This is a genomic window from bacterium, assembly GCA_030648955.1.
Classification (GTDB): domain Bacteria; phylum Patescibacteriota; class Minisyncoccia; order Phycocordibacterales; family JAUSHB01; genus JAUSHB01.
This window is the reverse complement of the sequence record JAUSHB010000012.1, coordinates 1-47314: the sequence shown is the minus strand read 5'-3', so window position 1 is coordinate 47314 and position 47314 is coordinate 1. Positions and strand designations below refer to the sequence as shown.

The following is a 47314-nucleotide window of genomic DNA, read 5'->3' as shown; positions in this document are numbered from 1 at the left end:
ATTGGCATTACGCCAAACGCCAAATGACCTGGTTTAAAAAAGATAAGGAAATTGAGTGGTTTAAACCGACTGAATCTCAAAAAATAGAAAACACTGCCAAAATTTTCCTAAAAGATTATCCGTTAATATTAAATAAATTATTTTAGCTAAATAGCACTAGACTGGGGAATTCTTTGAATATTCTTGATGTTCTTTTATGCCCCGGGGTATATAATTGCTCGCCCTAAGAACATGCCCCACGGCTGATATAAAATTATAGTCTTTCGCATATTTTATAAATTTCTTATTCTCTTCAACGGTGTTCTGGGCTTCAATATATTTATTAAAATTGTCTATATTTTCGTTAAAGTTTTGAGGGTTAATTGACTTTCCAATCACCTCAGCCATTTTTTTAAGAAGTTCTTCTTGAAGTGGCATCGTTTTTTCTATAGCCTCAGCATGTCCTAACAATATTTTTTTCTCTTTTTTGGAAAATAGATATATCAAAATAGCGATTGGCACTGCACCCCCGGCAACAATAAAAAATGATGATACAAAAGATACTAGAGTATTATCTAATACAAATTTTAAAAAAATACTACTTAATATTTCCATATTGCGGGCCCACGAGGATTCGAACCTCGGTCTTCTCTTTTGGAGAGAGAAATTCTACCACTGAACTATAGGCCCAATTTAATAAAATGACTATATCATAAACAAAAACCGGCGTCATGCCGGTTTTTGTAACTATTTTTTGGCCTCTTTGTGCACCGTCTGCTTCTTGCACCATTTGCAAAACTTTTTGATCTCGATTTTACGCTCTACCAGCTTTTTATTCTTGCGACTCCAGTAGTTGACACGCTTGCACTTAGAGCAGGCAAGTTTTATAAGAAAATCTTGTGACATAATAAATTTCAATATTGATTAACGTAATGTCCCCTAGGTTACTATAAAACCCATAAAAGTGCAAACGAATTGCCGGCACAGGGGTGTGCCGGCATAAGAATGATCAATGATAGCGATACATTGCCATGATGCTCTTTGCGTCATCCCTTTTCGCATATTGAAAAGGTATGTTTTTCCTAGAGAGCTCTTCTGCCGTCCATGGCTTATAGTCGTTAAAAACATAAACGCAGGAGGCCGTAATAATAAACATGCACCATTCCGCCACTTCGTCGGGAACAATATCTTCGTGGGGGCAAAGCAACCCCATTTCCTGCGGGACCACAAAAAACGCTAACGTGTGATGATTTTTCAAACCTTCAAATATATTATGAAAGTCATCCACGGAAAGCCCCCCTTCGCCCCAATATGCGCCTTCTGCACTATACCAACTTGAGAAATTTATAATCACATCCGCCCTTCTGTGCGCATTTTCATATTCTTGCCCAGAATAAATCCCCAAATCTGAAAGAAAAAGGCTTTGTTCATCGTTGCCACCACGTATTGTTTCAGGAAGTATTATCATGGCACACCTCCACGTTTACGTACATTAAGGGCATATAAGCTCGCTTATTTATCCTATGGTAAATAATACCATTTTTTAAATAAAATTGCAAGAAAAAACACCCCGCGACATGTCGCGAGGTGTTGAAGAATATATTCCTAGCGAGTAAGAAAAATACCTTCCGAAAACTTTTCGTAACGCTTGGCAAATTCCGAAGATGCCACACCGTCATACATTATGACCATACACTGACGATCTGGAGAAGAAATTTTCTGCTTCGCGATCTCAATGAGCACCTGTGCAACCATATCCATATTAGGAGCACCGGGGTCAATATTGAGGATCAAAAGCGCATCCCTTGACCCATTGATCCCTTTCTCAGGCATACGTAATTCAGCGCAACCAACGTCAACTGGACTCCCGCTCCCCTTGATGGTTGCCCGAAAATCCTTAGTAAGTCGCTCTCCTTCCTTTTGTGGCGCTGACTTTGGAATTTCCTGAACATGAACTTGGGGTTCCTCCGAAGCCGAACTTTTCACGTGTGTCTCCTTATAAAAATTAACTTAGTTTCATGAAAGGTGCTACCGGGTAAAATAATGACATAGAAGCACCAATTTTGCAATTAGTTCTTGAACTCAAGGTTTACCAAATACAAAAAAATAAAAGCGCCCGCTGTGTGAGCAAGGCGCCATACTAATTGTAATTGGAACGATTTCGATGTTTTAAGATTTCTTGACGAGCTTGCGACAGAACACGGCGGGTATTTTTTGCAATCTCGACATCGGTATCAGTGGATCGAATGATAATAGGAAATATCCATTCGGGTCTGGGATGTTTTTTCTGATGTTCTTCAAATTTTTTAACACCACCTTTTGAGCTTTTGATTTGAAGATAAATTTTCCCAACATCATTGGTAAGAGCCACAGCATCAATCCGACGAAAATAATCTTGCTCCCTGGTTGATTTCTGTATCCCAGAAAACCATGGGGGAAATTCACTGGGTACTCTATAGCCTTTAAATACTTCAAAGAACCTATCTTCATTACTTTTACCACGCTCCTTTCCTATTTTCCGAAAAAGTCCCTTGAGGCTCACGTTACCCATAAAAATTCTCCTCATCAGGTTGGAAGAAATTTGTGTCTGGTGCACATACTAACGATAATATGCCGATACGTCAATCCCTACACGAAGCTTCACAAACAGAGCAATATGATTTAGAATACATTCGTTCCCATGCGTCGGTGGCGGAGTGGTCAATCGCACTTGACTGTAAATCAAGCGGCTTTATGCCTACGCAGGTTCGAATCCTGCCCGGCGCACAAAATAAAGGAGTCCGATGTGAAAACATTGGGCGACTTTTATTTTGTAGCAGACGGGTAGGATTCGAAAGACGGAGCAGCGGGTCCCCACACTTTGTGTGGGGCTGCGAGTCGGGGTCGCGAGTACTTAGTGCTCGCAGATTGCAAAGCAATCGAGAACACTTAGTAACTCGTGACCAATCCTACCCGGCGCACAAAATAATTACGGGGGGGTTGACAAATAGATATATTATGTGTATAATAGCATAAGTTTATAGAAGTCAATTTTTCACACGATATCTGAAAAAAGGAGGTAACTCAATGCTGTCGAACACCATGCACCCCCGTATCGCTGAGTTGGCTAAGGAACTCATTCCATTGACGGAAAACCCGCCCGCCCAGCCCACGGAGGAAGACCGAAAGAAACTGATGTCCATCCGTAACAAGGTCAAGAATCTCTGCGATGATCCCGGTATAACATTGGGCGATTCCGACGAGCGAGACCGCCAATACCTCTATGTGATATCCACCAAAGAGGCCAACCGACAGGAGGACTTCTACGAAAACAACGGCAATAAGTGGGCGGCATAGTATATCTTCCACCACCCGTCAGGTTGCTTAATTCATAGTTAAATCACTTCGTTCACTGTATCGTGAGCCCCCTGCAGAATTTATTTCTGCTCGGGGCTCTATTTTTATATTTTCTCATTAAGTAAAATCCTTCCGAATTTGTCTCAAGCTACGCACAATCATTAAAACACCCCAACCAAAGTTGAGGTGTTTTAATTTTTAACGTTCCCCGTTCTACGATTTACGCCTGCCTGCCGCGTCGTTATACTCCCCGGCGCAGGCAGGCTCTACACTTCTACACCATAACCTTCTCCTTCTCCTCTTTCACCACCACTTTCCCCTTCTCAACCGAGATAGCAAGTTCCTCCCCCTTCATGTCAACCGACACCGTGCCGCCACGAAGTACACCGCGGGAGATCATCAGTGACGCAACGGGAGTAAGAATTTTATTTTGAATGATTCGCTTCAAGGGACGCGCGCCGTATTGCGGGTTGTACCCCTCTTTCGCCAAGTACGCGAGCACTTCCGGAGAAAGATTGAGCTTAATCTCTTTTTCAAGAAGACGTTTTTTCGTCATTCCGATTTGAATCTTCACGATCTCTTTGATCGCTTCGGGAGAAAGAATATCGAAGATGATAATCTCGTCCAAGCGGTTTAAGAATTCCGGCCTGAAATAATCTTTCAAGCTTTCCATCACCTTTGTTTTTGCATCTTCATAGTCCGCCTTACTGTCGTCACTGCTAAACCCAATCGTCTTCATCCGATCGATATGTTCAGCCCCAATATTTGACGTGAGAATGATAACTGAATTTCGGAAATTCACCTTGCGTCCCTTTGAATCGGTGAGATATCCATTATCAAACACCTGAAGTAATATGTTAAATACTTCTGGATGCGCCTTTTCTATTTCGTCAAACAAAATTACTGAATAGGGGCGATGGCGAATCGTTTCTGTAATGTTGTTTCCTTCTTCATGTCCAACATATCCTGGTGGCGAACCAATCAGTTTTGAAACAGAATGGCGTTCCATAAACTCGGACATGTCGATGCGGATAAGTGATTTTTCATCATTGAACATAAATTCTGCAAGCGCTTTTGAAAGTTCCGTCTTCCCCACTCCCGTAGGTCCGAGAAAAATGAATGAACCGATGGGGCGATTTGGGTCGGCGATACCCGCGCGCGAACGCTTCACCGCATCAGCGATTTTCTGCACTGCATCTCGCTGACCGATAACGCGTTTTGAAAGTTCAGCTTCTATCTTATTCAATTTCTCGGCTTCCTCTTCAAGCATTTTTGTTACCGGAATACCCGTCCAACGCGAAACAATATCCGCAATATCCTGCTCCATGATTTCTTCCTTGAGAATGCGGCGTGATTTCTGAAGTTTCTTCAACCGTGCGCTTTTTGCCTTGAGATCTTTTTCGAGTGAAGGGATTTTACCGTATCTGATTTCCGCGGCAAGCGAAAGGTCCGCCTTCATTTCCGCAGCTTCCGCCTCAAGACGGAGCGATTCGAGACTTTTTTTAATGGAGCGGATATCACCCACAATTTCTTTTTCATTTTTCCAACGAAGTTCAATTTCACGAATCTTTTCTTTCAGATCAGCGATTTCTTTATCGATTTTCTTGACACGTTCTCTAGCTTTTTTGCCTTCATTATTTTCCACCTCTTTCTTGAGTGCTTCTTTTTCGATTTCAAGCCGCATGATTTTGCGATAGGTATCTTCCAAGACTGGCGGCTTGTTCTCAAGCGAGATGCGAAGCGCTGACGCGGCTTCATCAATAAGATCCACCGCCTTGTCCGGCAAGAATCGATCGGAAATATAACGACTACTCAAGTTTACCGCCGCCAAGATAGCATCATCGGTAATTCGCACACCATGGAATAATTCGTATTTTTCTTTAAGTCCGCGCAAAATAGCTACCGCATCTTCAATTGACGGCTCATTCACGTGCACTGGCTGAAAACGTCGTGTAAGCGCTGGATCTTTCTCAATGTGTCGTTGATACTCTTTGAGCGTTGTCGCACCGATAGCGCGAAGTTCGCCACGTGAGAGAGCAGGTTTAAGCATATTTGACGCGTCCATAGAACCTTCTGCCGCACCAGCTCCCACGATAGTATGAATTTCATCAATAAAAAGAATGATCTTACCATCAGACTTTTCTATTTCTTTCATAATCTTCTTCAATCGGTCTTCAAATTCACCGCGATATTTTGTGCCCGCAATCAATGACCCGAGGTCGAGAGAAACGAGCTCCTTATCTTTGAGAGATTCCGGCACATCACCCTTTGACATGCGGATAGCAAGACCTTCTACAACTGCGGTTTTTCCAACGCCTGCCTCCCCGATCAAGATTGGATTATTTTTTGTCCTTCGAGAAAGGATCTGCATAATGCGAGCGATTTCATCGTCGCGTCCAATGACCGGATCGAGCTTGTCTTGCGATGCGAGTTTCGTGAGATTGCGCGTAAATTTTGAAACATAACGAAATTTTTTCGGCGTGCTTACGTCCGTAATATTACTTGATTTGAGTTCTTGTAAAACACGCATAACACTCTCACGGTCAATTCTAAAACGCGCAAGAACCTCACGTGCCTGCCCTGGAACATCAAGAATAGCAATAAAGAGATGTTCGGTGGAAACGAATTCATCCTTGAGATACGCGGCAATTTTCCCCGCTCCCTCAAGCACTTGTCCGAATTCTTGCGTAAGATAAATCTGATATGACGGCGAGAGCGTGCTCTGTGCGGGAGCTGATTCAATGGTTTCAACTAAAGAATCCGCAAGAAGCATCGTGTCCACTTCGAGCTTATCGAGGATTGAGATCACCATGCTTTCTTCCTGCGTAATGAGTGCAGTAAGAAGATGCACGGGGGTTACATGATTCTGGCCACGCTCAACAGCAAACTCGTGTGATTTACGAATCGCTTCTCGCGCCTTTGATGTGAAATTGCTGAATGGAGGCATATGATGATTTTAAAGTGTAAATGTCAAAATGTAAAATGACTATATTCACTACTGCCAATTATAAAAAATTTTATGAAAATATTGTACAAGACTCCCAAAATTCTGTCAACTTTAATTTGAGGAAGTCTTTACTGACGGATCAGCTTCTTTCTTGGGGGTAATGGCAATAATAGCTTCTTTTATGTCATTGATCGGTGCCGCTGTATCAACACCGGTTACCGGATCTATAATCATAATTCCTGCCACAGAGCCTTCCATGGTAATCAGAGGCGCACCAGCACTATTGCGTGAAAGATTCGCGCTTGTTTTGATTGCACGGAAATGAGTTTCTTCTTTTTTGGTTGTTTCATTGGTTTTTGTTTCTGTAATGAGATCGGACACAATTCCGGTAACTACCGTTGTTCCTTTTATACCACCCAAAAATATTGCTGTTTGCCCAAGTTTGATTTGATTTGAGTCTGAAAGAGATACGGATGTGAAAACAAATTTATCGGCAACTTTTTTTGTATCAGATGTAGTCGTGGAGACATTTTTATCTTCATTCTGCGGAGGAGAAATTTTTAAAAGAGTAAAATCACTGCCTCCCCCTTGTGGAAGAATTTGGACACTTAAATGTTTACCGCCATAAAGAGCTGCCAAACTTTCAGGCGACACTCCGTCAACAACCCCCCTCGCTGTTACTGCCAATCCATCAGCCGAGACAAAAAACCCAAGCCCTAGATGTTGCTCTACTCCTTCGGCGCTTATTCCTCGGAGTGTAATCATACTTTTTGAATTTTCTTCAACCGCTTTAACGATAAGATCCTCTTCTTTGATGATAATGCGCTCGGTTACTACGGTTGCTTTGCCTGTTTCGGTCGGAACAATCCTTTCAATGGTATGTTCAACGACACGATTGATGGTTTGAGTAATCCCCGGAGGGGCTTTTTCGAGAAGGGTCACAGTAACAATTCCCGTCGCGATCGAGGTCACGAAAGTAATAAGAAGTGTGAGAAGTATGATTTGATGTTTATTGAGTTGGTCCATCTGGTTAATTTCTAATTCTCAGTAAATTTTTAACGTTTGAATGCTTAAAAATTAGCTCATTAGTAATTGATTGAAAATTGTAAATTGATAATTCTTCCATCTAATTCCCCAACGGGATTCCATTACTTCGATACTACAAGAAAACCCTTTGGTATGCAATAGATTTTATGCTTTGAATCTCTTCTCCGCTTCTCTCCAATTAACCGCACTCATAAAGGTAGTAATGTAATCTGCTTTTTTAAGTCCGTAGTCGATCATATAGGCGTGCTCAAACACATCAAGTACGAGAATGGGTGTTGCCCCAGCCAAGTGACCTACATCGTGTTCGTTGATCCATACATTGAAGAGCGTATCTGTTGTTGTATCATGCGAAAGTATGACCCAGCCGATACCACGCATCGTGCCAGTACTCTTAAAATCAGCTTCCCAGTTTTCCATTGAACCGAACTCTTCGGTTATTTTTTTTGCGAGCGGGGAATTTTGATCAAGTTTCTTGGCATCCTTTGCCATGTTTCCAAAATATAATTCATGCAAACGCATACCATTGTACTCCCACCCAAACCTGCGCTTAAGTTCCGCATATTCAGGAGTCGCCGCCTTCCCTGCCGCTGTCATTTCTTTAAGAAGTACAGAAATTTTATTCGTGTTCGCTACATATCCTTCATATAGCGTAAAGTGGTTTTTGAGAAGTTGGTCGCTGAAACCCGTCATTCCCAGTAATAAATCGTATTTTTTGGGTTCGTAATTCATATTTTTTGCTTATAAACTTTTAATATTTTTTAATTTCTTTACCAATTGTGATAACACTGCGATGGCATAATCAGTATCTTTCTTGGTGGTACTTCTTCCGAGCGTAAATCGAATACCGCTTTCAGTTCCAATTGTGTTCCGTCCTAACGCCATAATAACATGAGAGCCTTCTTCGTCCATACTTTTGCATGCACTGCGAGCGGATGCGGCGATTCCATGCGCATCAAGCTCAATAATAAGGTGATCGCTTTCAATCCCCGGAATGGAAACGTTTACGTTGTTGGGTGAACGCTCGATTCGATCCCCGTTGAGTATCACGCCGGGAATTTTCTTAAACATTGACGAGATAAAATAATCGCGAAGTGTTGTAAGTCGCTTTGATTCTTTTTCTTTCATGGTTTCTGCAATCCCAAGTGCTTCCGCAAGTCCCACAATCCCCGCCACGTTCTCTGTGCCTGGTCGAAGCCCTCGCTCTTGTCCTCCGCCATAGATAAACGGCGATAGAGGAACACCGCGACGTACAAACAATGCGCCCATTCCTTTCGGTCCATATATTTTTGATCCATTGAGTGTAAGCAAATCAATACCGAGTCGTTCAACATGAAGAGGAAGATAGTTTGCCGCCTGACATGCATCAGTATGAATATAGGGAAATGAAGTACTGTTGTGTTTTCTCCATATACGAATAATTTTTGCAATTTCACGAATTGGTTCTATCGTACCGATTTCATTGTTTGCATACATAATTGAAACAAGTACTGTTTCTTTTCGGAGCGCTTTCTTTAGTTCGTCGAGCTTGATGATTCCATTGCCGTCCACTCCGATATACGAAACTGCAACTCCCCAACCTTCAAGTGCTTTACACCCCGCGAGTACTGATGGATGTTCAATCACACTTGTTATGATGTGTGGGTTCTTCTCCCCCAATTTTTCTCGCCTGCCTGCCGGTAGGTATGGTGCACTATTAACAATTCCCTGAATCGCAAGATTATTTCCTTCTGTCCCACTACTGGTAAAAATAATCTCGTCTGGGTGTGCAAAAAGAATCTCCGCGATTTTTTTCCGTGCAAGAAATACCGCGTTCTTTGCGACAACTCCCTCGCGATATAACGTGCTAGGATTTCCAAATTCTTTCGTCATGAATGGCTTCATTGCCGCAAACACACGCGGGTCAAGCGGTGTCGCGGCAGCGTGGTCTAAATAGATTCTTTTGTTCGCCTTCATACCCACGTATTCTAGTGATAAAATGATTTTTTTGCAAAAGAGTGTGGCGTGATGTATAATCTTCATCTGTATGACAGAGGCAACCACACTAATTATTATGTATATTCTTATGGGTTTTATTATCGCTCTCGCCCTATGGATTATGTGGTTACAGCGACGTCTCAATAGGTTTCTTTATGGGAAAGATGCGAAAAGTCTTGAGGATACCATTGTCCACGTGAAAGAAGGAATTGAACGCGTTGACGCTTCACAAAAAAATGTTTCAGAATATTTGAAGACTATCAATCAAAAACTTAAAAAAAGCATCCGCGGTATCGAAACGGTTCGTTTTAATCCTTTCAAAAATTCCGGAAGCAACCAAAGTTTTGCAACCGCCTTTCTCAATGAAGAAGGAGACGGGGTAGTTATTTCAAGCCTATACTCTCGTGAGCACGTAAGCATTTACGCAAAGCCTATAAAAAGCCTCGCTTCGTCGTATGAACTTTCGGGAGAAGAAAGAAGCGCTTTGCAGAATGCGAAGGATTCGCTCAATACAAATTAAAAAAGAAAACTAAAAAATTATAGATAAGAAATTTAAACATGCAAGCATTGCATCTTTAAATTTTGAACTATGATTTTACATTTTGATTTTTAAACTTTTACTTTGCAACATGGAGAAATTAAAAAACAAAGCAATTGCAGAACGTCCCCCCATCATTACCATCATGGGGCATATTGACCATGGAAAATCAACGCTTCTCGATTATATTCGAAAAAGTAATATTGTAGGAGGAGAATCTGGCGGCATCACCCAACATCTTTCGGCATACGAAGTTATTCATCCAACAAAAGAAGGCGGTACAAAAACGATCACATTTCTTGATACACCTGGCCATCAGGCATTTTCAAATATGAGATCCCGCGGAGCAAACATTGCAGATATTGCAGTCCTCGTTATTTCTGCAGAAGATGGAGTCAAACAACAGACCACAGAAGCACTCAAGTGTATCAAGGAAGCTGGTATTTCTTTTATTGTTGCCATAACCAAAATTGATAAACCTAATGCGAATGTAGAGCGGGTAAAGCAAGAAATGGCTGAGCATGAAATTTATATTGAAGGATATGGTGGTGATGTCCCCTGTATGCCAATATCTGCAAAATCAGGCAAGGGGGTGCCAGAATTACTCGATATGATGCTTCTTGTCGCAGAACTCGCGGAACTTAAAGGAGACAAAACAAAGCCTGCGGAAGGTGTTGTTATCGAGTCAAGTCTTAATCCTAAAAGAGGAATTTCTGCCACACTCATCATTGAAGACGGTACACTAGAAAAGGGGTCTTATGTCGTCGCCGAAGATTCTTTCACTCCTGTACGCATGATGGAAAATTTTCTTGGTAAAAATATCGACGAGGCATCATTCTCTTCACCCATACGAATCACTGGCTGGCAAAAAATTCCTACTATCGGAGCTCCATTTAAGACGTATGCATCAAAAAAAGAAGCGGAAGTTGCTATTGAATCATATCTTACTAATTCACGATCAACCGCTCAAAAAACACCCGCTTTATCTACGATTACACCCGAGAGCGAAAGTACGGAAGAAGAGATGAGCGTCGTAATAATCCCGCTCATTATTAAAACAGATGTTGTGGGAACTCTTGAAGCAATAGAAAAAGAGATTAGCGGTCTTGATACTGAAAAGGTGAAAATAAAGCTTGTTCAGAAAGGAGTTGGCACTATATCTGAAAACGACGTTAAAACAGTGGCAGGTTTTCATGAACCGATTATTATAGGATTTCATGTCAGTGTAGATGGAAATGTTTCGCAGCTGGCAGAACGACATGGAGCAAATGTAGTCATATTTAATATTATTTATAAAATAAGTGAGTGGTTACAGAAAGAAATTGAGCGCAGAACACCGCGCGTCGAGACTGAAGAAATGACCGGTCAGGCAGAGATTTTAAAAATGTTCAGTAAAAATAAAAATAAACAAGTTGTCGGCGGGCGCGTCACTATGGGAGTACTTAAAGCAAAATCTATTGTAAAAATTATCAGACGCGAGCATGAAATTGGTCGAGGCAAGATTATTGAACTTCAACGTCAAAAACTTTCTACTGATGAAGTTATTGAAGGAAATGAGTTCGGAACAATGATAGAATCGAAAATTGAAATTGCACGAGGAGATACAATCGAATCATTTATTCTCGTACGAAAATAACATATGGCGGTACGCCAACAAAAACTCGAGGAATTGATTCGCAAGCTTGCGGCTCAATTTGTCCAAATAGAATCGAGTAATGTATCCCTGATTACGGTTACGCGATGCATGATGGAACAAAAACTCAAACACGCTATTATATTTATCACCGTACTCCCTGAATCAGAAGAACGTCACGCACTCGAATTCTTAAAACGAAAACGTAGCGAATTTCGCGGTTATCTTAAATCACACGCGCGCACGCGCGTGATTCCCGTTGTTAATTTTGAAATAGACATCGGTGAAAAAACACGCCAAAAAATTGACGAGCTTGGTATAAAACACTAGAATAATGAAAGTTCAGTAATACGAACTAAGAGCGCCGTGCGGTGAAAAAATTTGTGCGGAACTCTTCCCTACCAACTGCCTGCCGGTAGGCAGACCTCTCTTCGGTCTGGGACTAAGCATGGCCTGGTAGCCAAGTGGTAAGGCGTCTCTCTGCAAAAGAGATATGCGCGGGTTCAATTCCCGCCCAGGCCTCAAGGAAACTCCCTGCAATGGGAGTTCCGGAGGCGTGGGAACAAGGCAACCGCTTGTCTTGTGTCGGGAATTGAAAGCCGGAGCATGTCGCCCTGCGACAGCGAGGCGAGGTCGCGAAAAATTTTTATCAGAAAATTTATTTGTGACCAATCCGCCCAGGCCTCAACAGAAGTTAAAAGTTTATAAAGTTTGTAAAGTAATGCATGTCTGGCTTTATAAACTTTGAACTTTATGAACTTTTGACTCTCATATGCCGGGGTGATGAAATCGGTAGACATACAAGACTTAAAATCTTGAGAGCGAAAGCTCGTGTGGGTTCGATTCCCACCCCCGGCACCATAACGATTTTTGACGCATTTTCTGCGTCTTAAAATCGTTATTTGTTTCCACGGGAATCGAAGCCAACTTTTGCGCCGAAGGATGAAGCAAAAGTGGCCGGCTTCGAAGGAAAAATTTTCATATATCGTCTCACGATTTGAAAATTTTGGATGAGAAGGATTCCCACCCCCGGCACCACGTAGGAAAAGTCAAAGAATTTTGGTTCGCCTCGCTTCGCTCGGCGACGATGAAATGTGTTCTGACTAATTCAAGAATACCGCACCAATATCAAACTGAACGGTTTTTAAAGACTTCACAAAATATCACATCAAAAACAGGAGGCCTCAAAAGTCCTTCTGTTTTTGAGATTAATCTAAAATAATTATATTAGTGGTACTGAATATAGAGAATTGGAGCTTCGTCAGGATTATAATCAAATCCAATAAACGAGCGCTCGTTTGGCGTGCCATCGTTTGAGATCAAGAATGCCATAGAGTTTCCAGAGACCCATCCAGGCTGGCCTATCATATTTTGCACAATACTTGTGAGATTTGGAGCGGCGTGCCAGTGTTCGGTTTTCCAAAGACCATTTTCGCTATCGTCAAGATAAACGGTAACAGGCAGACCCGTTCCCCCATCACTAATGAGGGGCAACGTATTCAAGGGAACTTCCGTTGAAAATGTCGTCGGATTCGCGTTCGCATCAGCGACTCCATTTATTTTTATATTTAGAGATTCCGTATACGAATTAAACCATGTTGGTTTGTAAATTATTGTTGCATGGTCAATGATAGCCATCGAAGGGATATTGATACTGTTGAAACGTAGTCCTGCGACAGCGTCAGCAGATCCGCCTGGACATTGTGTGTTATGCCCGACCATAGTAAACGCATCATTTGTAGTAGTATAACTCCCACAGGTGTATGCATCATCACTCGACATAGTAATGTGTGATGATATTTGAGTCATTTCAGGAAATTGCGGACCTTGACTACCTCCAGTACTTGAGAACGGTTGTTTGTAAATAAACACCTTGGTACGATTTGCGTCACCCACATAGAGGTTTCCCAATTGATCGAATGTGGTAGCACCCGCCAAAGTTGTGTGGTCATTGAGGTAACAATCCGATTCCCCAGAAGGAAGTATACACGTTGGTGTGGTCACACTTGTTAGTCCTGGATTCTCGTAAATGCCCACAAACGGCGAAAGACCACCATAGCTGTCATACCCCACGATCATGCGGTCAACACCATTGCCAGTATTGAACGCCGCTTCATACGTTGCTTGTGGACTTGGAAATGCTTTGTAAGCAAATGGCGCATAAAGCACATCGCTGTTGTCTACAGGAAATGTTGAAGTACTTGATGTTTGAAACATGAGCATTCGCATATTTCCAGCTCCTTCGGTAATATGATCCGACACGTATAAATCTTTATTTTGATCAAGAGATAAATTATATGGATAACAAAGCAAATCTAAAGCCGTCTGTGGAACACTAGCGCCATGATTACAGTTAGTATCCGTAATATTAGTCTGTCCGAGCACTACATCAACAAGAGGTGTTGTACCAAGAGGATCTCGAATTCGTAGCACGCGATGCTCAAATGGTTGTGATACCCACAAGAAGTCCTGATCATCTGCGGTAACTGTGGGAACAATGCCAATTTCTCTTCCGTTGACGGAAAGATTTTGAATTTGGTCTGTGCTGTTTAATACACCAAGCGGTCCCCGAATCACTTTAATCGGCTTGCTCCAGGTATAGAGCGGGGTTTGATACACAAAGATACGATTATTGCTCGCTACCCATAGCCTCTGTTTAGAGTCAACCTTCATTTGTGCATAGGAATTATTGCCGTTGAATAGATAGTTAGAGGAATTAAAATCTACTTGTCCGATGAAACTGTCAGCTGCCTTACCGTTGGTCAAATAATCCAGGTTATTCCAGATCATGATTCTGTGACCGTCAGCTACATAGAGCTGATTCGACGCGGTTGCAATACCGCCGGCATAAAACAAATGACTGTTCGAGGTCGGATTGTACATAAACGACGGTGGCAACAAGGTGGTGGGCTGGACTGAATAGGGCGCTGAATAAATCACCACGTTGTTCGCATCGCGCCCTCCTGGTACCAAAACATTTCCTCCGACATCGACGTCGATCGAACTATCAAAAGAATTTGCTACGAAGCCACCACCTGCGTCCAACCACACCGGAAGAGTTTTAATTAAATTTCCATTCCAATCAAATTGTTCTACCTCAAAATGCTGTGGAATATATGTCGGTGTAGATACATCCGGCACCCAATGGCTAATCCAAAGACCGTTAAGACCAGAGACTGCGCTGACACTGGTAATATATGGCCTTTTAAACTCCGTACTACCTCCTCCTGAAAAAAGAGTTCCCGTCATACCATTTGTAAACTGGGGCGTGAACACAATAACGCGACTATTGGGATATACTGAATTATCTTGATTCTGAGTCGATCCATCCGCGACATACAGCTTGCCAGTAGGCCCAAACGCCAGTGAGGTTGGCGCTTGCATACGAGTCAACCCGGTTCCGCCCGTGCGCGAGGTAAAATTGGATTGCCCCAGCACCAGATCAGCGGACTTGCTGATTTTATTCGTGGCCAGGTTCTTGGGAAAACGCAACACCCGATTATTTCCACCATCTGCAACCCAAAGATTTCCCCAGGTATCAAGAGCTACCCCGAAACCTTGGGAATACCATTCAGACATGGCACACAGCGATGAAGCACTCGGATTGGCGATAGGGGTGCTAGGGTCTATGTCACCGCCCTTGCGTTTATATGGAACCTTATTGCAATATACTCCAGAAAAATCATCTTGACCTATGACATCGTCCGCGATAGTAGGTGTTTTACCTGGACTATTATCAAACGGCTTTTCAAAAACAAGGACTCGATTGTTCTCAAAATCGGGAACGTAAAGATCCCCTGTAGTCTGGTCCACTGCCATGCTGGAGCGACGCGCCATTTCCTTCGGGCTGATATACCACGCCGCCGTCCCACAAATAGTGCTGGCACTAGCTGGCGCCAGATAAGGATATCGCGACATACTTGCATCCTGATTACACGAACCGTAACCCGTACCCGTAGGCTGACCGATGACTAATGCCGGCATACATGCCTCACCTGGTGTCGCATAACAGCTATCAAGATTAAACCCTAAGATTCGATTGTTACCCCCATCCCATACATAAGCCCGGCCATTGACTCCACTGCCGACGGAGCGATCCACCACAACGCCACCCGCGTTGAAAACATGCTTGGGCACCACTGTGTTTGTGGTAGATTCTGTATGGTCCCGCTGGCCAAGTACGATGTCAGCAGTAAAATCTCCAACGATACCTCTCGGTGGAGTATCGTAGATAGTGAAAGTGAGAGAAGTATTTGATCCAAGAGTTACGTTAGCGCTAGGATTACTTAATTCAAGCATCACCGTTTCATCACCCTCAGTAGCGTCATTATCAGACACGGTTGCTATACGTATTGTTTTCGAAACTTCACCAGGTTCGAATGATAGAACTCCACTCGTCGTAGTAGATAAGTGTATTGAATAATCCGTTCCGTACATCGCTGTACCACCGGAAACAACAGCCCAATCAACGGTCACTGTTTGCGTTGCTATCATATTTAGAGAAACGAGGATATCACTGATTGCAAGATTTTCGCTCCCGAATGAGGTTGTAGTAGCAAATGATACTTGAGGAAGCGTTGGCGCTGTACACGTCACTTTCACTCCTGCAAAATCCAAAGAAAAATCACGTGAGTTGTTGCTCGCGACATTGGTCAAGCGCAAGAGAAAGTTGGAGTTGCTTAGTTCATCAAAGGCCCAATTTCTGCCCCATGTATTTGTTGGACCACCTAATGTATAAACAGTGTTAGATTTCTTCAATGTGGGGGTCGTTAAGACCCCTTCGGCGCCGATTGTCCAATTAGAACCTCCATCCCACGATAATTCCGCGCACATTTTCGGTGCACCGGTCGTGCTGTCCACTTTTCCTACGAGCTGTACTTCAATCCCATCAATCGTTGCTCCCGAGGGCAGACTGAAGCCGTAGTTAAAAAATTTATGTCGATCCTTTCCGGGACTCGTGCACTGAGTGCCATTTTGGGTACCGCTATTAGTATCAACTGCATATACATCATTGGCGGTATAGGCATTAGCTGGATTACTTTGAAAGCCGTTCCCGTCTCCACCTGTATCGGCTATGTTTGATGCAGGACCGCTAAACCCAACGGTACAAACCGCAAACGAAATATTTGGAAAAATAAGTGCGGTAAAAATTATTGCTCCCGCGATAAATTTAGTCGTATAAAAATGCTTGTGCATAATACTTTTTCGCTAAACACGTAATAAGTTGGTACTAAAAGAAACTTCGAATCTCAAGAAAGGCTCATCTCTAATCCTCTCAGCTAATAAAATACATTTTAATATCGTAGCACGTAGTGTCACATGAAGTACATTGTGGACAACTAAAACTTGGTACTCAATTAAGACCTTTATAAAATAATCAGGGATGTACGCGAAATTTTTTATTTTCATTCATTGAAATATTCAAAGGAATGATTTATACTCAACTCATTCAAAAAACCGAAATCTGCAATATGGAGCCAGAAAACACCGTACGTTTTTATATCCGCCCGTAGCTCAGTTGGTAGAGCAACTCCCTCTTAAGGAGATGGTCGCAGGTTCAAATCCTGCCGGGCGGACCCGAGTGAAACGAGTGGTTCGCCCGGAGCAAGTAAACTTCTTTACTTGCGTCAGGATTTGAAAGCCGCAGTATGTCGCGCAGCGACAACGAGGCGGGGTCGCGAGTACTTAGACTTTTGTGAACGAAGTGAAATAAAAGGATTAGTAACTCGTGACCAAGACTGCCGGGCGGACAAGCGTAAAAAATTTTCCCTGCGGGAGATTTTTAGCTTGTCCGAGGCGCAGCGCTGTTTTTGTTTGAGCTTGCTCAAGGCAAAAACCGCGAGCCGGGGTCGCGAGATTTTTCCGTCAGGAAAAATACTTGTGACGACGAGTAGCATGGTGTAGTGATGTAATTTGGGCTAGTGGCGAAATTGGTAGACGCACTGCGCTTAGGACGCAACGGGGTAACCCATGGAGGTTCAAGTCCTCCCTAGCCCACCAGAACGAATTGATGTCAGGGAGTAAGACACCTGCGTGTTTTGCGTGAGAGGACTTGAAAAGGTTGAGTATATTTTTGAGGATTAAGTAATCCGAAAAAATACGAAACCTGTACCGAATCTGTAAGATTCAAGTCCTCCCTAGCCCACAAAAATTTTATTGTATTTCTCATTTTAGGATATAATCCATAAATCCTGCCGTGGTGGCGGAACTGGTATACGCGTACGCTTCAGAAGCGTATGCCGCAAGGCTTGAGAGTTCAAATCTCTCCCACGGCACAAACATTAGATAAGCCTCGTGAAGCGAGGCGAATCTGTTTGTTTGTGGACACGGGAGAGATTTGAAGGCCGGAGCGCGGCGGCGCGAGGCGGGGTCGCGAAAATTTTCAGCAGAAAATTATTTGTGACCAAGTCTCCTCCCACAGCACAAGTAAATGAAATAAACGCAGTGCTGTGGGAGCAACGCAACTGCTTGCGTTGCGTGGAGATTTGAAAGGCGGAGCCATGTCGTACGAAGCGAAGCAAGTACGGCAGGCGAGTCCGGGCAGGAGGCACTTATGAGCGTAGCGAATTTGTGACCAAGCCTACTCCCACGGTACAAAAAACTTGACTTATTTGTATTTCTCCTGTATAGTTTCACCCAGATAGGTTGGGTTTTTGACAGCTTAATATTTCATTTTTCTTTCTGATTAGGAGGTTGCAATGAACGGTATCATTTCTCTGCTCTTACTCTCTGCTAGCGTAGGGCTAATTCTTACCTTCTTAGGGGTCATTCTTTTAGTCATATTGTGGCTACTGGCTCATGCCAAAATATTCTTCATGTTCCCTCAAGAAGGACAAGGATATGTGGTTATGAAGGGTGGCGCCTACAAGGAAAATAAACGTGGACAAATCATCACCGAAGGAGGTGAGTTCCACAAGTTCATTATTGCACTGAAAGGACGGCACCTGGAGTGGGACACTAAACTAAACACATGGGGGATAGTTGATGGCGATTCAGAACACAAAGGATTCCTGGGGTTGATTGAGAAATCACTCGGTATGTACTACATCGGAATTTGGCCGATTTATAAGGTCTATCGGTACGAATTCCGGTGGGATGAATGGGATCCTGCCAAAAAAGACCCCGAACTCATCCCACGCGATGAGCCAACTGACTTCTTTTATGTGAGTACGGCCGAGTATGCCGTCTTAGCGAAAGAGGCAGAAACGGGAACCACTTTGAAAATTCAGGGGAATCCATTACTCGGCGGTAATGTACGGGTAAATGTACAGTTCTCTCTTTTTGTGAGAGTCGTCTATCCGCAAATAGCACTCTTTGAAAATGTTGACTGGTTTATTCAGCTACAGAAATATAGCTTAAGTCGTACGAAGGATTATGTCGGCGTGAGAGATTTTAATGATTTACGCGCCGAAACAAGTCCTGAGGGAATCGCTGATAAGGGAACTTTCTCGGATGCTATTGTTCAATTGAACACGGAAGTTAAAGGGAAAAAGGATAAGGATGGTAAACCGGAGGGAGTTTTAAGACTTCTTGGAGTTGAGATTGTAAGCGCGCAAATGCTTACCGTTGATCTTGTCGACGAAAAGGGAGATGTTCAAGCGGCAGTAACTGCAATCTATGTTGAATATCAAAAGGCAGAAGCGTATGCCGTGGCAATAAAAAAACGCGCCGAGGCTGACGCGGATGCAATCGACAAGCGTTACACCGCGATTGAGAAATTCCCCTATGGTCCGCAAATTCGTCGCCTTGAGGCGATGGAAAAAGCGGGAGAGAAAGGAAATGTTGTCATATTTGATTCTGCGGGGGATGGAAAATCGTCCGTAGATCAACAGACAAGATTACTTTCTGCAATTCTTACATCCGTGAAGGGGAAAGATGCGGAAAAAGATACACAAGGAGATCAGGATACAACTAAACCTGAGGGAGGTGCCCCATGAGATGGATTAAAATTTTGTTTACACTTCTTCTCGTGCTTATTGGTATCTATTTTTATCTTTTCGACCCTGTTGGTATAGAGACGGCAAAGTTTTATTTTGAATTAACGGCCATCTCTATATTGATTGTGATTCTTGGTGTTCTAGCATTTTTTGTTATTGCTCTCTTTTCATCACGTGTTTGGGGTAAGTTAAAAAATACGACCACAAAAACGAGTGAGGTAGAGAGCACTAAGGGCATGGACACCAAAAAGGTAACTCCGATACCACGTAGCTCCTTGGCGGATGGAAGCTTTTACTGGGTCAAATTTGTCATCCTATGTGCATGGTTAGTATTCCTCGTGGCAATATGGTCCTTTGACTCGACGCTATGGAAACAAGTGGCAACAGATCACTGGAAGTGGTTCATATTTTGGAATGCTGTAGCGATATCAGTTCTTGTTATTGCCTCAGCGAAAGTGTCATTTGTCACTTTTATGATGCTTGGTGCCCTTCTTTTGTTTGAAGCGGGACCCCAAAAACCAAAATATGTTGCGCAAGCAGTAGCACGTGGTGAATCGAGTGTCGTACTCGTTGCGCATGAGTTTACACCGTCACAAGAATTCCGTTTTCCACTAAACCTAATAAAAACTGACTTTGATTGTGCTGAAAATGTCATACTGCGAGTAAAATTCAAAGTCAGGGGGATTCCGTACACCAATACTGTTCCCTGTGGTCCGGAAATTCAAAGCTCAATCATTGACATAGAAAAATATCCAGAGCTGAAGGGGGTAACTGTAGTGAGTGATTACCGAGTACAAGTTGAGCCGCCAAAACAGAAAGGGAGAAAAGTGAGTGTTAAGGTTATTATGAAACACCATTCGTGATTTAGTTCATTTGCCCCGTCGTTTTATTACGACGGGGTTTTCTTTTTGCTTATTGTATGCGCATTAAAAAATCCCCCGATTGAGTTGGGAGATTTTTTAATTCCTTTATTTTTAGTCTTTATGCCTTTAGAGGCTATATTGAAGTAATGGTATCACCAACGAGGTTCATGATTCCGAATGCGGATACCATGATGAACATCCCGATGATCCCCCAGAGCATGTGCTGTGCACCCGTCCTCCTCGCTTCAGGACTATCATAGTCCCGAATGAATTCAAACGCGCCCCATAGAAAGTAAATAACAGCAAAACCGAACAAAAGAACGATAAGAGGATCCAAGATATTCTTACCGATTTTGTCAATTAGTGTGTCTAAATCTGACATAAAGGATGAACGTTGGATTCCATTTAGATATTGGTTGTTGCAGCAGGAATATTCAATACAGGTGGTGCTTGTATTGTGGTATCAGTAAACCCAAGAGATCCTACCAAAAGATTAACGAGACCCCATACTGACAACATGAGGAATAGTCCGATGATACCGTAAATCATCTTATCGCGCCCTGTTTTACGCCCTTCTTCATCTCCTGCGGCGGTAACAAACTGGAAGATTCCCCAAATAACATACAGAGTGGCGACTACAAGAAGAAAGGGGATGATTGCATTAATAAGGTCAGTGAACCACTTAAGCAATTGTCCAATAGTCCCAACAGTAGCAGCGGCACTACCAACAAAAGGAACTGCCGAGAAACCTAATAAAAACGCTAAAAAGTATTTTTTCATTTTTTAAATTCTTTTACTTAATAATATTAACTTTGCATAATTTTACCGACCTATATCTTGGAAAAACCAACTGATGCCGAAACCTTCCCCTATAGTATTAAAATAGGCTCATTACTACAAGGGGGGGGTGTGGATTATTATAACATAACCCCTAGTTTCTCAATAAGCAAAATTTTCTAAAAAAACTTACCTTGGCAGTAGAAGACACGCACCGCCACCCAATCTACATAGACCCAATAAGAGGAATTTTGGGAATAGTGTCTGAAGGTAGTTTCAGGGAATTTACTAAAAGATTAACAAAACCCCATATTGATATCATCACAAATAAACCGACGATACCGAAGACGATTCTATTCCTTCCTTCTGTAACAGCCTTTTCATCCCCTGCGGAACGAATAAACTGAAACACACCCCATACTACATACAGCGTCCCCAGAACAGTGAGAAAAGGAATGAATATGTTAATGTATGCGACCACGAGAAGCAACTCATCTCTAATGGTTACCCCTTGGACAATAAACGGGACTAACATGATGGAGGCTGTGGCGGTATAAAATATTTTTCTCATGGTATTTTTCTTATTTATTAACATAATGAACATTTCTCTTTCGATAAATCTGTATGTTGCATACAGACCATGTAATCTATTTTTACGGTAAGAATTCCTCTGCATCGGGAAGACCCGAGCTTGAATCAAGCTTAAATGTGGCAGTTAAAACATTAATAAGCCCCCACATTGAAACCATTACAAATATAGCAATAACCCCCATAATCATCATGCTTCTCCCCTCTTCTCTTGCCTTGGCGTCATCCGCATGCAAGATATATTTACTGATTCCCCACAACCAATACACGACCGCGAGACCAACAATAACCACAATCAGCGGATTTAAAATTTGATCCACAAAAAAAGCAACGAAGTCTGATAAGGTTGTCGCAAAAGCAAACGCTGGAAACATAAAAAGTGTCGCCAAAACAACAACGAACGTTGCAAATTTCCGACCTTGAGGAATCTTGAGGCGGTTGATAATAGACGTTGGAATCCTGCCCTGGGACTTATTGTTATGTATTGATTTTTGTAGCATGGCTATTCTCTATCCAAATAGTTCATTATTTCAAACTTTCAATCGTGCTACCTATCCCTTCCGCCAATAACCATGAACCGAGAAGTATCGCCGTCCCGATAACCGCATAGGTGAAAGCGCTTTTTGCTTTCGTCAGCTCTGATTCATTTCCTTGCGCTTTCACAAAAAGAAACCCGCTGTAGATAATAAACATCGCGGCAACGGGGATGCCGATTTTAAGGACTACTTGCAAAATTGCCTGCACAAAATCCATAAACGTTGCATATTTTATGGGGTTAGGAAACGAAGCACCCCCGCCCGTTGTCCCAGGACCGGTCGTACCTCCCGTGCCCGGACCATGGGTATTCGCAAGGATAATTTGCGGTAAAGTAAAGAAAGAAGCAACCATGTACCAAAATATTTTATTTATTGTAACCATATTTTTTTATTAATAACTTAAAAACAGTATACCACAGGGCTAAATTTGAGAAAATTGTCTTACATCACTTCAAGTATGACGGCACGCTCGAAGATTGAAGCGCCGATGTAATCGCGGTCACAATCAACCATGCAGAAAGTGCAACAATAAGACCAATCAAAACATTCCAGAAAATTTCTTTTGCTCTCGATACTTGCCCAGAATTGTCTCCTGCGGTAAGAATCATGACGCCTGCAACAGCAAATGATATTGCGGCGAGGGGAACTGCGAGACTGAAGAGAAGGAATGTGACGATATTCTTGATGAGTACGATAAGATAATCAAAACTACAGGAAGGTTGACCCGAGCCCCCACACGGCACAATTGCCGCAGATGCATACACGGGAGCAAGAAGCACGGATAAGGCCAATACTATTGCGCCTAATGCGTATATTTTCTTTTTAGATACTCGTGATTTTGCGAGTTGCATATTTTTTTATAATTTTCTTAAAAGTTTTTCCAATAACGCATTGCCATTTTCAACTGCATTGCTTAATTTTCGTCTTCCTGAAGTGATATCTTGGACAATTTCGTTAAATATTGCGTTTGTATCACTAGGTGATGGATCAAGCCACCCCTTGCTCAAAAGGGCTCCATCGTAGAATACTGAAAGGTATGACTCTTTTGGTCTTTGAGAAAGAAGCTCGCGACGGACTGGAGGAAGATTGAGCGCCGTTGAGGCGGATGCAACGACATCTTTGTTCGATAAAATCTGCAAAGCTGCAAGATCTGCAGATAATATTTTCGAACTCTTGAGAATGGAGAGTCCCTGCATCTTGCCGAAAGTAAGTTTGCGGTCTGCGGTTCGTGTTTGCGGTACAGTAGTTACGTCGAAATTTAGATGAGGATTTTTCTTCTGGAGACTTCCATATTCACTTGCAAAACCAAAATAGAGCGCGAGGTCCCCAGTAGTAAACATATCTCGCGAATACAGAAGTGAGCGATTCCATGAATATGATGTTTTGGTGGGATTTGAAAATTCTGTATAAAACCTAAATGCTTCTTCCCCGGGAGATACGCCGTTGCTCTCGTTTGATGACAATGTCGAACGATACACACCTCCCTCTTGACTGACAATGGAACTCCCCGCCTGCATCATCAGCATTGAGAGAATCTCTTTTGCATTTGCGACGTTATCATATTCTCCAAATGAAACAAGGCTCTTTTTAATATTCGAACTATTGTCAATTTTTGTAAGAATCTTCGCAAGACCAAAAAATTCATCCCAATAAGACGGCGGGGTGCTGATAAGCGCCGACGAAAACATGTCCCGATTCCAATACATCACCAAAGGATCAACAACAAACGGAACTGCGTAGATTCCTGTATCTCCCAAATATAATTCTCCCTCCTCAATAAAATTAGTTTTAAGGTCTCGTTCCGGATACACTTCGTAAGGAATTGGATATATTTTATTGCGATGTCGAACAATGTAATCCTGTGAAAGGAGTATCATGTCCGGACCGATACCATCAGCAAGAGCTTCTATGAGTTCCCTTTCAAATGTTCCCTTGCTTTTTTCGAAATAAGTAACCGTGACAATTTTTTTATTCTCATTATTAAAATCTTCAAAAATGTTCATCAACTGCGCCTGAGGCAATGTTCCCCAAATGGTCACATTTCCTAAAAAAAGATTGTCTTTGGTTGCCTTATTGCTAAATCCTGGCAATATTCCCGCAAACGCAAGAACACCGAGAAATATAAAAGCTCCGAATGTACCAAGAATTGCGAGCTGAAATCCTTTTGCTTCTTTCATGATAAATTTTTAAAGATTGTGCCAAAAATTCATAACCATGGTATCTCTAAGTGAATTCATTGTTTGACTGCCACAAACCCATAATGATGATCTCCTGATGAAATAAAACGATCTAATGTAAAACCATCATTTTCAAAAAGATCCCGAGCAGTCTGTTCACTCATTACTTGATCAACATGCGGACCCATTCCTCCGAAGGAATCTTTCCAATCAACGACAAGAACGCGACCTTTCGGCTTGAGTATCCGTCTTACTTCTGCCACAACCCCTCGTTTATCTTCAGCTTGAAATAACACATTTGATACAATAACTGCATCAAGAACGTGGTCTTTAATTTTTGTTCCCCCCAAACGTTCTATATCTCCCCAAATTACTTCGACATTAAAAAATCCTTGTTTTGCAGCCATATTTTTTATATTTGATAAAAGCTCTTTTTGGACTTCGACTGCATATACGCGACCAGAAGTTCCCACTTGAGCTGCGGCTGCAAGCGTGTAAGCGGCAGAACCGGCACCCAGATCTGCAATCTTCATGCCTTCTGTTAGACCAAATTGTTGTATATTTTTTTGAGGATCGGAGAAAGTCATAGGATATACATTGTGTGGTTAACAATATAATTATATATCAAAGATGCCATGTTGCACAATGAAAGTATTATTTTTACAAAAACTTCACTAGTTTCAACAGCTTTTTAGAATTTGGAAGCAGGACTTCCAAATCCCCTTACATAACAATAAGTGACGCTAAACTGTCTCCCGGGCGCGGTTTCAAAATTTTTACACCTTGTGTCTGTCTCCCGAGAGACGGAACACTACTTAAATCTGTTCGTATAACTTGACTTTTCTTGGAAATAGCGACGAGTTCTTCTTCTGCTTCGGTTACAACCTTAGCAACAATCAAATTGCCGATTTTTGGTGTGACTTTAGCAGTCTTGATACCCGAACCTCCTCGGTGTTGAATTTTGTATTCAGAAACAGGAGTTTTTTTACCATAACCGTTTTCTCCCATGACCAAGAACGTGGCTTTGGTGTACTCTTTTTTCACTATGTCAGCACCAATGATATAGTCCCCTTTACGCAATTTCATTCCACGGACACCCCCTGCCGCGCGTCCCATCTCACGCACATCAGATTCTTTAAAGCGGATTGCTTGCCCTCGTCCCGTTGCAAGCATTATGTTGTCACCTTTCTCAACAAACAAAGCAGAGAGAAGCTGATCACCCGTACCAAGCTTTATTGCCATAAGTCCGCTCCGACGCACATCTTTGAAACTTTCCGCAGAGACTTTTTTGACTACCCCTTGTCGAGTAACCATTGCGAGTGAAAGCGTCCCCCCTTTTGTTTCTTTTGTCGCTCGGGGCATTGCAAGAATCGAAGTGACCTTTTCATCACTTCCCAACGAAATAAAATTCATGATTGATTTCCCTTTTGTTGCACGTCGTCCTTCGGGAATGTCATACATTTTAATCTGATATGCCTTGCCTTTGTCAGAGAAGAACAGAAGGTCGTTGTGCGTAGTCGCTCCGATTAACATCGTTATGAAATCTTCTTCTTTGGTATCAAGATCAATAACACCCACGCCACCACGTTTTTGCCTTCTGTATTCATTTGGGTTTGTACGCTTCACATATCCCCCACTCGTAAATACCAAAATGGATTCCTCGTCAGGAATGATATCTTCAAGAGAAATCGATTTTGCACCATGTTTTACAACTCTAGTGCGACGCTCATCGCCATATTTCTCTTTAATATCTCGAAGTTCTTTTTTGATAACTTCAAAAATCTTTTTTGGGCTTGCTAAAAGTTCCTTGAGCTCTTTAATGAGTTTTAGTTTCTCTTCGAGTTCAAGCTCAATCGCCCTACGCTCAAGACCGGCAAGTTTCTGAAGTCTCATCTCAAGAATTGCAGTCGCCTGTACGTCGGAAAATTTGAATTCCCGCATGAGATTACTATGTGCAGCTGGCGTATCCTTTGATGCCTTGATGAGCTTGATGATTTTGTCGATGTGGTCGAGCGCTTTTTTGAGTCCCTCGAGGATATGGGCTCGTTCTTCGGCGCGCGTGAGATCAAACTGCGTTCGACGTCTTACAACAACCTGTCGATGTCCAATAAACTCATGGAGCATTGTTTTGAGTGAAAGCGTTTGAGGAACGCCGTCAACGAGCGCAAGCATGTTGTAGTGGAACGCCGACTCAAGTTCGGTATGCTTATATAAATAATTCAGCACTTCTTGCGGGTGTGAACCGCTCTTCAGATCGATGGCAATGCGAATGTCTCCTTTTGCGGATTCATCACGAAGCCCCTTGATCCCTTCAATTTTCTTTTCACGCACCAGATCCGCAATTGAGACAATGAGATCTGACTTGTTTACACGGAACGGGAGCGAGGTGATGATGATCTGGTTTGCATTTTTCTCTTCAATTATTTCCGCTTCGCCTCGGCATACCACACCGCCTCTTCCTGATGCATACGCATGGTGAATATCTTTTTCGCCGAACACAATTCCCCCCGTTGGAAAATCTGGTCCTTTCACAAATTTTAACAAATCATTCGTTGTAGCATCAGGATTCTCACTCAAGTGGAGTAGCGCATCAACAACTTCACCTAGGTTGTGAGGCGGAATATTCGTCGCCATACCAACGGCAATACCCAACGTGCCGTTTAAGAGCAAGTTCGGTACGACCGACGGTAATACACTTGGTTCTTTGCGTGAACCGTCATAGTTGGGACGAAAATCGACAGTATTTTTATCAAGATCTTTCAATACCTCGCCTGAAATTCGAGACATCTTTGCCTCGGTATAACGATATGCCGCAGGAGGATCACCATCGATAGAACCAAAATTTCCCTGACCCAAGACAAGCGGGTAACGCAACGAAAAAAGCTGGGCCATTTTTACCATCGCATCGTACACCGATGAATCTCCGTGCGGATGATATTTACCAAGTACATCTCCAACGATTGTCGCAGACTTCCTAAAACGAGCGGAGGCTACCAGCCCAGCTTCTTGCATCGCAAAAAGGATGCGCCGGTGTACGGGCTTGAGTCCATCGCGCACATCCGGAAGCGCGCGTTGAGTGATCACCGACATCGCATAGTCTAAATAAGACTCCTTCATTTCGGAGCTTATTTCAACAGGAATTATTCCTTTGTGGACTGGGGCTTCCTCGTGGGGAGCCTTTTTTTCTGCCATATTTTCTTATTCTAGCACATTGGAAACAGAATTAAAGGGACTCAATAGCCTCTTGTGTCGTTAGCTTCTTCTGCTTTTATGGTCGTTGAAGCTTGTAAAGTTTTTGGGGATTCTCCAAAACTATTAAAGCTTTCTGGTGTTAATTTCTCTCGAGCTGGAGATATAGCAGGAATATTTGATGTACTAATATTTTCAAACATCTTGGTAAATGTCTCTTTGATGCCATCAAAGGGAGAAAGAATTCCCTCGCGGGGCACATTCGTTTCGTTCGCTTTTTGTATATTTAAAAGAAGAATCCAGAAAAGTACGACGATGAAAAATATCACAACCGTAGAAACATAAAGAATCATTTTGCGCGTGTGCAAGGGTTTATTTTGGAGATTTCGCAATTGGATCCACATGAGTGAGTTTGAAAGTTATAAATGTAGAAAGTTAAGAATTAAGCTTTTAGCTTCGTTAGCTTCTTAAGCTTCGGAAGCTTTTGAAGCTCGGGAAGCTCATGATGAAGCTCTTTTCTGCCGGGATTAGTCTGCATTGTTCTTGAGCACCACAATATCGCCTTCCTTACCTTCAAGATCTTTTTTCTTAATAGTAAGTTTATCAAGAGTTTCGGCACCATCACCAGCTTCCTTGAGAAACGTTGCGAGCAAACCACTTTTCCCACTACCCTCAAAATGCATCGGGATCACCATTTTGGGGTTGAATAAAAGCGATACTTCGTGCGCAGTCGAGGGCCCCAACACATCCCCGTCGCCAACAGGAACAAAAAGAATGTCGACATCACCGACTCCTTCTTTGATTTCACTTCCGATAGATTTTGGGTCAGACAATGCCCCGAGAAAACAAAGTGAAATATTGTCAAATAATACAGAATAAATTGTATTAATTCGCTTTTCTTTTTTATACACCGTCTCCGCTGGAAATCCTTTGATAAAAATTCCCCCCACTTCATATTCGCCAGGTCCGGAAATAACAAACGGCACTTTATCTCCATAGGAAAGTTGGTCAGAACCGTTAAAATCATCGTGGTTGAGAGAAACAAGAGCGATGTTTGCACCAAATCGTGATGTTTTGAATGTAGAATCCTTACCAATCGGGTTGAATGCGATAGTTATATCTCCCGTCTGTATTTTAAAAAACTCCCCGCCATAGTACGTGATAATCATAAGAGCGTATTGTACCAGATTTTTTAAAAATATGAAAATATGCGATATGCCCATAGATATGGTGTTTTTGTCTGATTTTGGAAGCAAGGCTTCCAAAATTCAGGCAAGTTCAATGGCTTTATGGGTGAGGGCGGGGGTTGCAAAAAAACTAAAGGCGTGTTATTGTGAATTTTAGTAGCACTTCACACATCAACTGCCTTGGAGGGCACAATATGCTAATCTTAACCCGAAGGATCGGCGAGACCTTGAATATCGGCGACGAAGTTCAAGTCACAGTACTTGGAATCAAGGGAAATCAAGTCCGCATCGGCGTTATTGCGCCTAAAAAAATCCCCGTTCATCGAGAAGAAGTATACGAGCGGATAAAGAAAGAAAAAGAAGCCGGCGTAGTTCATCCGATGCCTGGCAACCATACGCCACGGTGATAAGAGAATTTTGAGACAAATTTCCTCTAATACTTGACAATTTTCCTGGGGGGGTGTATAATCTCCAGCAGTAAGAGCAGTGCCCTTCAACCAAAACCCCATGTCGGGGAAGGAGTCAACGTATGCGAATGCAAGAAACAACTTCCATAGTAACCAAGAGCAACCTCAACCTGGCCCGCGGCGAAACCTGCGGCATGTCTGTGCATATAACTTCGACGACGATCGGCGCCCGCGAAAGCGCCGGCAACATGGCCTGACCATGACCACCGACATCTGGCATACCGTAAAGGCCGGTATAAGCCAATAAGATGACGTTGTCAGCGCCATTTCTACAGGGGCGACCACATGAAACACATGTGTGGTCGCCTTTTTTATTCGCGACGTAGGGCGAGCGACCTAAATTTCTTACTCGCAAAGCGAGTGTAAAAATTGGAAGTACTCCCGTGGTGTGAAATGGAAATGTTCCTACATTTCCATTTCCAAGCCGAGGAGCTAATATAGGTCAATACCGCGCAGCTTTGCCACGCTTTTGTATAAGCGGGGAGTTCCGAGCATTACCCCGTCGGCTTGCCGCGGGGACATATATTTTTACCACGACAGATTGACAGATTTAATCAATGCGATAGAATTCTTGAAGATTTGATCTATTGAGTAATTTATTTTTTCAACAACGGCAAAAATGCCAAAGGAGGTCGACGCATTGCGAATGCTAGATGATAATTTGTGCCCTAATCCTCGCTAATACTTCGAGCGGCTACAGTTGTAGCCGCTCATTTTTTTTATTTTATTTATTTATTTCGCTTCATGTAGTGAATTGCACAAAATCTTATGTATTTTTTGTACAATGTTATCAGATTTTGAGCACTGAATTTACACCCTCATGTGGGGTTGACAAATATTTTGTATCTGGTAGAATTTATGGTAATTAGCTACAATCGTGTAGTTAATGCCAACCAACTATTCCCTGAAAAATGGGAAAGGAGAAGGTTATGTACTTTAAAAACTTGTTATTTTTTGCAGTTTTTCTGTTCACCTCCCTCGGCGCGCAAGCGGCTTCTGATGATAAAGATCTTGGTATATTCGTACGAGTCCTCGAGGCTTCAGGTTCTTTTGAAGAAACGACGGCTGCACTGGAAAAGGCACTCGGCGAATCCAAACTGACGTACCACACAAAGCGCGACCTCATCTATGATGACAAACAACAAAAGGCCCGTGTCTATGTCCTGACGTCACCGACCTATATGCAGGCTGCCAAAGACGAATCGCCGGATACAATTTCGGCGCAAATCTTACGCATCGGTGTGTATGAGTACGGTGAGGGCAAGAAGGTCCATATCAACATGGCAAATCCTGAAGCACATGCGGAAGTCTACTACTGCAACAAGAGCATGAAATCTCTTCATTGCTTGGAATTGGTTTCCGCAGCAAAAGCGGTGGCGAAAGAAATCACAGATGTCACCGCCAAGGTCCCGGGCACGCAGGTATCCGTGCAACTCGAACCTGTACGTTCCCGGAGTGCATTGCAAAAGTTCAACGGCGATGGTCCTGCCAAAATGATGGCCAAGTTCCGTAACTGGAAGGAAAGCCAGAATGAAGTCTTCACCGACAAAGCTGAAAACTTCGACGCCGTTGTTGCACGTGTGGAAAATGCGTTCAAGGCCAGTCAAGACAAAGGCACCGACGATTCATCCGGCTGGCGTCTGTTGAGTAAAATCCCTGTGGGAACGAACGCGGTCTACTTCGGCATCAGCAATGACTACACCGAGAACAAGTGCATCCGCATCAACTCCGACTTCCGGAGCGATGGCAAATCAAAGGATGCGCCGTATCCCGGCGTAGACCATGCCACAGCCATCCCGCTCGAAGTCATCGTCTATAAAGACGGCGACAACGTCAAGGTGGTACACTATGGTCAGATGTGGCGCATGCAATTGTACTTCTGGGATTCAGGCTATATTGCATTCGCCAAGAACACCTTGATCCCGAGCATCATTTTCTCGTCGATTGATGTGGCCGTCAAAGCACCGTCAGACAAAACAGCAAGTAAATAACAAAAACATACCGTATGCCGCAAGGCATACACCAGGGGGACGCTCAAGTCCCCCTGTTTTTTTGCTTCTTTCTCGTTTCTTTTCACCCCCTCCGCCAATATCAAAGTAACCTCACTCATAAAGATGGAGATTTGCAAAAAAACCTTTTTAATGTACACTGGTGTCAACTCTGGTTTTTGGACAGTTGAATAAATTATTAATGCAGAAAGGATAACCCTTTTGAAGGATGCACGGAGCGCGACCTTTCAAGAGACCCTGAAGCGTATTTCAATAATACCCGCTTCGTGCGGGATTTTTTATTTTTTGCTCACGCAAAGCGTGATTACAAAAATATAGAACCTGACACCATTTTTGAATCATGGAGGTTTCTATGTTTTCGAAAATGGTGTTAGGTCAAAATAAACTTTATGACAAAAACAATTACAGAAAACGAGGCAGCGCAAATATTACCCTTGCAACCAACTTCCATTATGGGGGAACTTCTCAAGAACACTCCCGAACTTCCCCAGAAGGACGACTTGGTTGAAGGTACAGTTGTAAATATAGAAAAATCTTCCGTCTACGTTGACTTAGGGACATTTGGTACCGCTATTATTTATGGGCGTGAGTTTATGAACGCACGCGATGTCATCAAGAAACTCAATGTAGGTGACGTCATCAGCGCAAAAGTCGTTGACCGCGAAAACGAAGACGGCTATGTCGAGCTCTCGCTCAAAGAAGCTCGCCAAGCGCGCACATGGGAGGAAGCGGAAGAAGCAATCAAAAATAAAACAGTTCTTGAAATCCCTATCAAAGATGCGAACAAGGGCGGACTCATTCTCGAGTGGCAAGGCATTCAAGGATTCTTGCCCGCATCCCAACTTAAGACCGAGCATTATCCTCGTGTTGAAGACGGCGACAAGAATAGAATTCTTGAGGAATTGAAAAAACTCATTGGAACCAAAATCACGGTCTCTATTATTTCCGCGCTTCCCAAAGAAGGGAAACTTATTTTCTCCGAAAAAGATCCGAACCAAAAAGAAAAGAAGGAAATTATTGAGCGATACAAGGTGGGTGAAGAAATTGACGGCACCATCACCGGGATTGTCGACTTCGGCGTGTTCGTCAAAGTCGAGGATGGTCTCGAAGGGCTCGTTCACATTTCCGAAATTGATTGGGCGCTCGTCGAAGATCCAAGAAAACTTTTCAAGGTTGGTGATAAGGTAAAAGTAAAGATCATTGAGATCAAAGACGGAAAAGTTTCACTCTCCATTAAGGCGCTCAAAGAAAATCCGTGGAAAAATGCGGAGAAGAAATACAAGAAGGGAGAGATTGTAAAGGGCGTCGTAATTAAATTCAATCAATATGGCGCACTCGTCGCCATTGAAGAAGGTGTTGCGGGACTTGTCCATGTTTCAGAATTCGGCTCTGCGGACAAACTCAAGGCGGCGCTAGAACTCGGCAAGACCTACACATTCCAAATTATGGTATTTGAACCGAAAGACCAAAAAATGACCCTTGCGTTCATTGATGAAAGCAAGAAGGCGGAAAGTAAATAAGAGTAGCTAAAAACTAGTCAGCGTAGTATAAAAAAATCCAAGGGATGCCCTTGGATTTTTTTATTGTAAGGTTGTTCTATAGATTACATAGGGGTACCCTATGTAACTTTACAACTACATAGGTTTAACCTATGTATGGCAGATTTTTTCATCAAGTGATTGTCCCGCGTATCGTAATGGCTTTTCTTTAAGTGATACTTTCATTTGTTTAGTCTGTATCAGAGTTGAACCTTGATACTTATTCAGCTTTTTTGATTAATTGTAAGTTGTTGGTTTTTTCCGCGTAAGTCCCCTCGGTTTTTTGTCTTCCTTTCAACTTTAAAACTTTCAACTTTTTAACTAGTTTATCTCCCCCATTGCCTTTTCTCGCCCTTCGGAAACAATCAGCGTGAGCGCATCTGTGCTTTTTTTGAGTATCTTTTTGAACGCCTCAACTTCTTTCGGCTTCCACTTCCCCAAAATAAAATCGATTACTGCTTTCTCACCTGAAGGTTTTTTGAGCTTTCCTGACGGAGTTGAAGGAGAAACGCCCACACGAAGACGGATAAATGCGCGCGTCTTGAGCGCCTTAATAATTGATTCGAGCCCGCGATGCCCGCCCGAACCGCGATCAAATGAAAGTTTGAGTGTCCCGAGCGGGAGATCGAGGTCGTCATAGATTACCACAAGCTCTCCCGCGGCTTTTTTGCTTTTTACCAGTGAGGTCAAGCTTTTGCCTGAATTGTTCATAAACGCCTCCGGTTCGACAAGGGTGATTTTTTCTCTTCCGATTTTCCCTTCTGCAACGCGTGCTTTTATCTTTTTGTTCTCCTCCCACTCCCCCGCTTCTATTTTTTTCGCAAAGTGTTCAAGCACAAGACGCCCCGTATTATGGCGCGTCCCTTCGTATTTCTCTCCCGGATTTCCAAGCCCTGCGATGATGTATGACATAATTTTTGCGGTGATGACAAATAATATAAAAAGATAATACCACGCCGTGGTAGATAACACGATTGACCCCATAGGAAGTTGTTGCTGACAACTTCCTATGGGGTTGAACTATCACACCGTTTGTGAGAATATAAAAATAGAACCCAGAAAATTTGAGGTGACTTATGAGAACCAAGCAGTATCTTCTTCTGATGTTGATTTTGTTTATCCCCATAGCCACGTTTGCACGTATTGCTTCAGAATCTCTATCTTTAGACGACAATACGCGCGCAGATGAAATCGTACAAGCAACACAAAAAAAATTTGATGCGAAAAATACAGGTATTCCATTATCCAATGGAAAGTATTTTGCCTCTTCATCGGAAGTATCCGTACTCTTTGTAAAGAATGATGAGAATATCAAGAGTATTATTTACCATCATGGTGAACCAAGGGGAATTTGCGCGGTCGGTGTCATAAACAACGGTACTCGCATGGTTGTCTGGGAAATGTATTCATTCTTTGCATGGCGTAACCATAATGCCATTTCCATAAAGTTCAATGGGGAGGAAAAATTATTTGACCTCGAAGCAATGGAGCTCAAGACAAAAAGTCAGTTCGAGCAATATTATGCAAGGCTGGGATACGAAACTCTCTGGCAAATCATGTGGAAAGATTTTATGAATTGCAAATATTTTTTCGGTATGCTCTACCTCTGAAAATTTTTCTCTTACGTTTCTTAAGCGCCTTTCTTATTGGGAAGGCGTTTTATTTTGCTCATAATTCCATGTTGTTGAAATTGGCATGCATTTGCTTTGTAATGATTTTTGTACTACTATGTGAGCACTGAATTCGGACATGTGAGCCTAAATACAACAAAAACTCCCTATGGATGAACAACAACATAATCTTCAGACAAAACCAGAACAGGAATTGCAGAAAAAGGGGGGCTCGCTCTTGGACACAATAAAGTTTATCGTCCTTGCACTTGCGATCGTAACGCCGATTCGTATGTTCATCGCACAGCCCTTTATTGTAAGTGGAAGTTCCATGGACCCAACATTCGCCACCGGTCAATATCTCATTGTCGACGAAATTTCCTATCATCTCGGTGACCCAAAACGCGGGGATGTAATAATTCTCCGTTACCCAAAAGACACCACTAAATTTTTCATAAAACGCGTAATCGGACTTCCCCATGAAAACGTGGTCATAAACAAAGGCACGGTGACCATCGTCAACGCACAATACCCCGAAGGACTTGCCATCAGTGAACCATATATAAAATTTTCAAAAAATGACACGATGACAAAAATGCTTGGCGAAGGAGAATATTTTGTCATGGGAGACAATCGCGCGGCAAGCTCTGATTCACGTTATTGGGGTGTCGTGCCACGTGATCTCGTCGTAGGACGCGCACTTATACGCCTCCTTCCCATCGCGAGTGCTTCGGTATTGCCGGGAGACTTCAATTAATAAAACTTGCCGAAAAACAATTAATTCTTACATAAAATTTCGTGGCAAAAGAAAAAACAAAATCAGGAAAGAAAGAACCGTTTAGTACACCAAGAGGAATGCGGGATCTTTTTGATCACGACTTCTACAAATTTCAGGGATTTTTTGAAAAAGCGGCAGAAGTTGCTGTCTATTATGGCTTCAAGCCTATCGAAACGCCTATATTAGAGCACGAAGGAGTGTTTACTTCCGGTATCGGAGAAGGAACCGATGTTATAGACAAAGAAATGTACACATTGCGCACCAAAGGTGGAGACCACCTTGCCATTCGCCCAGAAGGCACTGCATCAGTAGTACGAGCATACATAGAAAATGGAATGAACTCGTGGCCCCAGCCCGTAATGCTTTATTACTATGGCCCTTTTTTGCGACATGAAAAACCACAACGCGGGAGGTTCAGACAATTTTATCAATTTGGTATCGAAATGTTGGGATCTCCCAAAAGCATCGCCGACGCAATTGTGATGCGTACACTACTTCTCATTCTTGATGAAGCGGGTTTTAAAAATACCATATTGATGGTAAACAGTATTGGCGACAAAGAGTGCCGTCCCGGATACACAAAAGATCTCATTTCCTATTACCGCAAGCACATCAATGAAATATGCGCAGATTGTCGAGAGCGTATGAAAAAAAATCCTCTTCGCGTGCTTGACTGCAAGGACCCTAAATGCATTCCCATTAAACAGGGCGCGCCTCAATCAATGAGCTCACTGTGTGGTCCATGCAGAGACCACTTCAAGGAAGTACTCGAGTACCTTGAAGCAATGAGCATTTCCTATCGCATCAACCACCATTTGGTACGCGGGTTTGATTATTACACACGCACCGTGTTTGAAATCATTGACAGCGAGGATGAAAAACCGATAGAGGATTCTAGGGAAGATACTAACAAGGTAGTAGGAGTGGACAACGTTCCTGCTTCCAATGGAGTCGAAGCTCCAAGAGAAAACAATGAAAAAAAGAAAGACGTGCAGGGTCCGGAACCGTTGGCACTTGCATCAGGCGGAAGGTATGACTACCTTGCAAAAAATCTTGCGAGTAAAAAAGACGTTGCGGGAGTTGGAGGTTCAATTGGTGTGGATCGCGTCATTATGTCGCCCAAACACAAGCCGCTTGAGCCGAGAATCATAAAAAAACCAAAAGTTTATTTCATCCAATTCGGCTTTGAAGCAAAATTAAAAAGTCTCTCCATTATTGAAATCCTACGAAAGGCGCGTATCCCCATCATGCAATCTCTATCCAAGGATAGTTTGGGTGCTCAACTTTCTGTTGCAGAACGCCTCAAGATTCCCTACACGGTTATTTTCGGCCAAAAGGAAGCACTGGAAGGAACAGTCATTGTACGTGATATGAACACTCGCTCACAAGATACGATCAAAATCGAAGAACTTCCTGAATATATCAAGAAGATGAAGTAGTCTTTTTAGCTTCAATAGCTTTTAGCTTCTTAAGCTTTTGAAGCTCATGAAGCTGTCGAAGCTCTGAATTTCTTATACGATACATACCCCTTGAAATCAAAATCTTGTTATGGTAACCTAGTAGCTTATATGGCTATATCAATCAACGTAGAAGTAAAAAAGAATCCGAACGAGAGCACGGCGAGCTTGATTCGCAGATTCACCAAGCGGGTGCAAGGTTCGGGCGTCCTTCCGCGTGTGCGCGGGGTTACGTATCGTGAACGACCCCTTTCACGACTTAAAAGAAAAATGAAGACGCTAAAATCGATAAACCGAAAGAAGGAGATTGAAAAACTCAAAAAGCTGGGAAAAATAAAGGAGGAGGTCAGGTATCGAAAATAAGCCCCCACGGGTATGGAGGTAAGCCCCATTAGAAATTACAATAAATGCTTACGATAACCAATAAGACTAACGGCAAGCTTCCCCGCTTGCCTTTTCTTAAAATGAAAAATAAGGTACTCGGAGAGCGATACGAGCTCTCGTTGGTATGCATTGGGAACAAGGAATCACAACGTCTCAACAAAACATACCGTGGAAAAAATTCTCCAACCAATGTCCTTTCGTTTCCCTTGAGAAAGCTGGAGGGGGAGATTTTTATTGACCTAAAACAATCCCGCGCAGACGCCCCCATTTTTGGGTATGAGTATCCAAAATTCATCGGCCTACTGTTTATCCACGCCTTGTACCATTTGAAAGGTTTCGTTCATGGTAGTAAGATGGAGGGAAAGGAAGCAAAATTAATCAAATATTTCAAGATATGAATTCCAGTTGTGTAAAATTGAGCAACTGATTGTGATTGTTGTTTGTAGGTTATTTATTATGGCAAGAAATATTATCACCGGAATAGATGTTGGAACACACGCCGTTCGCGTGGTTGTTTCTGAGTTGATTAAAGGCAATGGAGCGCCACATATCATCGGCACGGGTATGTCTGAATCAAGAGGACTCCGTCATGGCTATATCATCAACGAGCGAGACGCGGTTGAATCTATAAGCGTAGCGGTTCGCTCCGCTGAAAAATCTTCCGGCATTAGCATTAAAAATGCATATCTCTCTATCGGTGGTATCAGTCTCGAATCGCTCGTTTCAAACGGTACCACAGTCATTTCACGCGCGGACAGCGAAGTGACAGAGCTTGATATGGAAAAAATTTACAAATCGAGTGAAGACAATCTCCCTAATATTCAAAACAAAAAAATAATCGACACCATTCCCATTAAATTCAAACTCGACGGCAAAGAAGTCCTTGGAAAACCGGAAGGAATGAAGGGGACAAAACTTGAGGTAAAGACATTGTTTATCACCTGCCTGCAACAACATTTAAACGATCTGGTGCATACTGTTGAAGAAGCCGGCGTTGATGTTATTGATATTGTCGCGGCACCTATCGCCGCAAGTCTTATTGCCCTTTCTAAAAAACAACGTGTTGTCGGATGTGTCTTGGTCAATATTGGCGCAGAGACCGTTTCACTCGCAGTGTTTGATGATGACACTCCGATATCACTTCAAGTGTTCCCCATTGGTTCAACGGATATTACTAACGACATCGCGCTCGGTCTCAAAATCCCGCTTGAAGAAGCTGAGCGCTTGAAACTCGGAAACTTGTCAGATAATCATTCAAGAAAAAAACTGGACGAAATCATTGAGGCGCGACTTTCTGATATTTTTGAGTTAGTCGAAGCACATCTTAAAAAAATCGGGAGGAATGAACTTTTGCCCGCTGGTGTCATTATTACTGGAGGCGGAGCAGGTATTGGAACAATCGAAGATCTTGCGCGCGCAACGCTCAAGCTTCCATCGAAAATAGCAACCCCTTTCCTACTTACTAACCAAAAAGGTCAAATCAGAGATTCTTCGTGGTTTGTGGCATACGGTCTTTGTGTATACGGATTTATGGATCGACGTCCCTCACGTAGCGCAAGTATTGGAAGCCCCGCATGGAGCATGGTAAAAGGGTGGCTTAAGGAATTGATGCCGTAGTAAAAACACTCACCTTTGGGTGAGTGTTTTGTAATTTTTAAATAGTATTTTAGTACTATAGAAATTACGCAGCCGGCAGAAGAGGATTCTCTATATAATCCTCAAAGTGGACACTATTGAATGCAACACTTGGGATTTCTTGGAGATACACATCGGTATGCGAACCACCAACTTCAGTGCGATCTACTGTATAAACCTGACCAACCTTTAAGTGTTTTTTCGCATTTCTTTCGTCGTAAGAGTACCCATTATCGGGATACAAAAAAACAACTTGGTCGCCGCTTTTGGCATAAATATTCATAGATACCTCTTTTGGAATGAACTTACAAATGTTGGTGGGGACTACATCGTACAATAACATTATATTTATTTTTGTCAAACCCTTCCATTTTCTTTTCCGTTTGTTATGATGGGTTCACCTTTTCATATCAATTTTTTTCTAATACACTTTAATTTTCACATCATTTATGCCCAAAATAGAACCTGAAATCGAAAGTTTCGCGCGGATTAAAGTCATTGGCGTCGGAGGCTCGGGACGAAATGCAGTAAACCACATGGTGAACTCAAAAGTGCGAGGGGTTGAATTCATTGTGATGAATACTGACGCGCAAGATCTTCATAATTCTCTTGCCAAAAGAAAAATTCACATCGGGAAAAATCTCACGCGCGGTCTCGGAACAGGTATGAATCCGGAGATTGGAAAAAGAGCTGCGGAAGAAACTAAAGAAGAAATCCAAGAAGCAATCAAGGGGGCTGACATGGTATTCATCGCATGCGGTTTAGGCGGAGGCACAGGAACTGGCGCATCCCCCATCGTAGCGCAAATCGCACGAGAGCAAGGAGCACTTGCAGTCGCAGTAGTAACCAAGCCTTTCTTTTTTGAAGGTTCACAACGTGGACGTATTGCAGACCAAGGACTCGAAGACCTCGCAAAAGAAGTTGATGCTCTGATAGTAATCCCCAATGATCGGATTCTTACAGTCGTCGACAAATCTGCAACATTTCGAGCTGCATTCTCTATGTGTGATGAAATATTGCGCCAAGCTGTTGAAGGTATTTCAGATCTTATTACAACTCCAGGAATTATTAACGTAGACTTTGCGGATATTCGCGCAGTTATGTCAAACGCGGGAAGCGCATTAATGGGTATTGGAACAGCAACGGGTGAACGCCGAGCGCACGATGCCGCCACATCTGCCATTAATTCTCCCCTTCTTGAGCTTTCTATAAACGGTGCGCGTGGAGTCCTCTTCGCGATTGCAGGAGGTGATGATTTAACAATGCATGAAATTCAGGAGGCCGCGAAGATTATTACCGAGTCGGTCGACAAAGATGCTAAAATTATTTTCGGTGCGATTCGGGATGAAAAACTCAAGAAAAATGAGATCAAGATTACTGTCATCGCTTCGGGTTTTCATGAAGATGGTATCAAAAAATCTCTATTCCAAATCGCACAGGACGCGGAACAAAAAAAAGAAAAACGGGAAATACACAACAGTATGATCTCGTCTCCAAAACCAATAGAAAAGATAGAGAGAGTTGAAAAACCTATTGTGTCCGATGAGGAAGAAAATTGGAATGCTGTGCCAGCATTTTTAAGGAGAAATAAGAAATAGCTTCCGAAACTTTTTAGCCTGCCCGCGTAAACTTTGCAGACAGGCTTCAGTAGCTTCAAAAGATTGGGGAAATTTAAAACTTAAGAAGCTTGCGGAGCTAGAAGCTTTTTTTGTTATACGCTATACTTTATACATTATACGTTATACATTTTTACACTATGGATTACGACCTTATTATTATCGGTGGTGGACCCGCAGGTACAGGGGCAGGAGTTTATGCAGCACGCAAGCGACTTAAGACGCTTTCCATTACAAAAGAGTTTGGCGGGCAATCCACTGTTTCTATGGATATTCAAAATTGGATTGGTACCGTTTCCATAAGTGGCACTGATCTCGCAATGAATCTAAAAAATCACCTCGAAGCATACAAAGATAGCATTTTGGATATAAAAGAAGGTGAGAAGGTCACAGGAATTGAGAAACGAGAAAATGGGTTTGCGGTGACAACAGATAAGATTACCTACACAGGGAAAACCGTACTTATAGCGACAGGAAGCATGCGACGCAAGATTACTGTACCTGGCGCAGAGAAATTCGAAAATAAAGGGATTACCTACTGCGCTTCATGTGACGGGCCGCTATTCTCGGGAAGAGACGTGGTGGTTATCGGCGGCGGAAACGCCGGGTTTGAGACTGCTGCACAACTCCTTGCTTATACTAAAAGCGTAACCCTCCTTGACGCGAGTGAAACATTTCGCGCAGATCCGATTACTATCGAAAAAGTTTTACAGAACTCAAAAATGAAAGCGTTAAACAGCGTAGAAATTCTTGAGGTCAAAGGAGAAGCGATGGTTACGATGATTGTATATAAAGATAAAAAAACAGGAGAACACGTGGAACTTCCTACGGGAGGAATCTTTGTTGAGATTGGTCAAATTCCTGCTACAGAATTTGTAAAAGGAATTGTTGAAATGGACAAATTCGGACACGCGATAATTGACCCATGGACACAGAAGACAAATGTCCCTGGTATTTGGGCAGCTGGAGATTGTACAAACGTTCTCTATCACCAAAACAATATCGCCTGCGGAGATGCTGTGCGGGCGGTTGAGGATATTTATTTGACGCTGACGGCGAAGTAGGGGGAAAGAAAATCTCTTGGATATCCCCCTCTTTGTAGTTTCTACATAGAGAAGGATGTTGTTTTAAAAAAAATAATTTATTATTTTCCCTTTTAGTGGTAGACTCTAACGTAATGACAAAAGAAAAAAAGGATCTGCATAATAATATTGCTTTTATTGACGGTCAAAATTTACATTTAGGCACTAGAGAAAAAGGCTGGTCTGTTAACCATAAGAAGTTTCGTACTTATTTGTCAGATAAATATAAGATTGCCGAAGCGTATTATTTTTTAGGTTTCGTTTCTGAAGGTGAACAAGATTTGTATGACAGTCTTCAAAAAGCCGGTTTTATACTTTCTTTTAGAGAACATTCTTCAGCGTTGAAAGGTAAGAAAAAGGGGAATGTCGATTGCGACATTATATTTGGAATCATGAAAAAGTTGATAGAAAATGAACCTTTTGGAAAAGTTTTTATTGTTTCAGGAGACGGAGATTATAAAAAGATAGTTGATTTTCTCATAAAGAAGGGGTGTTTTGGAAAAATGCTATTCCCCAACAAAGAATTTGCTTCTTCTCTTTACAACAGTCTGGGTGGTGAATTTTTTAGTTATCTTGAGGATGTAGACGTTAAAGCTAAAATAGCTCACGCCCCACAAATGAAAAAGGCCCCTTAGGCACTGACACCGTTCGGGTCCTTTTTCGTATTGATACCCCTATAATATACATTGGTAATTTGAAAATTGCAAGCGGTTGTGGATACTAAACAACACCGACAAAAGCCCTGCAAAACAAGGGATAAAATCAATACCACAGAACTACTTTTTTCGTAAACTCACTGTGGGCGATGGGCTTGGTCACGAGTTACTAAGCATTTTGCTCCCTTTCGTCGCAAAATGCAAAGTACTCTCGACCCCGACTCGGCGACAAGTACTCGCTCCACACCACAAGAGTACTTCTTGTTTTCTAACTCGCCTTGCTCATAAGAAAACAATGTCGCTCGTCTTGTATACCGCCTCCGTCTTTCGAGTCCTCCACCTTGCCACACAAACAAAAAGGCGCCAATGCTTTACATTGCCGCCTAATGTTTGTGGGCGGTGGAGGACTCGAACCTCCGACCCTTCGCACGTCAAGCGAATGCTCTACCAACTGAGCTAACCGCCCGTATATCTAAGCAAGCTTGCCTATATAGACAAAATAACCCGCCCATTTAGATTTTCTAGATACTACACCAAAACTGGAAAATTTAAAACACCTTCTCCCCTCGCGTTTTCCATCGAGTGTAGAGATGATATGCAGCTGCAAGATACAGCAAGCCAACGAGAATAAAAATAATTTTATTTGAGGAAATAGACATTCCAATGTTTTTGCCGAGAAGACCCGCAATACCGAGATTAAGACCTGAAACAACGCTCACAAAAAATGCTACGGTATCCTTTGTATCCTTCCCACCAAACACAACCTGATGACCAATATACCATCGATACAGAAGATACCCTGCCGCAATGCCAGAAATAATCCAACAGAGATTAAGAAGCGAGCTTACAGGTCCGTAAAAACCTGAAACAGGAAAAAATTTCAGCACCGGGGGAACGCCACCAAGAAATAACGCCACGGCGGCAATAATGAGTCGCACTTCCGACCAAACGAAGCTGTATCGCTCGAGCTTGTCCGAATGAGTATGGTCTTTGATATCCATGATAATTATTGTTAGTTTATATACATCAAAGTATACCACGCCACGAAATTCGACAGTAATCCAAAAATATCATTACCCTATTATAGGGCTTTATTTCGCATTCTCATCGGGTTGATGTATGCCGAATGTATTACCCTCCGTGTCAATAAAGTACCCTTGCCATGCCATACCAAGAAGCGCAAATTTCGGCATTGCAACTATTCCGCCAGCAGTTTCTATTTTCTTAGCAATTTCATCAAAATTATCCACGTGCATCGTGCACACAAATGAGTTTGTGCCACATTCCTTGGGAGGCATTTTTGCAGATCTTTTCAATAGCCCCCCATTAATACCCAGCTCGGTGCTTTCTTTTGGAGCAGTCATCACCATCCAGTATTCCATATCTGACCCGGGCCATTTCTCTATTTTCCAGTTGAATACTTCTCGATAAAATTTTGCCGCACGTTCCGGTTCATCTGCTTGAATTTCAAAATGTACAACTCTATTCATATATTTTTATAGTTAAAAATTAATTTCCCTACCATGGTAGCACAAACTTAAAACCCTTTCAAAAATTGTTTGCGCTTGCCCTTTTTCATACGCTCTATGGCATATCGTAATGTTGTCCGTGGGATGCTCGAATAGTTTTTTATTAAAAAAGACTCCGCGAGGGCATGGTCTCGCTTCCACACTTCTCGCAACATCCACCCCACTGCTTTATGGGTGAGATCATGAGAGTCAACAAGCAACGCCTTCGCGTTTTTCATCGTCCACGCAAACTCTCCTTTCCTAATGAGTGCGAAGGTTGCAACAATAGATAATCTGCGCTCCCATAAATTTTTCGATAGAGCATATCTACTCAACTTCTGACCTTCTTGGGGATGTTTCACTATATATGCGCCCACAATTTTGTATGCAGATGTATCAACTAAATCCCAATTATTGACAAATTCCAAATGTTTCAGATAAAATTTGTAAACCTCTCTTTTCTCATGATCGTCACCTGCCTCAAATTTATTTACCAATATCAGAAGTGCCGTGAATCGATCCTCATGAATTTTTGATTGCAGTAGTTTTTTAACTTCTGGAAAAGCGATATATTGAAACTGTTTTGCCACCTTGCGACAATCAGGATTAGAGACACCAATAAATACATCACCGTGTCCATAGTGTCCTTTGCCTGTTTTAAAAAACCATTCGTTGATTTTTTTACGTTTAGGTGATGCGTATGATCGTAATTTTCTTTTAAGGATGATCAATGTCATAGATTGTTGACGTTCAATCTCACTGATATCCCGATTTAATTACTTCATATTACGAATCGAATTCATTGAGGATTCATGCGATACCTTCAATACATTACTGACGGTGAGGAGTACTTGTGCCCGATGTTCAAAACCCACAAGAACTTCATCCTCTACTTCGGGAAGTGCGGTTTTCACATCAGCCTCAATCTTACTTGTGCTCGCCATCTTTTTAAAGAGGAAGCCGTACCATGGATACTTTGCACGTATCTGTCCTTCTGCATCTGCATGAATACGCGCTTGTAGAGAAGAGTTGAACATACCAAAAAATTTTGCGGGCATATTATATGCAACGGATGTTCCCTCTTCTTCTACGTCAATCGACGCCATATTATCATCTTTCAAAAGTACCCCTTTTGCAAAGTTTTCAAGTTCCTGTCCCGATCGCACCTCTGCGTATGTTTTCATCGAAGCAAGAAATTCCTGCTTTTGTTTTGGATCCCATCCGCGTACTTCTACCGCATGTACCGAAATAGCATTTTTACGCAAAAACTCTAAATCACTCTGGTTGTTTTGCATTACGGCTACCCCACCATCTCCGTCTTCATCGTCATGCATACCAGAAGCATTAATCTTAATCATTTGGGGAGAAGTCTTGTCTACTTTTGTCGTAGTACCCTGTTGCGATTTACTCTCTCCCGCACGCATATTTGCCTCCATGTGAGCGTCCGCATTTATCTTGACATCTGCTTCGCCGGCATTGACCTCACTATCAACTTCTGTATTCACCACCCCTCCCATCATTACCCCTTGTGCATAAACTTGAAAAGTAACTCCAAACATCAACACTCCTAAAATAACTAAATTTTTCATATAATTAAACTTTGTATATACTGATAATCAAAAAGTTATTTCTCTCGTTGCAGAATCGTACCGTCAGCGTTGGTACGGTAGATGCGCTCTCCCCCTTTCGCTTGCACGGTGACTTCGTAGCCGGGGACAATTGCTTGTGTACACATTTTGTCGCCACCAAGTCCGAGACAGCCATCGGGCCAATTTTTTTCATACGCAGTCATTACTATCACCACGCCCTCGCTAATGCCAAGTTCACGCGCAACAAGTGAGCGCACCGTGGAGACAGCGACAGGCACCGGCAAGTTGTGAATACTGCCCGGGGGCGCATTGTCCGCTGACGTTGGGATTTCTCCAGTGTTTGTGTAATTGTTACTCGAGAACCACCACATACCTAGTCCAAAAATAACGAGAGTGAGGATAATTATCGGTAGTATTTTTTTCATATGTTTTGTTAATTTATTTTTTATCCAATAATACACTTGCTTGAGGACGCAGGGTGCTATCAAGAAGAATGTCATTGGCAAAGTAAAAACCGGTTTCACCAGAGGACAAGATATCGTAGGTAAAGCCCTCGCGGTAATCCACTCGATCTATGGAGACTACCCAGGCACCGTCGTACATATCACCCAAAGCGAGATCTCCCACCATGCGCCCATCAATGGTCGGGTGACCGGGGGAAACGAAAAGCGTACGACCATCATCAAGAGCAAGCTTCACTACTTTGTGATTCGACGGAACTGGTGTTTTGCTTGTCTCGATAACTGTCCCAATAACGCGCTTGCCAGAATTGTTGACCGTCCAAACCCGTGCACCCTTTACTAAATCCTGTACTACTATCCCACCAAGTGGTGTATCTATCAAGGTATTTTTAGCAAGACAAATGGGACACATGCGAACATATCCGCTGAGTTGGCAAAAGTATGAGGGAGGTGTGTCGTCGGGATATCTCACCACTGGTGGACCGCAACTTTGTACGCAAGTAAAATCCGTAGGACAGCTCGTGTCACTTGGTCCAGTACATTGTCTTCCAATCGGACTCGTACAAACATTTTTACTACATACATTTCCGGAAGCACAATCCAAATCCGCAGTACAGCGATTACCAGCCTTAAACTTACATTCACCGGCTATAACACTATGGGTAGGAACGCATGTTGGGTCGGTGCTGGGACAGACGGTTCCTGTGCCTTGTGTTTCTTGGCATATATATTGTGATGAGGGGCAATCGGAATCTTTCGTGCATTCGGTGGCGGGCTTCGAAGTAACTCCTGGACATTTTGCGAATTCGCAGTTCGGACCAGTGCGCCCCACCGCCGAGCCATCAGAGCAAAGCTTTGCTTCTTGACTACAAGCCTTAGGGGGTGATGTGACTCCGGCAAACATCACCGGTATTTCAAGCGCGTCATCGTTTGCTGGAATACCGGACGGATTATCTTTTTTCAAAATGAGTGTGCCGTTGTTACTGTATGTGTTTGTATCTACCGTAAAGGTGAGTATTGCTTCAAACGGAACAAAATTGGTAGTCATCCACTCGCCTTTTGCCGTTGCGATTCCTTGGGCGATAATCAGCCCGTCCCAATTTGTAAGTACCACCGGAAAACTTGCTTCAAAAAACCAATTCCCCCGCGCCTGCCCTTTTATACTAAGCGGACTTGAAATAATTTGGTTGGGACGCGGAGAGTCAATGCGAATGAGATCCTTTTTTTCAAACTCATTGCCAATTTCTTCTCTAAATGTTTGGTTACCATGTCGGCACTGGCGGGGATAGGATTCCATTACCGGATTGCCGGCGGCCGCACATTCTGCAAAATTTGTCACAACTGATACCGGCACTTCTTTTTTTGTGATCTTCCACGCCACACCAAAACCAACGATGATTAGAATAATAATTATTATTGGGAGTGTTTTTTTCATAAGACTATTTTAGCAATTTATTAGTGAAAACATTCAACATTTTTGCAATGCGCACAATGGTCAAAAATGTTGGGATTTTTGTATTCAATATTCCTAATAGTCCCACAAATGGGGCACAAAATCAACGTGGGGATTCCAAGTTTCACGAAGCCTACCTGCCGGTAGGCAGGCTCAAACGGTGATGTATTAGCCTTTGCGCGAACCCACTTCGCACGCGCGGAGCGCGTGGTGGCTTGAAACTGAATCGTACGCTCCGATTGCGTGGTGAAGCGAAGGAATGCGCCTCGGACACGCTCGCGGACTCGCGTGTGCAAAAACCAAAAAATTTCCTTACATTTTTCTCGCGTCTCCTCCCCCCACCCCCCCCCACCGCGAAGCGGA

Annotated in this window: 48 protein-coding genes and 8 tRNA genes; 24 read left to right on the top strand and 32 right to left on the bottom strand. The window is 42.7% G+C overall.

Annotated elements, in window-relative coordinates; genetic code table 11:
* Nucleotides 1–156: 156 nt before the first annotated feature.
* The 6 genes from Q7S11_03015 to Q7S11_02990 all read right to left on the bottom strand — a co-directional run bounded on the left by Q7S11_03015 (nt 157) and on the right by Q7S11_02990 (nt 2530).
* Entirely contained in the window at nt 157–594 is a 438-nt protein-coding gene (locus Q7S11_03015) for a hypothetical protein (GenBank protein MDO8572715.1), read from the bottom strand.
* Between the two features lie 4 nt (nt 595–598).
* Nucleotides 599–669: transfer RNA gene (locus Q7S11_03010), tRNA-Trp, on the bottom strand.
* 57 nt (nt 670–726) lie between these two features.
* Nucleotides 727–885 (bottom strand): 50S ribosomal protein L33, encoded by a 159-nt coding sequence (gene rpmG, locus Q7S11_03005; GenBank protein ID MDO8572714.1) that lies wholly within the window; start codon nt 883–885, stop codon nt 727–729.
* A 103-nt stretch (nt 886–988) separates the two neighbouring features.
* Entirely contained in the window at nt 989–1447 is a 459-nt protein-coding gene (locus Q7S11_03000) for a hypothetical protein (GenBank protein MDO8572713.1), read from the bottom strand.
* A 137-nt stretch (nt 1448–1584) separates the two neighbouring features.
* A complete protein-coding gene (locus Q7S11_02995) occupies nt 1585–1965 on the bottom strand; it encodes a hypothetical protein (protein ID MDO8572712.1) in 381 nt (126 codons plus the stop codon).
* Nucleotides 1966–2119: 154 nt separating this feature from the next.
* The gene (locus tag Q7S11_02990; protein ID MDO8572711.1) at nt 2120–2530 is read right to left on the bottom strand and encodes a hypothetical protein; all 411 of its coding nucleotides are present in this window, start codon (nt 2528–2530) and stop codon (nt 2120–2122) included.
* A gap of 131 nt (nt 2531–2661) precedes the next feature.
* On the opposite strand from Q7S11_02990, the gene Q7S11_02985 reads away from it, so the two are divergent.
* Together Q7S11_02985 and Q7S11_02980 are read left to right on the top strand one after the other, a co-directional pair.
* Nucleotides 2662–2745, top strand: a tRNA-Tyr gene (locus Q7S11_02985).
* A gap of 408 nt (nt 2746–3153) precedes the next feature.
* Nucleotides 3154–3315: a hypothetical protein gene (locus Q7S11_02980; protein MDO8572710.1), complete on the top strand. Its 162-nt coding sequence runs from the start codon at nt 3154–3156 to the stop codon at nt 3313–3315.
* 274 nt (nt 3316–3589) lie between these two features.
* Here the strand turns inward: Q7S11_02980 and Q7S11_02975 are convergent, their stop codons facing one another.
* The 4 genes from Q7S11_02975 to Q7S11_02960 form a co-directional block, all read right to left on the bottom strand.
* Nucleotides 3590–6262: an AAA family ATPase gene (locus Q7S11_02975; GenBank protein MDO8572709.1), complete on the bottom strand. Its 2673-nt coding sequence runs from the start codon at nt 6260–6262 to the stop codon at nt 3590–3592.
* Between the two features lie 111 nt (nt 6263–6373).
* Complete coding sequence (locus Q7S11_02970) at nt 6374–7288, bottom strand: serine protease (protein MDO8572708.1); 915 nt, start codon at nt 7286–7288, stop codon at nt 6374–6376.
* Between the two features lie 165 nt (nt 7289–7453).
* Nucleotides 7454–8038, bottom strand: a complete 585-nt coding sequence (locus Q7S11_02965; GenBank protein ID MDO8572707.1) for a superoxide dismutase — start codon at nt 8036–8038, stop codon at nt 7454–7456.
* Nucleotides 8039–8047: 9 nt separating this feature from the next.
* On the bottom strand, nt 8048–9262 hold the full coding sequence (locus Q7S11_02960) for a cysteine desulfurase family protein (GenBank protein ID MDO8572706.1): 1215 nt from the start codon (nt 9260–9262) through the stop codon (nt 8048–8050).
* 70 nt (nt 9263–9332) lie between these two features.
* On the opposite strand from Q7S11_02960, the gene Q7S11_02955 reads away from it, so the two are divergent.
* From Q7S11_02955 to Q7S11_02935, 5 genes are all read left to right on the top strand, one after another.
* On the top strand, nt 9333–9803 hold the full coding sequence (locus tag Q7S11_02955) for a DUF4446 family protein (GenBank protein MDO8572705.1): 471 nt from the start codon (nt 9333–9335) through the stop codon (nt 9801–9803).
* A 109-nt stretch (nt 9804–9912) separates the two neighbouring features.
* Nucleotides 9913–11457 carry a translation initiation factor IF-2 gene (gene infB, locus Q7S11_02950; protein MDO8572704.1) on the top strand — a complete coding sequence of 515 codons (1545 nt, stop codon included), beginning with the start codon at nt 9913–9915 and terminating at the stop codon, nt 11455–11457.
* 3 nt (nt 11458–11460) lie between these two features.
* Complete coding sequence (locus Q7S11_02945) at nt 11461–11784, top strand: ribosome-binding factor A (GenBank protein ID MDO8572703.1); 324 nt, start codon at nt 11461–11463, stop codon at nt 11782–11784.
* Between the two features lie 120 nt (nt 11785–11904).
* Nucleotides 11905–11976 (top strand) — tRNA-Cys (locus Q7S11_02940).
* 252 nt (nt 11977–12228) lie between these two features.
* Nucleotides 12229–12315: transfer RNA gene (locus tag Q7S11_02935), tRNA-Leu, on the top strand.
* A gap of 366 nt (nt 12316–12681) precedes the next feature.
* On the opposite strand, the gene Q7S11_02930 is transcribed toward Q7S11_02935, so the two are convergent.
* A complete protein-coding gene (locus Q7S11_02930; protein ID MDO8572702.1) occupies nt 12682–16650 on the bottom strand; it encodes a Calx-beta domain-containing protein in 3969 nt (1322 codons plus the stop codon).
* A 307-nt stretch (nt 16651–16957) separates the two neighbouring features.
* Here Q7S11_02930 and Q7S11_02925 point away from each other — a divergent pair.
* From Q7S11_02925 to Q7S11_02905, 5 genes are all read left to right on the top strand, one after another.
* A tRNA-Lys gene (locus Q7S11_02925) sits at nt 16958–17030 on the top strand.
* 339 nt (nt 17031–17369) lie between these two features.
* Nucleotides 17370–17454: transfer RNA gene (locus Q7S11_02920), tRNA-Leu, on the top strand.
* Nucleotides 17455–17647: 193 nt separating this feature from the next.
* Nucleotides 17648–17729: transfer RNA gene (locus Q7S11_02915), tRNA-Leu, on the top strand.
* Between the two features lie 423 nt (nt 17730–18152).
* Nucleotides 18153–19391, top strand: a complete 1239-nt coding sequence (locus Q7S11_02910; protein ID MDO8572701.1) for a hypothetical protein — start codon at nt 18153–18155, stop codon at nt 19389–19391.
* Nucleotides 19388–20254, top strand: a complete 867-nt coding sequence (locus tag Q7S11_02905) for a hypothetical protein (protein ID MDO8572700.1) — start codon at nt 19388–19390, stop codon at nt 20252–20254. The genes Q7S11_02910 and Q7S11_02905 overlap by 4 nt, the downstream gene beginning before the upstream one ends.
* 133 nt (nt 20255–20387) lie before the next feature.
* Here Q7S11_02905 and Q7S11_02900 read toward each other — a convergent pair whose 3' ends face one another.
* The 11 genes from Q7S11_02900 to Q7S11_02850 all read right to left on the bottom strand — a co-directional run bounded on the left by Q7S11_02900 (nt 20388) and on the right by Q7S11_02850 (nt 28690).
* Nucleotides 20388–20636, bottom strand: a complete 249-nt coding sequence (locus Q7S11_02900; protein MDO8572699.1) for a hypothetical protein — start codon at nt 20634–20636, stop codon at nt 20388–20390.
* A gap of 23 nt (nt 20637–20659) precedes the next feature.
* Complete coding sequence (locus Q7S11_02895) at nt 20660–21034, bottom strand: hypothetical protein (protein ID MDO8572698.1); 375 nt, start codon at nt 21032–21034, stop codon at nt 20660–20662.
* A 223-nt stretch (nt 21035–21257) separates the two neighbouring features.
* Nucleotides 21258–21602 carry a hypothetical protein gene (locus Q7S11_02890; protein MDO8572697.1) on the bottom strand — a complete coding sequence of 115 codons (345 nt, stop codon included), beginning with the start codon at nt 21600–21602 and terminating at the stop codon, nt 21258–21260.
* Nucleotides 21603–21684: 82 nt separating this feature from the next.
* Nucleotides 21685–22119, bottom strand: coding sequence for a hypothetical protein (locus tag Q7S11_02885; GenBank protein ID MDO8572696.1), 435 nt, complete (start codon nt 22117–22119; stop codon nt 21685–21687).
* A gap of 25 nt (nt 22120–22144) precedes the next feature.
* On the bottom strand, nt 22145–22537 hold the full coding sequence (locus Q7S11_02880; GenBank protein ID MDO8572695.1) for a hypothetical protein: 393 nt from the start codon (nt 22535–22537) through the stop codon (nt 22145–22147).
* Between the two features lie 64 nt (nt 22538–22601).
* Nucleotides 22602–23006: a hypothetical protein gene (locus Q7S11_02875; GenBank protein MDO8572694.1), complete on the bottom strand. Its 405-nt coding sequence runs from the start codon at nt 23004–23006 to the stop codon at nt 22602–22604.
* A gap of 6 nt (nt 23007–23012) precedes the next feature.
* Nucleotides 23013–24332: an extracellular solute-binding protein gene (locus tag Q7S11_02870; GenBank protein MDO8572693.1), complete on the bottom strand. Its 1320-nt coding sequence runs from the start codon at nt 24330–24332 to the stop codon at nt 23013–23015.
* A gap of 56 nt (nt 24333–24388) precedes the next feature.
* Complete coding sequence (locus Q7S11_02865) at nt 24389–24919, bottom strand: methyltransferase domain-containing protein (GenBank protein ID MDO8572692.1); 531 nt, start codon at nt 24917–24919, stop codon at nt 24389–24391.
* A 136-nt stretch (nt 24920–25055) separates the two neighbouring features.
* Nucleotides 25056–27524: a DNA gyrase subunit A gene (gyrA, locus tag Q7S11_02860; protein MDO8572691.1), complete on the bottom strand. Its 2469-nt coding sequence runs from the start codon at nt 27522–27524 to the stop codon at nt 25056–25058.
* A 41-nt stretch (nt 27525–27565) separates the two neighbouring features.
* On the bottom strand, nt 27566–27889 hold the full coding sequence (locus tag Q7S11_02855; GenBank protein ID MDO8572690.1) for a hypothetical protein: 324 nt from the start codon (nt 27887–27889) through the stop codon (nt 27566–27568).
* A gap of 159 nt (nt 27890–28048) precedes the next feature.
* On the bottom strand, nt 28049–28690 hold the full coding sequence (locus tag Q7S11_02850) for an MBL fold metallo-hydrolase (GenBank protein ID MDO8572689.1): 642 nt from the start codon (nt 28688–28690) through the stop codon (nt 28049–28051).
* A gap of 212 nt (nt 28691–28902) precedes the next feature.
* Between Q7S11_02850 and csrA the strand changes: the two genes are divergently transcribed.
* From csrA to Q7S11_02835, 3 genes are all read left to right on the top strand, one after another.
* The gene (gene csrA, locus Q7S11_02845; GenBank protein MDO8572688.1) at nt 28903–29115 is read left to right on the top strand and encodes a carbon storage regulator CsrA; all 213 of its coding nucleotides are present in this window, start codon (nt 28903–28905) and stop codon (nt 29113–29115) included.
* Between the two features lie 989 nt (nt 29116–30104).
* The gene (locus Q7S11_02840) at nt 30105–31166 is read left to right on the top strand and encodes a hypothetical protein (GenBank protein MDO8572687.1); all 1062 of its coding nucleotides are present in this window, start codon (nt 30105–30107) and stop codon (nt 31164–31166) included.
* A gap of 407 nt (nt 31167–31573) precedes the next feature.
* Nucleotides 31574–32704 carry a S1 RNA-binding domain-containing protein gene (locus tag Q7S11_02835; protein ID MDO8572686.1) on the top strand — a complete coding sequence of 377 codons (1131 nt, stop codon included), beginning with the start codon at nt 31574–31576 and terminating at the stop codon, nt 32702–32704.
* A 339-nt stretch (nt 32705–33043) separates the two neighbouring features.
* On the opposite strand, the gene pth is transcribed toward Q7S11_02835, so the two are convergent.
* On the bottom strand, nt 33044–33706 hold the full coding sequence (pth, locus tag Q7S11_02830; protein ID MDO8572685.1) for an aminoacyl-tRNA hydrolase: 663 nt from the start codon (nt 33704–33706) through the stop codon (nt 33044–33046).
* Between the two features lie 92 nt (nt 33707–33798).
* On the opposite strand from pth, the gene Q7S11_02825 reads away from it, so the two are divergent.
* From Q7S11_02825 to ftsA, 6 genes are all read left to right on the top strand, one after another.
* On the top strand, nt 33799–34332 hold the full coding sequence (locus Q7S11_02825) for a hypothetical protein (GenBank protein MDO8572684.1): 534 nt from the start codon (nt 33799–33801) through the stop codon (nt 34330–34332).
* Between the two features lie 169 nt (nt 34333–34501).
* Complete coding sequence (lepB, locus tag Q7S11_02820; protein ID MDO8572683.1) at nt 34502–35089, top strand: signal peptidase I; 588 nt, start codon at nt 34502–34504, stop codon at nt 35087–35089.
* 41 nt (nt 35090–35130) lie between these two features.
* Entirely contained in the window at nt 35131–36549 is a 1419-nt protein-coding gene (gene hisS / locus Q7S11_02815; GenBank protein MDO8572682.1) for a histidine--tRNA ligase, read from the top strand.
* Nucleotides 36550–36678: 129 nt separating this feature from the next.
* Nucleotides 36679–36930, top strand: coding sequence for a 30S ribosomal protein S21 (locus tag Q7S11_02810; protein ID MDO8572681.1), 252 nt, complete (start codon nt 36679–36681; stop codon nt 36928–36930).
* A gap of 44 nt (nt 36931–36974) precedes the next feature.
* Nucleotides 36975–37349, top strand: coding sequence for an rRNA maturation RNase YbeY (gene ybeY / locus Q7S11_02805; GenBank protein ID MDO8572680.1), 375 nt, complete (start codon nt 36975–36977; stop codon nt 37347–37349).
* A 58-nt stretch (nt 37350–37407) separates the two neighbouring features.
* Nucleotides 37408–38568 (top strand): cell division protein FtsA, encoded by a 1161-nt coding sequence (gene ftsA, locus Q7S11_02800; GenBank protein MDO8572679.1) that lies wholly within the window; start codon nt 37408–37410, stop codon nt 38566–38568.
* A gap of 64 nt (nt 38569–38632) precedes the next feature.
* Here the strand turns inward: ftsA and Q7S11_02795 are convergent, their stop codons facing one another.
* Entirely contained in the window at nt 38633–38869 is a 237-nt protein-coding gene (locus Q7S11_02795; protein MDO8572678.1) for a hypothetical protein, read from the bottom strand.
* 166 nt (nt 38870–39035) lie between these two features.
* On the opposite strand from Q7S11_02795, the gene ftsZ reads away from it, so the two are divergent.
* From ftsZ to Q7S11_02780, 3 genes are all read left to right on the top strand, one after another.
* Complete coding sequence (ftsZ, locus tag Q7S11_02790; GenBank protein MDO8572677.1) at nt 39036–40184, top strand: cell division protein FtsZ; 1149 nt, start codon at nt 39036–39038, stop codon at nt 40182–40184.
* A 158-nt stretch (nt 40185–40342) separates the two neighbouring features.
* Nucleotides 40343–41266 carry an FAD-dependent oxidoreductase gene (locus Q7S11_02785; protein MDO8572676.1) on the top strand — a complete coding sequence of 308 codons (924 nt, stop codon included), beginning with the start codon at nt 40343–40345 and terminating at the stop codon, nt 41264–41266.
* 113 nt (nt 41267–41379) lie between these two features.
* The gene (locus tag Q7S11_02780; GenBank protein MDO8572675.1) at nt 41380–41919 is read left to right on the top strand and encodes an NYN domain-containing protein; all 540 of its coding nucleotides are present in this window, start codon (nt 41380–41382) and stop codon (nt 41917–41919) included.
* Between the two features lie 414 nt (nt 41920–42333).
* Here Q7S11_02780 and Q7S11_02775 read toward each other — a convergent pair.
* The 8 genes from Q7S11_02775 to Q7S11_02740 all read right to left on the bottom strand — a co-directional run.
* Nucleotides 42334–42406: transfer RNA gene (locus Q7S11_02775), tRNA-Val, on the bottom strand.
* An 82-nt stretch (nt 42407–42488) separates the two neighbouring features.
* The gene (locus tag Q7S11_02770) at nt 42489–42941 is read right to left on the bottom strand and encodes a hypothetical protein (protein ID MDO8572674.1); all 453 of its coding nucleotides are present in this window, start codon (nt 42939–42941) and stop codon (nt 42489–42491) included.
* A gap of 90 nt (nt 42942–43031) precedes the next feature.
* Nucleotides 43032–43430, bottom strand: coding sequence for a VOC family protein (locus Q7S11_02765; protein MDO8572673.1), 399 nt, complete (start codon nt 43428–43430; stop codon nt 43032–43034).
* A 47-nt stretch (nt 43431–43477) separates the two neighbouring features.
* Nucleotides 43478–44185 (bottom strand): DNA alkylation repair protein, encoded by a 708-nt coding sequence (locus Q7S11_02760; protein MDO8572672.1) that lies wholly within the window; start codon nt 44183–44185, stop codon nt 43478–43480.
* Between the two features lie 39 nt (nt 44186–44224).
* A complete protein-coding gene (locus Q7S11_02755; GenBank protein ID MDO8572671.1) occupies nt 44225–45037 on the bottom strand; it encodes a hypothetical protein in 813 nt (270 codons plus the stop codon).
* Between the two features lie 35 nt (nt 45038–45072).
* The gene (locus Q7S11_02750) at nt 45073–45462 is read right to left on the bottom strand and encodes a hypothetical protein (GenBank protein MDO8572670.1); all 390 of its coding nucleotides are present in this window, start codon (nt 45460–45462) and stop codon (nt 45073–45075) included.
* Between the two features lie 13 nt (nt 45463–45475).
* Nucleotides 45476–46933 (bottom strand): Gmad2 immunoglobulin-like domain-containing protein, encoded by a 1458-nt coding sequence (locus Q7S11_02745; protein ID MDO8572669.1) that lies wholly within the window; start codon nt 46931–46933, stop codon nt 45476–45478.
* A 20-nt stretch (nt 46934–46953) separates the two neighbouring features.
* The coding region (locus Q7S11_02740; protein ID MDO8572668.1) for a hypothetical protein at nt 46954–47314 on the bottom strand (361 nt) is incomplete at its 5' end.

Bases quoted from the DNA above. Each gene is read 5' to 3' on its own strand.
- Q7S11_03015 (MDO8572715.1), bottom strand. From the start codon at position 594: ATGGAAATATTAAGTAGTATTTTTTTAAAATTTGTATTAGATAATACT.
- rpmG (MDO8572714.1), bottom strand. From the start codon at position 885: ATGTCACAAGATTTTCTTATAAAACTTGCCTGCTCTAAGTGCAAGCGT.
- Q7S11_03000 (MDO8572713.1), bottom strand. From the start codon at position 1,447: ATGATAATACTTCCTGAAACAATACGTGGTGGCAACGATGAACAAAGC.
- Q7S11_02990 (MDO8572711.1), bottom strand. From the start codon at position 2,530: ATGGGTAACGTGAGCCTCAAGGGACTTTTTCGGAAAATAGGAAAGGAG.
- Q7S11_02980 (MDO8572710.1), top strand. From the start codon at position 3,154: ATGTCCATCCGTAACAAGGTCAAGAATCTCTGCGATGATCCCGGTATA.
- Q7S11_02975 (MDO8572709.1), bottom strand. From the start codon at position 6,262: ATGCCTCCATTCAGCAATTTCACATCAAAGGCGCGAGAAGCGATTCGT.
- Q7S11_02970 (MDO8572708.1), bottom strand. From the start codon at position 7,288: ATGGACCAACTCAATAAACATCAAATCATACTTCTCACACTTCTTATT.
- Q7S11_02965 (MDO8572707.1), bottom strand. From the start codon at position 8,038: ATGAATTACGAACCCAAAAAATACGATTTATTACTGGGAATGACGGGT.
- Q7S11_02960 (MDO8572706.1), bottom strand. From the start codon at position 9,262: ATGAAGGCGAACAAAAGAATCTATTTAGACCACGCTGCCGCGACACCG.
- Q7S11_02955 (MDO8572705.1), top strand. From the start codon at position 9,333: ATGACAGAGGCAACCACACTAATTATTATGTATATTCTTATGGGTTTT.
- infB (MDO8572704.1), top strand. From the start codon at position 9,913: ATGGAGAAATTAAAAAACAAAGCAATTGCAGAACGTCCCCCCATCATT.
- Q7S11_02945 (MDO8572703.1), top strand. From the start codon at position 11,461: ATGGCGGTACGCCAACAAAAACTCGAGGAATTGATTCGCAAGCTTGCG.
- Q7S11_02930 (MDO8572702.1), bottom strand. From the start codon at position 16,650: ATGCACAAGCATTTTTATACGACTAAATTTATCGCGGGAGCAATAATT.
- Q7S11_02910 (MDO8572701.1), top strand. From the start codon at position 18,153: ATGAACGGTATCATTTCTCTGCTCTTACTCTCTGCTAGCGTAGGGCTA.
- Q7S11_02905 (MDO8572700.1), top strand. From the start codon at position 19,388: ATGAGATGGATTAAAATTTTGTTTACACTTCTTCTCGTGCTTATTGGT.
- Q7S11_02900 (MDO8572699.1), bottom strand. From the start codon at position 20,636: ATGTCAGATTTAGACACACTAATTGACAAAATCGGTAAGAATATCTTG.
- Q7S11_02895 (MDO8572698.1), bottom strand. From the start codon at position 21,034: ATGAAAAAATACTTTTTAGCGTTTTTATTAGGTTTCTCGGCAGTTCCT.
- Q7S11_02890 (MDO8572697.1), bottom strand. From the start codon at position 21,602: ATGAGAAAAATATTTTATACCGCCACAGCCTCCATCATGTTAGTCCCG.
- Q7S11_02885 (MDO8572696.1), bottom strand. From the start codon at position 22,119: ATGCTACAAAAATCAATACATAACAATAAGTCCCAGGGCAGGATTCCA.
- Q7S11_02880 (MDO8572695.1), bottom strand. From the start codon at position 22,537: ATGGTTACAATAAATAAAATATTTTGGTACATGGTTGCTTCTTTCTTT.
- Q7S11_02875 (MDO8572694.1), bottom strand. From the start codon at position 23,006: ATGCAACTCGCAAAATCACGAGTATCTAAAAAGAAAATATACGCATTA.
- Q7S11_02870 (MDO8572693.1), bottom strand. From the start codon at position 24,332: ATGAAAGAAGCAAAAGGATTTCAGCTCGCAATTCTTGGTACATTCGGA.
- Q7S11_02865 (MDO8572692.1), bottom strand. From the start codon at position 24,919: ATGACTTTCTCCGATCCTCAAAAAAATATACAACAATTTGGTCTAACA.
- gyrA (MDO8572691.1), bottom strand. From the start codon at position 27,524: ATGGCAGAAAAAAAGGCTCCCCACGAGGAAGCCCCAGTCCACAAAGGA.
- Q7S11_02850 (MDO8572689.1), bottom strand. From the start codon at position 28,690: ATGATTATCACGTACTATGGCGGGGAGTTTTTTAAAATACAGACGGGA.
- csrA (MDO8572688.1), top strand. From the start codon at position 28,903: ATGCTAATCTTAACCCGAAGGATCGGCGAGACCTTGAATATCGGCGAC.
- Q7S11_02840 (MDO8572687.1), top strand. From the start codon at position 30,105: ATGTACTTTAAAAACTTGTTATTTTTTGCAGTTTTTCTGTTCACCTCC.
- Q7S11_02835 (MDO8572686.1), top strand. From the start codon at position 31,574: ATGACAAAAACAATTACAGAAAACGAGGCAGCGCAAATATTACCCTTG.
- pth (MDO8572685.1), bottom strand. From the start codon at position 33,706: ATGGGGTCAATCGTGTTATCTACCACGGCGTGGTATTATCTTTTTATA.
- Q7S11_02825 (MDO8572684.1), top strand. From the start codon at position 33,799: ATGAGAACCAAGCAGTATCTTCTTCTGATGTTGATTTTGTTTATCCCC.
- lepB (MDO8572683.1), top strand. From the start codon at position 34,502: ATGGATGAACAACAACATAATCTTCAGACAAAACCAGAACAGGAATTG.
- Q7S11_02810 (MDO8572681.1), top strand. From the start codon at position 36,679: ATGGCTATATCAATCAACGTAGAAGTAAAAAAGAATCCGAACGAGAGC.
- ybeY (MDO8572680.1), top strand. From the start codon at position 36,975: ATGCTTACGATAACCAATAAGACTAACGGCAAGCTTCCCCGCTTGCCT.
- ftsA (MDO8572679.1), top strand. From the start codon at position 37,408: ATGGCAAGAAATATTATCACCGGAATAGATGTTGGAACACACGCCGTT.
- Q7S11_02795 (MDO8572678.1), bottom strand. From the start codon at position 38,869: ATGAATATTTATGCCAAAAGCGGCGACCAAGTTGTTTTTTTGTATCCC.
- ftsZ (MDO8572677.1), top strand. From the start codon at position 39,036: ATGCCCAAAATAGAACCTGAAATCGAAAGTTTCGCGCGGATTAAAGTC.
- Q7S11_02785 (MDO8572676.1), top strand. From the start codon at position 40,343: ATGGATTACGACCTTATTATTATCGGTGGTGGACCCGCAGGTACAGGG.
- Q7S11_02780 (MDO8572675.1), top strand. From the start codon at position 41,380: ATGACAAAAGAAAAAAAGGATCTGCATAATAATATTGCTTTTATTGAC.
- Q7S11_02770 (MDO8572674.1), bottom strand. From the start codon at position 42,941: ATGGATATCAAAGACCATACTCATTCGGACAAGCTCGAGCGATACAGC.
- Q7S11_02765 (MDO8572673.1), bottom strand. From the start codon at position 43,430: ATGAATAGAGTTGTACATTTTGAAATTCAAGCAGATGAACCGGAACGT.
- Q7S11_02760 (MDO8572672.1), bottom strand. From the start codon at position 44,185: ATGACATTGATCATCCTTAAAAGAAAATTACGATCATACGCATCACCT.
- Q7S11_02755 (MDO8572671.1), bottom strand. From the start codon at position 45,037: ATGAAAAATTTAGTTATTTTAGGAGTGTTGATGTTTGGAGTTACTTTT.
- Q7S11_02750 (MDO8572670.1), bottom strand. From the start codon at position 45,462: ATGAAAAAAATACTACCGATAATTATCCTCACTCTCGTTATTTTTGGA.
- Q7S11_02745 (MDO8572669.1), bottom strand. From the start codon at position 46,933: ATGAAAAAAACACTCCCAATAATAATTATTATTCTAATCATCGTTGGT.